35 protein-coding genes and 1 pseudogene (2 of these 36 running past the window's edge) are annotated in these 57,671 nt (G+C 49.7%); 15 read left to right on the top strand and 21 right to left on the bottom strand.

All coding sequences use genetic code 11. The features are described 5' to 3' along the window. The 3 genes from EL645_RS32355 to EL645_RS32345 form a co-directional block, all read left to right on the top strand. Positions 1-855, top strand: partial view of a winged helix-turn-helix domain-containing protein gene (locus EL645_RS32355; protein ID WP_126556594.1) — the 3' end only. It extends 1,575 nt beyond the left edge of the window; the window shows 855 of its 2,430 coding nt (coding positions 1,576-2,430); its start codon lies beyond the left edge, outside the window; the stop codon is at positions 853-855. A gap of 122 nt (positions 856-977) precedes the next feature. Continuing rightward, a complete protein-coding gene (locus EL645_RS32350; RefSeq protein ID WP_126556593.1) occupies positions 978-1,772 on the top strand; it encodes an AfsR/SARP family transcriptional regulator in 795 nt (264 codons plus the stop codon). A gap of 153 nt (positions 1,773-1,925) precedes the next feature. Continuing rightward, positions 1,926-2,132 carry an Os1348 family NHLP clan protein gene (locus tag EL645_RS32345; RefSeq protein ID WP_126556592.1) on the top strand — a complete coding sequence of 69 codons (207 nt, stop codon included), beginning with the start codon at positions 1,926-1,928 and terminating at the stop codon, positions 2,130-2,132. Between the two features lie 285 nt (positions 2,133-2,417). Here EL645_RS32345 and aroF read toward each other — a convergent pair whose 3' ends face one another. Beyond that, positions 2,418-3,521 carry a 3-deoxy-7-phosphoheptulonate synthase gene (gene aroF / locus EL645_RS32340; RefSeq protein ID WP_126556591.1) on the bottom strand — a complete coding sequence of 368 codons (1,104 nt, stop codon included), beginning with the start codon at positions 3,519-3,521 and terminating at the stop codon, positions 2,418-2,420. A 93-nt stretch (positions 3,522-3,614) separates the two neighbouring features. After that, complete coding sequence (locus tag EL645_RS32335) at positions 3,615-3,896, bottom strand: hypothetical protein (protein WP_126556590.1); 282 nt, start codon at positions 3,894-3,896, stop codon at positions 3,615-3,617. 281 nt (positions 3,897-4,177) lie between these two features. On the opposite strand from EL645_RS32335, the gene EL645_RS32330 reads away from it, so the two are divergent. After that, positions 4,178-4,750 (top strand): LuxR C-terminal-related transcriptional regulator, encoded by a 573-nt coding sequence (locus EL645_RS32330; RefSeq protein ID WP_161977873.1) that lies wholly within the window; start codon positions 4,178-4,180, stop codon positions 4,748-4,750. A 50-nt stretch (positions 4,751-4,800) separates the two neighbouring features. Here EL645_RS32330 and nusG read toward each other — a convergent pair whose 3' ends face one another. The 16 genes and pseudogenes from nusG to EL645_RS32250 all read right to left on the bottom strand — a co-directional run bounded on the left by nusG (position 4,801) and on the right by EL645_RS32250 (position 42,397). Next, positions 4,801-5,436 (bottom strand): transcription termination/antitermination protein NusG, encoded by a 636-nt coding sequence (gene nusG / locus EL645_RS32325; RefSeq protein ID WP_126556588.1) that lies wholly within the window; start codon positions 5,434-5,436, stop codon positions 4,801-4,803. Between the two features lie 158 nt (positions 5,437-5,594). Further along, positions 5,595-6,833, bottom strand: coding sequence for a pentapeptide repeat-containing protein (locus EL645_RS32320; RefSeq protein WP_126556587.1), 1,239 nt, complete (start codon positions 6,831-6,833; stop codon positions 5,595-5,597). A gap of 87 nt (positions 6,834-6,920) precedes the next feature. Beyond that, positions 6,921-8,522 (bottom strand): ABC transporter permease, encoded by a 1,602-nt coding sequence (locus EL645_RS32315; protein WP_126556586.1) that lies wholly within the window; start codon positions 8,520-8,522, stop codon positions 6,921-6,923. Then, the gene (locus EL645_RS32310) at positions 8,519-9,409 is read right to left on the bottom strand and encodes an ABC transporter ATP-binding protein (protein WP_126556585.1); all 891 of its coding nucleotides are present in this window, start codon (positions 9,407-9,409) and stop codon (positions 8,519-8,521) included. Before EL645_RS32310 ends, EL645_RS32315 begins: the two co-directional genes overlap by 4 nt. Before the next feature lie 369 nt (positions 9,410-9,778). Further along, entirely contained in the window at positions 9,779-18,442 is an 8,664-nt protein-coding gene (locus tag EL645_RS32305; protein ID WP_161977872.1) for a non-ribosomal peptide synthetase, read from the bottom strand. Between the two features lie 100 nt (positions 18,443-18,542). Continuing rightward, entirely contained in the window at positions 18,543-25,334 is a 6,792-nt protein-coding gene (locus tag EL645_RS32300) for a non-ribosomal peptide synthetase (RefSeq protein WP_126556583.1), read from the bottom strand. Continuing rightward, positions 25,331-28,120: a type I polyketide synthase gene (locus EL645_RS32295; protein ID WP_126556582.1), complete on the bottom strand. Its 2,790-nt coding sequence runs from the start codon at positions 28,118-28,120 to the stop codon at positions 25,331-25,333. Before EL645_RS32295 ends, EL645_RS32300 begins: the two co-directional genes overlap by 4 nt. A gap of 10 nt (positions 28,121-28,130) precedes the next feature. Continuing rightward, complete coding sequence (locus EL645_RS32290) at positions 28,131-29,840, bottom strand: non-ribosomal peptide synthetase (RefSeq protein WP_126556581.1); 1,710 nt, start codon at positions 29,838-29,840, stop codon at positions 28,131-28,133. Then, the gene (locus tag EL645_RS32285) at positions 29,825-31,471 is read right to left on the bottom strand and encodes a condensation domain-containing protein (protein ID WP_126556580.1); all 1,647 of its coding nucleotides are present in this window, start codon (positions 31,469-31,471) and stop codon (positions 29,825-29,827) included. The genes EL645_RS32290 and EL645_RS32285 overlap by 16 nt, the downstream gene beginning before the upstream one ends. Further along, positions 31,471-36,711, bottom strand: a complete 5,241-nt coding sequence (locus tag EL645_RS32280) for a non-ribosomal peptide synthetase (protein ID WP_126556579.1) — start codon at positions 36,709-36,711, stop codon at positions 31,471-31,473. Before EL645_RS32280 ends, EL645_RS32285 begins: the two co-directional genes overlap by 1 nt. Positions 36,712-36,765: 54 nt before the next feature. After that, on the bottom strand, positions 36,766-38,712 hold the full coding sequence (locus EL645_RS32275; RefSeq protein ID WP_126556578.1) for an FtsX-like permease family protein: 1,947 nt from the start codon (positions 38,710-38,712) through the stop codon (positions 36,766-36,768). After that, positions 38,672-38,947, bottom strand: a complete 276-nt coding sequence (locus EL645_RS32270) for an ABC transporter permease (protein WP_126556577.1) — start codon at positions 38,945-38,947, stop codon at positions 38,672-38,674. The genes EL645_RS32275 and EL645_RS32270 overlap by 41 nt, the downstream gene beginning before the upstream one ends. Positions 38,948-38,962: 15 nt before the next feature. After that, entirely contained in the window at positions 38,963-39,604 is a 642-nt protein-coding gene (locus EL645_RS32265) for an ABC transporter ATP-binding protein (protein ID WP_246035649.1), read from the bottom strand. A gap of 159 nt (positions 39,605-39,763) precedes the next feature. Further along, a complete protein-coding gene (locus EL645_RS32260) occupies positions 39,764-41,140 on the bottom strand; it encodes an MFS transporter (RefSeq protein ID WP_161977871.1) in 1,377 nt (458 codons plus the stop codon). Positions 41,141-41,350: 210 nt separating this feature from the next. After that, positions 41,351-42,129 (bottom strand): annotated as a pseudogene (locus EL645_RS43335) (thioesterase II family protein). Between the two features lie 58 nt (positions 42,130-42,187). Continuing rightward, positions 42,188-42,397 carry an MbtH family protein gene (locus tag EL645_RS32250; protein WP_126556574.1) on the bottom strand — a complete coding sequence of 70 codons (210 nt, stop codon included), beginning with the start codon at positions 42,395-42,397 and terminating at the stop codon, positions 42,188-42,190. Positions 42,398-42,777: 380 nt separating this feature from the next. Here EL645_RS32250 and EL645_RS32245 point away from each other — a divergent pair, with 380 nt between their 5' ends. From EL645_RS32245 to EL645_RS32205, 9 genes are all read left to right on the top strand, one after another. Beyond that, complete coding sequence (locus EL645_RS32245; RefSeq protein WP_126556573.1) at positions 42,778-44,259, top strand: glutamate-cysteine ligase family protein; 1,482 nt, start codon at positions 42,778-42,780, stop codon at positions 44,257-44,259. Between the two features lie 21 nt (positions 44,260-44,280). Continuing rightward, positions 44,281-45,291, top strand: coding sequence for a M20/M25/M40 family metallo-hydrolase (locus EL645_RS32240; RefSeq protein ID WP_126556572.1), 1,011 nt, complete (start codon positions 44,281-44,283; stop codon positions 45,289-45,291). A 184-nt stretch (positions 45,292-45,475) separates the two neighbouring features. Further along, complete coding sequence (locus tag EL645_RS32235) at positions 45,476-45,718, top strand: M20/M25/M40 family metallo-hydrolase (RefSeq protein ID WP_126556571.1); 243 nt, start codon at positions 45,476-45,478, stop codon at positions 45,716-45,718. 11 nt (positions 45,719-45,729) lie between these two features. Then, complete coding sequence (locus EL645_RS32230; RefSeq protein WP_161977870.1) at positions 45,730-46,707, top strand: homoserine kinase; 978 nt, start codon at positions 45,730-45,732, stop codon at positions 46,705-46,707. Positions 46,708-46,934: 227 nt separating this feature from the next. Then, entirely contained in the window at positions 46,935-47,264 is a 330-nt protein-coding gene (locus EL645_RS32225; RefSeq protein ID WP_126556569.1) for a phosphopantetheine-binding protein, read from the top strand. Positions 47,265-47,275: 11 nt separating this feature from the next. Next, a complete protein-coding gene (locus EL645_RS32220; protein WP_126556568.1) occupies positions 47,276-48,073 on the top strand; it encodes a 4'-phosphopantetheinyl transferase family protein in 798 nt (265 codons plus the stop codon). 67 nt (positions 48,074-48,140) lie between these two features. After that, positions 48,141-48,347: an Os1348 family NHLP clan protein gene (locus EL645_RS32215; protein ID WP_126556567.1), complete on the top strand. Its 207-nt coding sequence runs from the start codon at positions 48,141-48,143 to the stop codon at positions 48,345-48,347. A 314-nt stretch (positions 48,348-48,661) separates the two neighbouring features. Beyond that, positions 48,662-51,976, top strand: coding sequence for an AfsR/SARP family transcriptional regulator (locus tag EL645_RS32210; protein WP_126556566.1), 3,315 nt, complete (start codon positions 48,662-48,664; stop codon positions 51,974-51,976). 237 nt (positions 51,977-52,213) lie between these two features. Beyond that, complete coding sequence (locus EL645_RS32205) at positions 52,214-52,426, top strand: hypothetical protein (RefSeq protein ID WP_126556565.1); 213 nt, start codon at positions 52,214-52,216, stop codon at positions 52,424-52,426. A gap of 208 nt (positions 52,427-52,634) precedes the next feature. Here the strand turns inward: EL645_RS32205 and EL645_RS32200 are convergent, their stop codons facing one another. After that, the gene (locus EL645_RS32200; protein ID WP_126556564.1) at positions 52,635-53,237 is read right to left on the bottom strand and encodes a hypothetical protein; all 603 of its coding nucleotides are present in this window, start codon (positions 53,235-53,237) and stop codon (positions 52,635-52,637) included. A gap of 608 nt (positions 53,238-53,845) precedes the next feature. Between EL645_RS32200 and EL645_RS32195 the strand changes: the two genes are divergently transcribed. Together EL645_RS32195 and EL645_RS32190 are read left to right on the top strand one after the other, a co-directional pair. Then, positions 53,846-54,712: an aminoglycoside phosphotransferase family protein gene (locus EL645_RS32195; protein WP_161977869.1), complete on the top strand. Its 867-nt coding sequence runs from the start codon at positions 53,846-53,848 to the stop codon at positions 54,710-54,712. Positions 54,713-54,750: 38 nt separating this feature from the next. Then, positions 54,751-55,302, top strand: a complete 552-nt coding sequence (locus EL645_RS32190; protein ID WP_126556562.1) for a GNAT family N-acetyltransferase — start codon at positions 54,751-54,753, stop codon at positions 55,300-55,302. 139 nt (positions 55,303-55,441) lie between these two features. On the opposite strand, the gene EL645_RS32185 is transcribed toward EL645_RS32190, so the two are convergent. Continuing rightward, complete coding sequence (locus tag EL645_RS32185; RefSeq protein WP_126556561.1) at positions 55,442-56,362, bottom strand: hypothetical protein; 921 nt, start codon at positions 56,360-56,362, stop codon at positions 55,442-55,444. Positions 56,363-56,824: 462 nt separating this feature from the next. Further along, positions 56,825-57,671 carry the 3' end of a glycosyltransferase family protein gene (locus EL645_RS32180; RefSeq protein WP_136625328.1) on the bottom strand. 1,058 nt of this gene lie beyond the right edge of the window, so 847 of the gene's 1,905 nt are visible here — the last part of the coding sequence; the start codon falls outside the window, past its right edge; the stop codon is at positions 56,825-56,827.

The following is a 57,671-nucleotide window of genomic DNA, read 5'->3' as shown; positions in this document are numbered from 1 at the left end:
CGCTCGGAAGCATACTCTATTATCGGGTTATCTTTGTGTTTAAGGGGCGATCTATCTGCTGGCATAGCGGCTATCCAGAAAACCTTGCAGCTCTATGGTCGTTCTCGCTCCGGCTATGAAGTAGCGCGTTTACACTCGATACTGGCTAGCGCCTATCGTTGGCTTGGCAAACTAGAACTTGCTGAGCATCACGTGATGAGGGCCATGACATGTCGACTGCAAATGCATGATGTCTGTGGTCAAATAGAAGACCTCAACCGCCTGGGCCTCCTTAAAAAAAGTCAGGGAGCCATACATGAGGCTGAAACTCATCTTCTTCAAGCGCTGGAATTAGCCCGTTCCCCTTTGCATTATGAATCTGGGCAAGCTTATGCCCTCGTCAATCTCGGCCACCTGTACTTTGATCAGGCAGCTTATGAGCGGGCATTACGCACTTTAGAAGAGGGCCTGGCACTGGCGGAAAAGTTACAGGATCGTTACCTGGTAAATCATACTTTGTGCATCATGGCGCTGACTTATCTCTCCCTGCAAGATGTGGAAACGGCTCATTTCCTGCTCTCCAATGTCCAGCTCTCACCTGCCAAAAGTGAGCAGCCTGACTATGATCGCTTTCTCCACCATCTCACCTATAGTTTGCTTCTGCTGCATGAGGAGCATTATGACGAGGCACTCTCCTATCTTAGAGCACTCCAGGCATCCCCAAGCAATACAGAAAAGGAATTAATGCTTGTGTTACACCTACGCCTGGCAGGCTGTTATCTGGGAAAGCAACAAAACGAAGACGCCCTGGTTTACCTGCATAAGCTGACAGTAGACCTGGCCAACGTGAAGGGATATGGCCTTTGTGTTTTGTAGAACTCAGGAACCAGCCACAACTAAAGCATACTCTCCAGACCCATCCGGATCTCGCCCAATTGCGAACTCTTTTACATCTCGAAGAGATTGACGCTCCCCCACTTCTCGAAGAGCCTGTCCCTATGCCTGTGAACAGCGTTGAACAGAAGGGAGGAAGCCGGCTAAGAATTTGCGCCCTGGGCGAGCCTGCTGTCCTGATTGATGAGAATCCCGTTACTCGTTGGCGCATGGCACGCTCAATGGAGCTCTTCTTCTTGCTATTGGATCAGAGCCATCCTTTACGCAAAGAGCAGATTATTGATGCACTCTGGCAAAATTATGATAAGCAGAGTAATCGGGCCTTCCACTCGACCTTGTTCTACCTGCGTAAAGCTATTGGAGAGGCTTGTATCGTCTCGCAAGGCGGGACATACGTCCTGGATCTGACGGCACATTACGCCTCTATTGAGTATGATGTCGAGCTTTTTCAAAAGCACTTTGCCAGGGGCAAAGAGTGCCTTGAGCAAGAGGATGAGGAGGGTGCACAGCACGCCTTTGAAGCCATGCTTGCGTTGTACCGTGGCGACTATATACAGACATCCTATAACGACTGGTCGAGCAGCCGACGCAATGAACTACGCCAGGCAAGTCTAGATGCTCACCGAGAGTTAGCATTGATAGCCTGGTATCACGAAAAGATAGCAACAAGCATGAAGCACTGGCAACAGATCCTGGCGAGCGATAACACTCAGGAAGAGGCGCACTATGGTTTGATGCGCTGCTATGCTCGCCAGGGCAAGCGTAGCCTGGCGCTACGCCAGTATCAGCAATGTGAAAAGATCTTACAAGAGGAGTTAGGGGCAAAGCCCGGAACTACACTCCAGCAGTTCTATCAACGACTAAAGAGTGCTACGTCCAAGGCCAACAAGGATAAGTGATAAAGAGTGCGAAGTGAGTGCGAAGTGAAGTCGTTTGCAAGTGTTGCTTGCTATACTCGCGATAAAGCAGCATGTACAGCATTTGATTAAGCCATTCACTTGCGTCAGGGAGACAGATAGAGGTGGCTGAGCCTGAAAGGAGCGAGAGGCATTATGTCCTGGCAGATCATCCATCGTGTACTGGGCCTGGCTCTCGTCGACACAACGTTCTGGCAGGCTCTGCAAAATGATCCTCGTACCGCTCTACGCGAAGGAGGTTTTCAGCTAACGGAGAAAGAGCAAGAAGCCTTTTGCAATCTTCCCCGCAACAATTTAAGCGAGCTTAGCCAGCAATTACTCGAATCTCTCCCAGCAGAGTAAAGTAGTAAATGACCCGAAGAGTGGTTCTGGCTCACTCGTGGTGATTCAGGCTGCTTGCTACATATGCATTGATAGATCTTTCTACAGCAATAAAAAGACAGGAATATATGGGTTTGGACGCCAGGTAACGGATAGCAGGATTGCAATGGCTCGAAGCCTTTATCGTTGCCAAAGCCTTGAATCGGTGTTAGACTCATATTTGATGCTGTGGCGGGCTTCACACGTGTGAAGCCCGCCGTGTTGTCCCCGACAGGATAACATTCTTGTAAAAGGTTCTCTAGCTTTTTACGCTGAAAGGGCACTGAAGAAAGCAGGTTTGGTTACTGAGCGTCCGACCGCCAGGGCAACACCATTCAGGCGTGCCATTAATTGCTGATATTGACCAATGGTTAAAGATTGGGCGCCATCTTTTAAGGCTTCTTCAGGATTTGGATGGACTTCCACAAGTAGTCCATCGCTGCCAGCGGTAACTGAAGCCAGTGACATCGCTTCTACAAGGTGACGATGGCCGGTTCCCTGCGAAGGATCTGAGATGATGGGAAGGTGAGAGAGATTTTTCACGACCGGGATCGCGCTAAGATCCATGGTGTTGCGCGTAGCGGACTCAAAGGTTCGAATGCCACGTTCACATAGAATGACATTTTTGTTCCCCTGCGCGAGAATATACTCAGCCGCTAATAACCATTCTTCAATTTTCGCCGACATCCCACGCTTGAGTACTACTGGCATGTTTGAACGGCCAACTTCATCTAACAGCATGTAATTCTGCATATTGCGGGTCCCAATCTGCAATATGTCGGCATACTCACTGACGAGAGAGACATCGGTAGGTGTCATGACCTCGGTGATGACAGCCAGTCCGAAGGTGTCACGCGCCTTTGCCAGAAGCTTCAGACCTTCCAGTCCCATCCCACGATATCCATAGGGCGAAGTGGAAGGTTTGAATGCTCCCCCACGTAAGATAACTGCCCCTTTTTCAAGCACGGCTTCGGCGGTGGTGAGTAACTGTTTCTCACTCTCTACTGTGCAGGGTCCAGCCATCATGACTACATTTTGACCGCCAATCTCGACATACCCTTGCGCGGTACATGCAGCTGGGACTCGTACAATGGTATCTTTGGGATGGAAGTCGCGGCTGGCCAATTTATAGGGTCTGGTTATGGTGGGAATACGCTCAACCCCTGCCAGTACTTTGATTTTCTGGGTGACTTGCTTCTTGAGCTCGTTAATATCCTCCTTAGAGATTGGTGCCTGTGGAGTTTCAAGGACTTGAATAATGGTGGCATCAGATTCGTTGGAAAGCGTTCCGGCTAGCTGATGTTTTTCAAGTACTGCAAGGACGGAATCGATGTCGCTACGACTACATGATGGTTTCATCACAATAAACATGAAATGACTCTCCTTTTTAAATGCAGTCAACATTTCTTCGCACTACCCCCGACACAAATATGGGGGGAGAATACAAAAAGAGTAACGCCTGGTTTAGCGTGTTACGCTCGCATATTGATTGGGGCCACTTGTCTGCAGGATCGTTTCTGCTGGCACCTGAAAACGTAAGCTGTCATGGCAAAAGGCTATCCATTCAGGTGTGATCTGGTCAAACACAATTGGAGCCTCGTGAGAGGCATCCGCTACGACGACAAAGTCATTGCGGAGATAATAAAATCTTGCCCCATCAGTATGGTCTGTTTCCTGGATCGCATCAGACCATGCCTCAAAGGCTTCCATACGGCTTACCTGGTAAGCTTTGTAAAAGTCTCGCATGATTTCACACTCCATTTAAAAGCGGACTCTAAGCGACGTACGACGTTCTTTGGTACTGGCAACAATTACAATGTATAGTATATCTATGTGTGAATTGATCCTCCTCAGGTGTATTTTTGGGGATGAGAAAGAGGTACAAAAGCTAGCTATAGCGGATAAAAAATCTTCGCGAGCGTGCCGCCTGGCTGCGCAAATTTGCTGTAAACGGGTTGCTAACGGCCATAGGGTAATCTGTATCACAAATGGTACGCAATGTAATGCACCTACGAAGGAGCACCGTTATGCATGCAAGAAATATTCTTGTTCTTGAGCCGAATGATCTCTTACGAGCTGGCTTAAAAACAATTTTAGAACACGAAGAGAGTGTTGATATTGTCTATGAAGAGAGAAGCCAGCGAGACCTCTTTTTGTATCGGTCACGTTTGATTGACCTGGTTATCATCAATCAAACGTTTGTGGCTAAGCTACTCCCATCCATTGGCTGTAATTTTGTCGTCATTTCCCATGAGCCCAATCTGGCGGCTATGAAAACTGCCTATGAGCAAGGAGCTCGTGGTTATGTCACCCATGCTGTCTCGGCCCAGGCCATTAAGGCGCTCCTCGCCATTGAAGAAACTGCGTTCTTCGTTGAGCCAATCCTGACTCCTATGCTGATGAAGTGCCTGTTCGATACCAGGAATTCCTCCTATATCAAGGAAGAGCTGCTGACACCACGCGAGAAAGAGATTGTCTATCTGTTGCGTTCTGGCATTGATCGAGATAGGATTGCGGCACAACTGCATATTGCCAGTGCAACATTGAAGACACACATTAAGAATATTGCTCGCAAACGAGAACTGGTCTCTCCTTCCTGACAGACAAGCAAACGGGAGCTCATGCGGAGCGAGGGGAGTAATCTCAAGGATTACTCCCCTCGCTCCGCATGAGCTCTCTTGATTTTTCTTCCTTTGCCGCGTGTGCCACGGTGTGGTTGGGCATACACGTTGGATGCAAGGTTTTCGTCCGTCGTTGTTTTGGCTTGCATATTATGATCTCGCCCCACGATCTCAACGGTCTTTAAAAATTCTTGCATCTGTTGACCCTTCCCAGGAGATGCGCGTGCGATGATCGCTTTCTCGTGCTGCCTGGCTGTTGTAGCAGCAACCTTTTTATTCCCTACCGAATGTTGCGAGCCTGGAGGGGGAGCCGTCTGCATCTGTGCTTCTATTTCAATAACAGCATCAATCACAGCCTGGCTGATCGGTTCCGGCTGATCCTGAAAAGCTACAAATCCAAGTACCCCCGGACTATTCTTGATATCTTGTAATAGAACCATGTTTAAATCAGAGCATATAAACAGATAGCCAGCAAAGAGGGGAGCTGTCTGCTGAACCTTAGACGGGGAAATCACCTTCCTCGTTGGAAGAAAAACCTCTATCCCGCTGATCTTTCTTAAGCTATGGGCCGCAATAAATTCCATCCCGGGTCTAGAGCGCATGACATACCAGTGTGTGGCTGCGCCTGTTCTTTGCCTGGTCGCAGTTAGGGATGCGGTCGTCATTAGACAATTTTACCTTTCCTGAGGCTTTTTGTTTCTTGTCTAATCCTATCTGATGACCGTTGGCTTGTTGTTCACAGTATGTTGACAGCAAAGCCATGCCTGTATCAAAACCCGCCGGCGGGTGCTGCGCTGCCCGGTGCATCGGGCAGCATCCACTTTTAGAGTACGATGAAATCGGAGTAGCGCTGCAACTGTAGAAACACGGGCACTAATGCCTGAACCATAAGCGCTTTAGCCAGCGAGTCACCCTTTTTGTCCAGATTGTAGACGACTCTATTGGCAACAGCAGTCAGGCGCTCAAGCAATTTACGGGACGGGACATCCTGTGTATCCCTGACATGAACAGGCTCGATAGCCTGGTAATCCAATGGTGCATAGGTTTGTAATGGGAATGCCGATGGTAAGGACATGGCATAAGCTCCTGTGCTTCCTGCATCTGGTAGGATGGTGGGAAATGTAAACATCGCTGCCTGGGAAGTTTTCTGCTCTCTTTCTGTTCCTTGTTGCAGATGCGTGATCTCCCAGAAGGTCTGGCGCAATGCTTCGGCCACCTCTGGTGTGTTAACTAGCAGACACCAATCGGGATGGGTGGGTTTGGTGAATATCAGACTAGGGGCGAGCTGGATGTCATCGTCAAATGATTGTATGGTTTCACTGCTTGTCAGTTCGGCGAAGCGCTCCTGACAAATCAGATAGTAGATGGTGCATAAACGTGTCAATGTTGAAAAAAGTGTTGTTAACTGGGGCAGTGATTGATGTTCATTGGAAAATCTAAAGCGAAAAAGAAACTTGTTCTGCGCTGTGGCTGCTACCTCTTCCCTCGAAAGGTTGAGTTTTTTGTAGCGTAGCTCTTCCTGTAGGGACATTGGTAGCTCGGTACCATGCAGGACCGCCTCCTGAAGATTGGCGCCTGTGATCGTTGCTCGCCACAGTTGTGTTCGACTAAGATTAGCTCGTACCAGCAAGGCATCGCGTAAATCTGTGCCATTTAGATTCGCACCGACTAAATTGCTATCTGTACAGGTTGTTTCATTAAAAATAGCATATTGTAGGTTTGTGCTTGCCATATTAGCACCGGCAAAAGTTGCACCACACGCGAGGGCTTCGGAGAAATCTGCGCCAATTAAGACCGCTTTATCCAGGTGGGCCCAGATGAGGTCCGCTCTCTGGAAATTCGCTCCGTGCAGTTTCGTTCCCTGAAAGTTCGTTTCACTTAACTGCGCATCCGCGAATCTGGCCCCCATCAAATTTAGTCCGCTTAAATCAGCCTTCTCTAAATTACATTGGCTTAAATCGAGACGATCTGGACTGCCGGCCTCAGCTAATAGGGCCAGTACGTCTGCCCGTGTATAGGCCACGGATGCGTTTTCAGTGTTACACCATATCCCTGAAGTCATGCTTTTTTCCTTTTCTCATACATAAAAGAGTTCAAAACAGAAGATGTTTTCTGCTCTGAACCCTTATTATCTCAAATGAGTAAGTGATTAAATGTAGAGCTGGCGTCTTCTTCCGAGAAACGCGAGCGCGAGTAGCGGGATCACCGCTATCAGGTAATAGCCAGGAATGCCGGCGCTGATTGAGGCCGAGGTTGCTCCCATAAAATCTAATTGCGCGATATGGCTCAGGCCTCCAAAGTACCATATCAGGAGATAGATAATCTCAAACAATTTGGTTGTACCACTGGCACAGCCCAGTGCCAGGGCCAGCGATGGAATAAAGAGTACACCAGTCAGCCAGGCCAGGCAGGCTGACCACTGACCTGAATATAAGAGGTGAATTCCGACACCACTTCCGGTAAGCAGGGTAATCATGATGCCTGTGAGCCAGGTTACTGGCAGTTGATAGGTGAGTGGGCGTACCGTCGAAAAAACGATCTGCCCCGTATTGTATCTGCTCTCACGATTGCCTAGCCCGGACCAGATCAGCAGTGGCCAGATCCATGCCAATGGCAAGAAGATGCCTTGAGCCAGGGTGAGTGGGACGAGTAAGCCAGCCAGCCATAAGCCAGCGGCGATGATATACCACCAGAGGGGTAGTCCTTTGCACAATAGGTGCACTTCGGCAATGAATAGACGATTAATACTGGGTAGTTTTCCTCGCTCAGTGATTGGTGTCAGGGTTACTGGCGTAAAGGATGGTGCCGGCGTGACCTCGGCTGGCGTCTCTATGAGCGCAGCTTGTGCCTCCTGCTTCTCTTGCCGCTTGCTATACTCTCTGGTCTTCTCACGGGCAGGATCAAAGCGGGTGAAAAAGATACTGGCCAGTAGCGCGATACCAATGGCGATGAGTATCCAGACTAACCTTTCGGTTAATAGGACGGCATTCCACGGGACGCCATTCCAGTGAAATAGCTGAACATGACCTTTGATGGGACGAATGCCGATGGTAAAATGCCCACGAACATAGCCTGGATCGACTTGTTGCAGGGTGCTTTCCATACTGGAAAGTGTTGGACTGATGCCATAAAGATCAAAACTTGGACGCGCATTCAAAAAGATGATGCTCATCACAATCCAGAGGATAAAGTATAGGATATTTCCCAGGCCGCCGCGCAGGCGGGGAATCACTTCAAAGAAGATCGCCAGGGCCGCTACGACTGCCATTGCTGGCAGGGAGATAGTCAGGAAGGGTTGCAGTAAAGCCCAGATATCTAGCTGCTTGTCCTCCATCCGCACCAGTTGCATGATGATGGCTGTGACGAACATTACGCCGATCATGACCAGTAAACAGGCAAAGTTGCTCAGGAATTTGCCGAATGTGTAGGCAAACTTTTTCAATGGGGTGGTTGCGAGAATCTGTCCAACCCCGGTCTGTTGATCCCGCTCGACGGTATTCTTGACCAGAAAAAAAGCGGGCAGTAGCAGTAATGTTGAGGTGAATAACGCCACCGCCGTCCCTATCCAGGCTGAGTTATACTCACCACGATAATTTCCTAGTCCTAATGTGACATAACTCGCGCTGGCTGGAGGGAGAAACCAGTAGACAATAATAGCGGCCAGCGCAATCGTAATAAAGAAGCTGTAGCGGCGGATGCGCTCCAAAAAGTCAGCGTACATCAAGGAGAGGATAGGATATATCGTTGTCATTGCGCTGCACCTGCTGCGTTTCTGCCATTGGCAATACAATAGAGATAGGCATCCTCAAGTGTGGGTGCGACGCGCGCTGCCTCTTGTAGAGGCGCGCTATCAGCAACCAGGCGCACATGGACCCCATTGCTGCGCCGCGCCGTACTGCTGACCAGGAAACGTTCACGGATCTGGATAAGCTTCTCACTGGGGACCAGGCATTCCCACACTTTTCCTTCTACCTGGCCTAGCAGATTTTCGGGTGTGGCATGCGTTAGCAGTGTCCCTTTGTCCATAATCGCGATCGCTGTGGCAGTCGCCTCAACGTCCGATACAATATGGGTGGAAAGAATGACAATGCGTTCTCCTGCGAGATCAGTCAAGAGATTGCGAAAGCGCACACGTTCTTCTGGGTCCAGCCCTACGGTGGGCTCATCGATAATGAGCAATTTAGGATCATTGAGAAGCGCCTGCGCAATCCCTACGCGTTGCCTCATCCCTCCCGAAAAGGCTCCCAGCGGGCGCTTGCGTACCTCTGATAGATTAAGTACTTGCAGGAGTTCGTCAATGCGTTGACGCGCGATATTTGCTTTGAGGCCTTTGATCGCAGCTAGATATTCCAGAAACTCAATGGCATTGAGATGGGGATAGATACCAAAATCTTGTGGTAAATAGCCAAGCACTGTACGCAATTGTTCAGGATGTATGGCAATATCTTGACTATCCCAAACCACTGTTCCTTCAGTCTGTTTCGTGATCGTCGCCAGGATACGCATCAAGGTAGATTTGCCGGCACCATTGGGACCAAGTAATCCCAGTACTCCCGGTGTAATTGTGAAGGAGACATCGCGCAATCCCCAATTCTTACCTCGATAACGTTTACTCACATGTTCAATTGCGAGTTGCATTTTTTATCCTTTTACTTTCTTCAACAACAATGATCTCTCTGTAGAAATGCATCTGATTGTGCCGTATTTCTTTGTTAAATCTATTTAATATAAAAATTAACAAAGAAAATATATATGGTGTTAAATGGATAAAACACCTGTTTTGCTAGTATAAAATCAGTATGCAAATGTGTCAATAGATACACTATACATCTCACGTTGTTTGATGATGAGTATATTTCTCTATTGGCGTGTGTACCGCTCATCTGGGTGAGGCAGGCCTCGCGCATTCATAACTGCAGGACCTGCCTTTTTCTGCCTTTGGAGCGAGGTAAAATGGTTTCTGAATACCTGACGGGCGGTGATATTGTCAGGTACTGCTAGCATCGTTTAAACGTGTGCAGCGGAAACATGCAACTGCTCAGTCAGGCATCTGTTTAGTTGCCGGGCTAGCTGCTGTACATAGGGTTCGCTCAATAATGTGTCATGGTATCCTGGCAGGGTGTGCACATCAACCGGGGCGGAGGAGAATGTGCTCCAACCAAGATCGTGTGGAAAGCCTCCAACCTCTTCACTGGATCTAAACAGGGTAACTTTTCCTCCTCTATAAGCGCGTGCATGGTAGTGTCGTGCTGCCTGCACACGTGCCTTGAAGACATGAATATGACGATCAATCCAGGCTATGCTCTCGTCTGGTAGATCAAGTTCAGCCTGGCGCATAAGCTGAAGTACATATGCCAATTGAGCTTGACGATCCAGAGGGCAAAGCATGGTATATAGTTCCTGCGCGCTCTGACGTGCGCTATAACGTGTCAATTCAGCTGCTACGACAGCTATATACATGGCCTCATCATCTCCTAATGAGGCTGTTAGAACCTCAGGTGTTCCACCATCTAGAATCGCTAAGAGGGCGACCTCTTCGCCTTGTTGTTGTAATTGCACTGCCATTTCATAAGCAATCAAGCCTCCAAAGGAGTAGCCACCAAGCGCATAAGGGCCTGCTGGTTGGAGTGACTGAATCTCTTGCAGATAGCTCTTCGCGGTCTCTTCGATGCTTAGTTCGCTCCTGTGATCCTGATGAAGACTGATGTCTTGTAATGCATAGAAAGGCTGCTGTGCTCCAAGGTAGTGTGCTAAATTGTGATAATTAAGCACATTGCCACTTCCAGGATGCACACAAAAGAAGGGGCGTGCATTCCCCTGTGTTTGAATGGGTAAAAGTGCCTTTGGTGGCTGTGTGCCTTTGCTCTGATGTGGCGCACGAACATGGGCGGCTACCTGCTCAATTGTCGCACCCTGGAACAGGGTCGTTAGCGGCAATTTCTGGCCCAGTGCTGTTTGCATCTGCTCGATCAGCCGAATTGCGAGTAGCGAATGACCACCTACCGCAAAGAAATTGTCGGTAATGCCAAGCGGATGAACCTGGAGGACCTCTTCCCAGATCTGTACCAGTTTTTGCTCTAGCTGGTCGCGTGGAGCTACGATCTGTTCTGCTCTGCTTTGCTCTACGAACTCCGGCCTGGGCAGGGCGCGATAATCAATTTTGCCATTGACATTGACCGGTAACTCATCCAATAGCACAAAAGCAGCAGGCACCATATAGGCAGGTAGGCGTTGCTGCAGATAGAGACGTACGTTATCGACATGAACTTGTCCTCCTTCTTTTGGGATCAGATACGCGACCAGGCAGGCCTCACGACCAGCGTCTTCCCGAATCATTACTGCTCCGGCTGCTACCTGTTCATGTTGTAGTAGACAACTCTCAATCTCGCCAATTTCAATACGATAGCCGCGTAACTTGATTTGCTGATCGTTACGGCCAATAAATTCCAGTTGACCATCGGTACGGTAGTACGCGAGGTCACCAGTCCTGTATAGTCGGGCTCCTGGCTTTGCGCTGAATGGATGAGGCACGAATTTCTCTGCGGTGAGCGCGGGATGATGGAGATAGCCACGCGCCAGACTATCGCCAGCGAGATAGATTTCGCCGACGAGCCCGCCTGGCATTGGTTGCATATCACCATCCAGAATGTAGACATGAATATTGTCGTTGGGTCGTCCAATCGTGGGATTGCCCACTGCTTCTGTTTCATCCAGACAAGGCACAATGGTTCCGGTTGCCGCAACTGTGTTCTCGGTTGGACCGTAATTGTTGGAAAAGAGAAAGGGTACATGCGTGGGCGGATAGCTGCGCAGGCGGTCTCCACCGGTTGTGACCATTCGCAACGTACTCTCTGCTGGCCAGGTGAGCGAGAGCAATTGCTCGGCGATTACGGTTGAGACGAAACAGACGGTTAGCTCTTGTTCAAGCAACCAGGATTGTAGCTGTTCGGCTGAGAAACGTACCTCCTCTTCGGGAATAATCAGGCAAGCTCCAACGGCCAGGGCTGGCCAGGTCTCCCAGATATGGGCGTCAAAGCCAACACCGGCCATGACCGATGTGCGATCATTCGCTGTGAGTTGAAAATTTCGGGTATACCAGCTAATTAGATTTAAGAGGCCGGCATGCATTAGTTGTACGCCTTTGGGTTGACCGGTAGAACCTGATGTATAGATTACATATGAGAGATTTTGTGGCGTTGTATTTACTGCTAAATTTTCACTGCTCTCTTGCAACCAGGGTTGCGCTGGTCCATCTATGGCCAGCAATTTGCCGTTGATGCCAGTGGTTGCCTGCTTGACAATGGGGAGAAGATGTTTTTGCGTTAACACGATTGGCGCCTGGATCTCCTGTAACATCCCGTTCAAGCGTGCAGGTGGATGAACAGGATCTAAGGGCACGTAGGCTCCGCCAGCCTTGAGTACTGCCAATTCTGCCACTACGAGCTCTTTTGAACGTTCCATACAGAGACCAACCAGAACCTCTTGCCCAACCCCTATTCTGCGTAAATAGTGGGCTAATTGGTTGGATTGCGCGTTGAGTTGCGCATAGGTAAGCTTTCCCTCGGGACTCTGAAGGGCCAGGGCCGCGGGTCGTTGTTGTGCTTGCTCCTCGATCAAGGTGAAGATGCAGCGTTGTTTGTCATAAGCTACGGCCTCTTGCTGCCAGTTGTGAACCAGTTGTTGCCGTTCCTGCTCTCCGAGCAGGGGGATACGAGCTAATGGTGCGTTCTCACTAATCATTCCTTCCAGGATCGTTTGTACATGCTTGCCAATATTCTGGATGGTTGGTTGATCAAAACGTGTTTGATCATAGACGAAGCGCATGGTATGAGCCTGGTCGCCTTCTGGCATAACTACAACGGTCAGTGGATAGTTGGTTTGTTGCATTGTGCGAATAGTTTCAAGTACATGAAAAGCTGGCTGGCCAGTCTCATTGTTCTGTTCTGGAGTCGCCAGGCGTGGATAGTTCTCATAGACCAGGAGGCTCTCAAACAATGCACTACCACGGTCAATATCGCTCCAGCCCTGGACCTGCAATAATGGGCTGAAATCATATTGTCCGCGCTCTAGCTGTTGGCTTTGCAGTTCTTTTAACCATGGGACTACCTCAGTATGCGGTGAAACCTGTACCCGCACAGGCAGGGTATTGATAAAGAGACCTAGCATCTCCTCTACACCCTGTAATGCCGCCGGACGGCCTGAGACAGTAATACCAAACACGACATCCTGCTCACGGCTATAGCGGCTGAGCAAAAGCGCCCAGGCTCCCTGGAAACAGGTGTTCAGGGTGCAATGATGCTGCCGCGCAAACTGCTGGAGCCGCTGGGTTAATTGGATCGGTAACGCAATATCATAATCGCTATACATGGGTTCGTCTGCTTGCGCGGGGATAACTGGAACACTATTGAGTGGAGTTGGGGCCGTGAAACCAGCCAGTTGTTTTCTCCAATAGCGCTCGGCCAATGCCATGTCTTGCTGCTTAAACCAGGCGATGTACTCCTGATACGGGCGTATAGGCTGAAGTACAGGCTCTTTGTCTCCCAGGTATGCCGTATAACAGGCAAAGAACTCTTGTTTTAGTAATGATAGGCTCCAACCATCTAATAAGAGATGATGAAAACTTTGCACAAAGTAATAGCTGTCCTCGGTTAATTGCATGACCGCCAGACGTAGCAGGGGCGCATGCTGCAGATCAAAGTCTTGCTGATAATCGGCCCGCAAAAATTGCGCGAACTGTTGCTGTTGCTGCTCCTCTGTCTTCATCTGCCAGTCGAGATACGTAATGGGAGGCGTGCTGTGCGTGTATACAATCTGTACAGGCTCGTCAAGCTCTTCCCAGGCAAAGGCGGTACGCAAGATTGTGTGACGCTCCAAAAGAGTTTGCCAGGCATGGGTAAATGCCTTTAGATCCAATCTTCCCGCCAACTTGAAGGCTTCCTGCACCATATACATTCCAGACTGTTGTGTATAGAGCGCGTGGAATAAGAGGCCTTGTTGTAATGGCGAGAGGGCATAGATCTGTTCGATCTCCTGTTGCCTCTGCTGCATACGGTCAAGCTGGGTCTGCGTCAATGTCGCTAGTGGGAAATCGGTCGGGGTAAAGTATTGTGCCTGGCTTGAACGACTCTGCGCGATTAGTGCGCGCAAGGCCTGTAGATAGCTCTGCGCTAAGCGCGCTATCGTCTCTTGCTCATAGTTGTTACCACTATACTCCCAGGACATCCATAAACGTTGCTCAGTAATATGGGCTGAGATATCTAGCAGGTGAACACGTACTCCTTGTAGATCCTGTGGGATACCGCTGGCTTCATGGGCTGCTTGCAATAAACGACTACTGGGTGCGGTTGCTTCTAACTGGCGGCCCGCATCCAGTTGCCCTAGATAGTTAAAACTGACCTGGGGCTGTAATACAGTTGTAAGACGCTGCTGATTCTCTTCCGTGCCAAGATAGCGCAGTAGGCTATAGCCAAGGCCATGCTGCGGGATACTCCTCAACTGCTCTTTGATGCTCTGGAGCACCTGACCGGGATCCTGGGTCTCGGGGAGCAGCAGCCGTATGGGGAAGAGCGTGGTGAACCAGCCAACTGAACGCGAAAGGTTAAGGTCCCCGCCAATCTCTTCTCGGCCATGGCCTTCCAGGTCGATCACAAGCGAACTTAGCTTCCCCCAATCCGCAAATGCCAGCATCAATGCGGTCAGTAAGACATCATTGATCTGAGTATGATAGTGAGCAGGAAGATCATGTAATAACGCCTGGGTTTCAGCTAGATCCAGCCCTGTTTTGTAGACCCGGGTCGAATCTACTGTATTGGCTCCTGCTACCTGATCGACAGGCAATACACTCTGCTCTTGTATCTGTTCCCAATATTTCATCTCGGACTGCAATGCTGGGGTCTGCACATACTGCTCAAGTTGTTTGGACCATTGTTGAAATGCACTGGTCTTGGCGGGCAGGTTTATTGCTTCTCCGCGCAGGAGTTGCTGACAGATCTGCTCCAGATCTTCTTGGAGGATACGCCATGAGACAACATCTACGACCAGGTGGTGAATAACTAGTAGTAAACGACCGGGCACGTGGTCACCCAGGTGGAAATGGACAGCTTTGATTAAGGGTCCGCGTGCGAGATCAAAGCTGGTATGCGCGGCATTGATTGCCGTTTGCATCAGCGTTTGTTGCTGCTCTTCAGGAATATGCGCTAATTCAACAGACTCGACCAGCGAGGTAATGTGCTGCATGTCGGCGTTCACCTGTAGCCAGCTTCCATTGGCTTGCTGGCTAAACCGTAGACGCAGCGCATCATGGTGACGGATCAGGCATAGCAGCGCTTTCTCGATCAGTTCGCTGGTCAGTAAACCTGGCACCTGCCATAATTGTGCTTGATTAAAGTGCTGCGGATTTGGCCAGTTCTGCGCGAAAAACCAGTGCTGTATGGGTGTGAGCGGGACCAGGCCCTCAACCAGTCCTTGCTCTGCGTTTTGCTGGCGTGTTCGACCTATTACCAGGGCCAGCTCGGCAATCGTTGGGTGCTGAAAAATGTCCTTTGGTGAGAGCGCCAGGCCGGCCTGGGTGGCGCTGGCAATAATTTGTAGACTCACAATAGAATCGCCGCCCAACTCAAAGAAGTTATCATGAATACCTACTTGCTGGCACCTGAGTACCTTGCACCAGATGTCCGCCAGTTGCTGCTCTTCCTCATTGCGTGGTGCGGCATACTGTTCTCCATTGGTTGTGCGATTGCTCCAATCAGGGACGGGTAAGGCGCGTCGATCTACTTTCCCATTGGGAGTAAGTGGTAGGGCCGCTAATAAGACAAAAGTGGCCGGAACCATGTACTCAGGTAGGTGTTCCAGTAGCGACTGTCTTATTTCCGCAATGATTTGCGTGCCCTCATGCTGACCCTCAAGGACGTATGGCTGTTGGGGCACCACATATGCCACCAGTCTCTTCTCGCCTGGTGCATCCTCTCGTACCATCACTGTACAGTCAGCTACATATGGCTGAAGGCGCAGAGCGGTCTCAATCTCGCCCAGTTCGATTCGGAAACCACGTAATTTGATTTGTGAGTCAAAGCGCCCGAGGAACTCGATGCTGCCATCTTGTCGATAGCGAACCTGATCGCCGGTTCGATAGAGACGCGTTCCTGGCTGCTGACTCCAGGGATTGGGTACGAATTTCTCTGCGGTCAGCTCAGGTCGGTGTAGATACCCACGTGCCAGTCCTTCCCCACCGAGATAAAGCTCGCCCGCGACTCCCAGCGGAACCGGTTGTAGCTGTGGATCAAGAATATATGTCTGGGTATTGGCCAGTGCCTTGCCAATGGGAATCTTCTCTTCCAGGGCAGGCGTATGCTCGATTAGATGCCAGGTTGCATAGGTTGTACATTCAGTTGGTCCATATACGTTGAGCAACTGTTCGGGCTTACCTTTTTCCAGGGCCTCCCGAACCCACTGTGTGTCAGTGGCCTCGCCACCAAAGAGAACGGCGCGTAATGTTTGGAAGATGTGCGGAATAGTTTGTACCATCTGATTAAAGAGAGCTGTTGTCAGGAATAGAATACTTACTTTTTGCCAGGTCAGTAGATGGGCAAAGGCAAAAGGTGAGAGGACGATATCTTTATCTACTACTACGAGTCCGGCTCCGTTCAATAACGCCCCCCAGATCTCAAAGGTTGCGGCATCGAATGAGACATTTGAAACATGCGCCAGGATGTCCTCTGGCTGAATAGTAAGATAGTTAGTGTTCACTACTGTACGTACGATGGCCTGATGGGTCACACAGACGCCTTTGGGCCTCCCAGTTGAACCTGAGGTATAAATCACATATGCCAGGGTATCCGCACGACTCGCACTGCTCACGTTCTGGTCCGGTTGCTGTTCAAGCAGCGCTCGATCCCGGTCGAAGCAGACAATCTTTCCTGTGTAGGTTGGGAGATCCTGGAGCAGTCCCTCGCGCGTGAGCAGGAGCGGCGCCTGGGTGTCTTCCAACATAAAGGTTAGGCGCTCAAGTGGATAAGAGAGATCCAGTGGCACATATCCGGCACCAGCCTTCAAAATGCCCAGAATCCCGATGATCATCTCGATTGAACGCTCCATAAAAATTCCTACCAGTGTCTCTACCCCGATGCCTTCTGCTTGTAGATAGGCCGCAAGCTGGTTGGCGCGGGCATTCAGTTCCTGGTATGTTATCCGTTGCTCGCCATGAGTGATCGCGATCTGCTGCGGTGTGCGGGCTGCCCATTGCTCAAATAAGTCATGCACACAGCGTTGACGCGGATAGTCTGTGGTGGTGCTATTCCAGCTCACCAGTTGTTGTATAAGCTCTTGCTCATTCAGGAGGGCCAGCGACTGTAACTTCCGTGCCGGATTAGCGACCATATTGACAAGAATGTTCTCAAAATGCCTTCCCATTTGCTGTATGCCTGGTTCATCAAAACGTGCGCAATCGTAAATGAACTGCAGCAGGATCTGCTCTTTACCCGGCTGGACTACCACTGAGAGCGGATAGCTTGTGCGCTCCAGAAAGTCAACCTGTTGTATTTGCAATTTTTGTCCTTGCTCACGCAACTCAGTATCAACCGGGTAATTTTCAAATACAAGCAGGCTCTCGAAGAGAGGCAGATTGCCTGGGATCTCGCTCCACTTTTGGATCTGGGTTAAGGGTGTATATTCATATTGCCGTGTCTCTATCTGCTGAAGCTGAAGCTCTTGTAACCAGGCCTGGCAGGTGAGCTCATCTCGTACATGTGTCCGTACTGGCAGGGTGTTGATAAAGAGACCAACCATCGTGTCGACATCATCGATCTCGATGGGGCGCCCAGAGACTGTGGCGCCAAACACGATATCGTTGTGCCCGCTATAGCGACGTAACAGGATGCTCCAGGCTCCCTGCACCACTGTGTTGGCGGTCACATGCTGCTGGCGCGCAAAGGTCGGTAATCTGGAACTGACGTGTTTTCCTAACAATGTTGTATACACTGCGTATTTTTTCTGTTCCTGCTCAGGGGTTGCTGGTGTATCTACCGCAAAAGGGGTCGCGGCGCTGAACCCCTGTAATTTTTGTCGCCAGAAGTTCTCCGCCTCTGCCATATCTTGCTGCTGCAACCAGGCGATATACTTTTGATATGGACGTGGTACTGGTAGTTGCAGTGTCTGCTGTGTGCAATATGCTTCGTAGAGAGAAAATATCTCCTTTAGCAAGATTGGCCAGGACCAGCCATCCAGCAGAATATGATGGAAGCTCCAGATAAATTGAAAGTGTTCCTCATTTCGCCGTATCAGCAGGAGCCGGAACAAAGGTGCATGGGTCAACTCAAAGCCACGTGCCTGATCCTCCCGGAGAAAGGTTTCCAGGCGCTCATCCTGCAACTCCTGTGGCCAAAATCGCCAATCCTGGATATCTACATGTACACTTGCCTGCTGACCAACAATCTGTAAGGGTTGTGCCAGGTTTTCCCAGACAAAAGCGGTGCGTAGGATGGTATGGCGATGCACGACCTCTTGCCAGGCTTGTTCAAATGCGTGGACCTGGAGTGTCCCCGGCAATAAACAGCTCCATTGCACAACATATTCGCCTGTGTCAGGAGCCGCGATACTATGAAAAAGCATTCCTTGCTGCATGGGAGAAAGTGGATAGACCGCTTCTATGTTTTTGATCTGTTCTTTTTCGCTCATAATAAGCCACCTCATTTGGAGAATGGAAAATAAATTGCATTCCCAGCACACTGGGAATGCAATTTTACTCACCTGCAGGCTCGCCAAATTTTACATTACGTTAGCCAAATTTTACGTTGGAGAACAAATTGTTTAAGTCCTCCTGTTTGATGCCACTCAATGAGAGATCCGAAACTGGTGCGTTTCTTTTTTCTACGGTTGCTGGTTGTTGGAGCAACTCCTGTAACGCCCGCACGATCCCGTTCAGGAGTGCCTCAATGGTTATGGCCTGGTGAATGTCCTGGCTATACATACAATCAATGCGTAACTTGCCATCTGCAATCATGGCATTAATGTCCAGCAGGTACTTTCTTGTGCCAGCAGGACTGCGCTCCTGTCCACGTTCACCGCCTGTGATGGAGAAAAACTTTGCTTGTGGCTGCGACTGGGCGGAACGGCCAATATAGTTGAAACTTACCTGGGCCTGTGGCTGATGCTGTAATTGGGTGACAATACTCTGGTCCTGGCTTAGATAGCGCAGAATGCCATACCCGATTCCTCCATGTGGGATCTGTTTGAGCTGCTTTTTCACACTCTGTAGGATGTCTGGCATCTGTTGCCTCTGCTCAATATGGATCAGAATAGGTGCGATTGAGGTAAACCAGCCTACAGTCCTTGAGAGGTCGACATCATCAAACAGGTTTTCGCGCCCGTGACCTTCACGATCAATAATCACAGACGAACTCCCTGTCCAACGCGTCAGCGCCGCTGCCAGGCCAGCAATCAAGGCATCACTGAATTGGGTCTGATAGGTCCGTTGAATCAAGTGTTGCAAGGCCTGGGTCTCTTCCAGACTCAGTTCAATATGGGCGTGAGCCGCGCATTCCTCTCGGTTCGCTCCTTCGACATGATCCAGTGGTAGTGTTTCTATGCTGGCTCTCTCCGCTGCCATCCAATAGGAATGCTCCGCTTGCAGGGCCTCCGATTGTGCATAGTCAGTTAAGCGCTGTGACCAGTGCGCAAATGGGGTGCTGGTGTTGGGCAAGTATAGTTCTTTGCCCTGTATCAGCAACTCATAACATGTGTTTAACTCATCAAGCAATAATTGCCAGGAAACGATATCAATGCCGATGTGATGCACAACAAGCAGCACGCGAGCACTTTTAGGGGTTCCCCGCGAGAAGAAAGCCGCCTGGAGCAGTGGTCCCTGGTTGAGATTCACCTGCTTTTGCAGTTTCTCGGCATCCTCTGTGATGCTCTTGATCTGCTCGGCCTCGGTCAGTTGAGAAAGATCGTGATAGTGAACATTAGCTTGCTCCGATTCCGCCAGGATAAAATGGGACGCGTTCTGTATCTCTTCGGGGAGGCGAATACGCAGTGCATCGTGACGCATGACCAGGTACTGTAATACCTCACGCAAGAGATCCAGGCGCAGGTCTGCTGGCGCTTCCAGCATGACCGACATATTAAAGTGATGTGGATTGGACTGTTTCTGGTCGAGAAACCAGTGCTGGATCGGCGTTAATGGGACAATTGGGGTTGCTGCTAGTTGTTGCTCGACCTCCCTGTGCTGCGTTGTCGTCGCGACTGCCGCCAGTTCAGCAATCGTTTGATATTGAAACATCTGCTTTGAGCTCAGATGGATACCTTCTTCTTTGGCTCTGGCTAGAATGCGAATCGCGATAATCGAATCCCCACCGAGCTCAAAGAAATTCTCATCACGACCAACATGCGCTACCCCGAGCAGTTGCGACCAGATCTCAGCCAGTTTCTTCTCCACCGGACTCAACGCGTCGCCGTGTTCGTCTTTTATGTCTCCCTCGTTTCCCTGGGGGGCTGGTAATGCTTGACGATCAACCTTCCCATTCGCGTTCAAGGGAAATTGTGCTAAGCGCGTAAACGAATGTGGGATCATATAGCTGGGCAGCAGTTCCTTCAGCTCGCTACGTACTTGATTGATGGGTATCGATGTATCGGGCGTAAAGATGATATATGCGGCGATATGTTTTGATCCTGGTACGTCTTCACGAATCGTTACGATACTGTCCTGTACATAGGGCTGTTTACTTAGCACCGCTTCAATCTCGCCTGGCTCGATGCGGAAACCACGAATCTTGACCTGGTTATCTTTACGGCCCAGAAACTCAATCTCTCCGTTCGGCAGATAACGTGCCAGGTCGCCGGTGCGATAAAGCCGCTCACCTCCAATCGTGCTCCAGGGATGAGGGATAAATTTCTCAGCAGTCAGGCCAGGCTGATTGATGTAGCCGCGTGCCAATCCATCTCCAGCGATAAAGAGCTCACCATAGACTCCCACCGGCACTGGCTGTAGCCACTGATCTAAAAGATATACACGTGTATTCGCAATCGGCACACCAATTGGCACGCTTCGCTCCAACTGGATACCCGGTTTCATGCGATGACAGGTGGTAAAGGTTGTATTCTCTGTCGGCCCATAGCCGTTGATCAACGTGCAATTGGGTAGCTCGGCTAACACTTTGCGTACCTGGGGCAATGCCAGGACATCGCCACCAGCCAATAACTGGCGTACTGAACTAAAGCTGCTCAATTGCTGTTCAACCATCTGTTGGAACAGACCAGAGGTTAGCCAGAGTGTTGTTACCTGATGGTGTTCGAGGAAAGCACCTAATTCATCCAGGGCTGGAATGCCAGGCTGGTAGATCGCCAGTTGTGCTCCATTGAGGAGTGCCCCCCAGATTTCAAAGGTTGCGGCATCAAACGAGGTTGGCGCAAATTGCAGCAGGACTTCATCCGGTCCGAAATGGGCATAGTTGGTCTCTTTAACCAGGCGCACCACATTCTGATGGGTTACGGCAACCCCCTTTGGCCAACCAGTCGAACCTGATGTATACATGATATACGCGAGTTGAGCGACCTCGATGTGGGTCTCCAGGTTGTCGCCACTTTCAAAGAGTAGAGTAGTGGCCAGATTATCTACACAAAGCAATGTATCGACACATGCTAGCAGGCGTTCCTGCAAATGTTCCTGCGTCAGGACAATGGATATACCTGCATCATGGGCCATAAACGTTAAGCGGTCGTGCGGATAGGAGGGATCAAGTGGCACGTAGGTTCCGCCAGCCTTCAAGATCGCCAGGGTCGCGACAATCATTTCAAACGAACGTTCCATACAGAGACCCACACAGACCTCCGGGCCGACCTCTGATTTCCGGAGATAGTGTGCCAGTTTATTTGCGCGTTGATTCAGCTCATTATAGGACAATGCCTCCCCATCAAAAAGTAAGGCCGGGGCATGAGGATGAAGCAATGCCTGTTCCTCAAAGAGCTGATGAATCCCTTTATGCTTAGGATAACTGGTTGTTGTCTGGTTCCAGGATTCTTGTAGCAGTTGCCACTGTGTAGGAGACCAGGCAGATGCCTGCGATAAGGGCCTGGCGGGGTCTGTGAGCATTTCTGAGATAAGGGTGGCCCAGGATTGCAGCCAGTGCTGAATTGTGCTCACCTCAAACAGTTCTGGATCGTAATCGCAATCAATCTGTAATCCTGCAGCGGTCTCGGTACAGTTGAGGAAAAGATCATATTTGGCCGCACTTAAAGGCGTGGACAAAAGCTCTGTGTGCAGACCCGAAAAGTTTGTCTGCCCATCATGGTCAACGTTAAAAGCTACTGATATTACCGCGAGACGGTTGGCAACGCGGAGTGGATTCAGGCGCTTGACGAGCTGACGGAAAGGATAAATCTGGTGCTTGCTCGCGTCCAGTAAGGTCTTTTTGGTGCTTGTCAGATGTTGTTTAAAGGTCTGGGTTTGCGAGAAGCGTGACTGGATCAGAGCCAGATTTACTGCATGCCCGACAAAATTTCCGTCATCAATTGCCAGTTGGCCCGCCATCGGTACGCCGACAACAATCTGGTCCTGGCCCGTGATGCGCTGCAACCAGACTTCAAAGGTCGAGAGTAATAATGCAAAGAGTGAACTATTCAGTTTTCCACTCATCTGGCGCACTTTTTGCGAAAGCTGTTGCTCAAACAGAAAGCGTGTGCGTGCTCCCTGATAGGCTTTGACTAAGGGACGTGGATGGTCTGTTGGAAGATTGAGGGCTGGTAGTTCTGTTGGAAATTGCTGTTTCCAGTACTCCTCTGCTTTTTTCAGGGCCTGACCATGCTGTTGTTCCTCTTGCCACTGTGCATACTCTCGATATTGCATTACCTTCGGGAGTGTACAGGTTTCATTTTGTACTGTTGCTGAATAGAGTGCACTGATCTCACGCAACAGTAGCCCCATCGACCAACCATCTGCAATACTATGATGAATCGTTAGAATAAGCACATGCTCCTGCTCTGTCTTTGTGAGCAGATGAAAGCGGATCAGCGGACCATTTGCCAGGTCAAATGGCCGTTGCACCTCTTGCTGCATCCAGTCGTACAGGTGTTGCGCATAGCTCTCCTGGGTATGTTGTGTGAATGCCACCTCGTGCACCTGGAGTTTCAGACTGGCGGCAATGTATTGCTGATCTCCTTCAGGACTAAATGTGGTGCGCAGCGCTTCGTGCCGGGCAATGACTTTTTGTAAAGACTGGTAGAGGCTATCTTTCTGCAATGGACCAGACAATTGCAGGGCCAGCATTTCATTATAGGCTCGCGAGACATGGTCTCCCATTTGCGCCAGGGTCCAGAGCTCTTTCTGTTCCTCTGTTATTGGAGCGGTTATGTGATTGCGCCATTCTTCCTCAGGCCTGGCTGTAGATAACTCAACCAGCTGTGGAAAGGGTGGGGACACAGTTTTTTTATCATCCTCCTGCTTGCCAGAAGGCTGCGGGGGTGGGGTTGAACCACCAAAGAAGCCCGCTGCCATCATCTCATATATGCTCTGTTTCATTGCGGCAATGACATACGCGACATCTTCCTCTGAGTGTGCCGTCGAGAGGAAGCAGGAACGTCCCTCAGGAAAGTACACACCCTTATCCAGTAAATGATAGAAGAAGACACTGGCGTCAATGCGCTTATACTCAGGCGCAAACACAAAGCGACAGAGTGAGCCAAAATGGATGAGCGCGATAGGAATATTTACCTGCTCGAAGAATGCATTCATTTCGGCAACGAAAATTTCGGTTCGCCGTGTTAATTCTTCCTGCAACTGTGGACCACACTCCTGGAGGTGCTTCAAAACCGCATAGACACCAGGCATGATCAGTGGATGTTTAAAGTATGTGCCCGCGAAGAATGTCTGGGTTGCCTGGGGATACGACTGATCGCCGAATTGCCAGATGCCACCATCAATGGCATCCATATAGCGTGCTTTGCCAGCCACAACCCCGATGGGAAGACCAGCCGCGGCCGCCTTTCCATAGGTTACGAGATCTGGCTGTACTCCAATTACGGCCTGGGCACCACCCGGGTGGCTACGAAAACCTGTCACTACCTCATCAAAAATTAAGGCGAACTTTTGTGTATCAGCCAGTTCTCGTACCTGCTGTATAAAAGCGATGGGAACCACATCGGGACGGCGGCTCTGTGGCATCTCCATCAGGACTGCGGCCAGTTCATGGGCGTGTTTAGCCAGGATGTCATAGGACTCGGGGGCTCCAAACTCCAGGATTATTACATCTTCAATTGTATGGGGTGTGATACCTGGAGCCAGCGGAACAGTACGGGTTAGGCCGTTTGCATCTACCTGGGCCCGGGCCAGCAGGCCATCAAAGGTACCATGAAATGAACCAGCGAAGAGCGCGATCTTGTTGCGGCCTGTTACTGCGCGTGCCAGTCGTACCGCCGTCATTACCGCCTCGGTTCCTGAGTTTACAAAGGTTGCTCGTTCGGTCTGCGTCATCTGTGTCAGAAGCTGCGCGACCTCGCCTGCGACATTTGACTGTAAGCCTAACTGAAACCCACGGTTCAGCTGCTCTTGCATCGCCTCAAGTATGAAAGAAGGTGAATGGCCAAACAAGAGGGCGCCAAATCCCATTGTGATGTCTACATATTCATTTCCGTCAATGTCCCAGATGTGAGATCCCTGGGCGCGTTCGCAGGTGATCGGATAAATGACCTCTTTCAACGTCTGATTGAAGCCAGATGAAGCACGATTGTCGGCCAGTGGAGTGCGAAATTGCTGTGCCCGCTGCTTCGAAGCCTGCGTCTTGCGATTGATACGCTCAATCAATGTATCCAGGTGTTGCTGTTGCTGTGTCGTTAGTCCTCTTACGGCTGCCTTATTACCTTGTTTGTAGGGCACGTAAATTTCAGGGTCCAGCTGTTGGCTGAGCGTTTGTGCTCCCTGCTTCGTAGGGACCGGTAAGGCTGTATACGTAGGATGCTCCACCGGCTGCGGAATTGGAGTCGTCGGCTCGTGCTTTGAGAGCGGTTTCTCGTTATTGGAAATGACGCTCACATTGCTTAATAGTGCTAACTGCTGTGACATCACTTGCAGTTGCTGCTCTACCAGATGCGCCAATGATCCTTGCTCGCATGGTGAGATAGGATTGGCTGTTCCTGCAGGAGGAAGAGCAGTGGCAGGCACCGTTTGCGGCGAAACATGTGGGTGCCGGGTTGCTTCTCTTGATGATGGGGAGGCCTGTGTCTCAAGTGAAGGTGTATCAGCTAGCGCCACTGCTTGTTCCGTGCTCACTTGCTGGTTAGAATTGACTACGGTCTCCTCGGCTGGTAGTTCCCGATCGATATATGCAGCCAGGGACTCAATTGTGGAGCATTCCTCAAAAAGCATGCGAAATGGTACGGCAACGCCCAGTTCGTCACGAATCGTCTGGCTGGCCTGGAGTAAGAACAAGGAATCGGCGCCCATCTCAAAAAAAGTGAGTTGGGTCTCAACCGTGGACGGCTCGATTGAGAAGAGGCGGGCCAGGATGTCTCTTAGCCTGCTTTGAATTTCTGTCTGCCTGGTTGAAACGCTATGAACAACATTCTCACTCGTACTCATAGATTTTTCCTTCTGCTCTCCATTTTCTTTCTGTACCGATAGCTTTTCGGCGTCGCTCTGTTCCCCAGTGCTTTGGTCGCTGGAGCCAATGGTGGATCGATCCAATAGCGTTTATGTTCGAATGGATAGGTTGGCAATGAAACGCGTCTCTTCTGGCCTGTTTGTGAGCGCTGAAACTGTTCCCAATCAACTGTGACACCATGCGACCAGAGTTGGCCGAGTGTTTGTAACAGGTATGCCAGATCTGCTGTGTCATCTTTAGGATGGCGGGACGAAGAAAAGGTAAGTGGCTGGGCAGCCTGAATATTGCCCTGTAATTTCACAAAGGATTGTAGCGTCTGACCAGGTCCAACCTCTAGCACAATCCATTCGTCAGCCGAGAGCAATGTTTGTAGCCCCTCTGTGAAGCGCACAGTCTGTCGTAAATGCCTGGCCCAATAGCCAGGATCTTTGACATCCTTCTCTGTCACATATAAGCCAGTTACATTTGAAATGTAGGGTAGCCTGGGAGCATGGACCGTCACCTGCTTAATCTGTTCGGTAAAGGTCTGCAAGATTGGCTCCATCATACTGGAGTGAAAGGCATGGGAAGTATGGAGACGCCGACACTGTACCAGGGAGGCCACCAATGTTTGCTCTAGCCGGGCAATCGCAGCGGTTGTCCCGGAGATGACACAACGTTTGGGTGCATTGGTGGTTGCCAGTGAGAGCTCTGATCCAAGATACGGCTGAACCTCACTCTCTGAAAGTGAGACCGCTAGCATATCTCCTGGCGGTAATGTTTGCATCAGTTGTCCACGTAAGGCGACAAGTTTTAAGGCATCCTGCAACGAGAATACCCCTGCCAGACAGGCCGCGACATACTCGCCGATACTATGACCAATCATGGCCTGTGGCTGAATGTTCCACTCTAGCCATTGTTTGGCAAAGGCATACTCGATTACGAACAAAGCTGGCTGTGTCACTGCTGTCTGCTTCAAGCGTTCCGTAGCCAGCTCGGCCTCTGCCTGGTCGGGATAGAGTATTGTCCGTAGATCAAAGCCGAGCAAAGGCCTGAGGATCTCTGCGCAGGTATCAACTTCCCGCCGAAACGTGGTCAGTTCAGTATAGAGCTCTCGCCCCATCTGTACGTATTGGGCACCCTGGCCTGGGAAAGCAAATGCGATCTGGCGACGATTACCTGGCACGTTCTCTTTGCTGCTGTCCGCGATTTTGGGTCCTTGTTGTCCCTGGAGTGCCGCGATAGCTTCCCGCACATCCCGACACAGGATCGCCTGGCGGCACTCAAATTCTTTGCGCCCAAGCTGAAGGGTATAAGCGATATCCGCACATGGTAGTTCTGGATGAGCCTGCAAATATGCAGCCAGTTGTCCTTGCATCTGTCGCAGCGCTTGTTCAGAACGAGCTGAGAGCGTGAACAATTGCCAGGAAAGGTTGGAAGAGGGTACAGATATCTGCTCTGGAGCCTCCTCTAGAATCGCATGCGCATTGGTGCCGCCGATCCCAAATGAGCTCACCCCGGCTCGCCGAGGATTCCCTGGCACGGTTGGCCAGTCTTGCTTTTGGGCTTGCACATAGAACGGGCTGGCAGCAAAATCGATCTGCGGATTGGGTCTCTCATAGTGCAAGCTTGGAGGTAAGACTTTATGCTCTAACATCAATGCGGTCTTGATTAATCCGGTTACCCCGGCTGCGGCATCCAGGTGCCCGACGTTAGTTTTGACGGAACCGATACCACAGAAACCTTGCGCCTCAGTGCTATCTCGGAAGGCCTGGGTCAGGGCTGCTACCTCAATGGGATCACCCAGGAGCGTACCTGTTCCATGGGCTTCGATATAAGAGATGCTCTCTGGTTCAACCTCGGCCATCATTTGAGCGTGACGGATAGCGCGTGCCTGCCCATCAATGCCTGGAGCGGTATAGCCAACCTTCGCTGAACCGTCATTGTTCATCGCGGTTCCACGAATAATAGCATAGATATGATCACCATCACGCACGGCCTCTGTATACCGTTTTAGCACTACTACTCCTACCCCGTTTCCTTTGACCATCCCCTGGGCTTTCTCGTCAAATGCCCGGCAGTAGCCGTCGGGTGAGTTTGTTCCTCCATCTTGATAGAGATAACCGGCCTGGTGAGGCACCGTAATGGAGGCTCCACCTGCCAGCACCATATCGCATTCTCCCTGTAAAAGGCTTTGGCAGGCCAGATGAATAGCAACCAGTGATGTGGAACAGGCTGTTTGTATGCTCAGACTCGCGCCTCGCAAATTCAACTTATACGCGGTACGCGTTGCCAGATGATCTTTATCGTTATTCACGATAAGCTGTCCATACCCGACGCGTTTGATGATTCCATCATTGCTGATCAAATTATTGAGTAGATAGGTATTGATACTGGTTCCAGCAAAGACGCCAATCAGGCCGGGATAGGTTTCGGGATTGTAGCCAGCGTCTTCTAATGCCCCCCAGGCGCTCTCCAGGAAGAGACGCTGCTGAGGGTCCATAATTTCAGCTTCCATTGGTGTACATTGAAAAAAGCTGGCATCAAAGCCAGCTACATCGTCCAGGACGCCGCGCGCTTTCACATACTGGGGGTTACGCAATAAGGCTGGATCAAGTCCAGCCTCCATTAACTCTTGCTCCGAAAAAAAAGTGATCGCATTCACACCATCCTGAATGATGTGCCAGAACTCTTCAATATTTTGCGCTCCCGGGAAACGTCCGGCCATGCCTATAATGGCAATATGCAGTTCATCTCGCTCGTCATTCTGCTCATATGTATTCATATATACCCTCTTATCGCGTTAATCTCTGACGCTGCCTGAGTTTTTTCAGACGATTTTTACCATCCTCCATTTCCTCTACGCGTTTCACATTGGTTGACATTTTCTCCGTGACGGTTGGCTCTTGCTTGAGATAATCTGCCAGAGCGCTGACCGTTGGGTATTTAAAAAGGTTGATCAAGGGAATGGGGCGAGCAAAAGTGCTTTGCAATTGGAGATGGACCTGCGTTACCAGATGAGAGTGCCCCCCGAGATCAAAGAAATTCTCATGAATGCTGATTTTCTCCTTTTGCAATACTCCTTGCCAGATGGCAACAATCTTTTGTTCAACTTCGTTTCCAGGCCCACAATACTCCTGTTCCAGCCCTTCCTCCGCTTCAGTTGTAGCTACCGGCATTGGAAGAGAGCGGCGATCCACCTTCCCATTGGGTGTTAATGGTAGTGCGGACAGGGCTACAAACTCTGCTGGAACCATGGAGGATGTGACTCGTCCACGCAAAAAGTTCCGCACCTGACTTATCTGTAGTTGCCCAGAGGCTCCTGGCACCAGATAGGCGACCAGGCGTTTTTCGAAACCAGGATCTTCGCGTACAATTACTACTGCCTCTGCTACCTGCTCGTGCTGGAGCAGTACGTGCTCAATTTCACCTAACTCGATCCGGAAACCACGAATTTTTACCTGCTGATCCCGGCGTCCCAGGAACTCGAGCTCACCATTCACACGATAGCGGCAGATATCGCCCGTTTTGTAGAGGCGAGCCCCTGGTAGTGTGGCAAAAGGATGTGGGATAAAGCGCTCGGCGGTCAGCTCTGCACGCTGCAGATAGCCACGGGCCAGTCCAGCCCCGCCCAGATGCAGCTCACCGGCGAGTCCGTTGGGTACGGGCTGCAGATCTTTATCCAGGAGATACACTTCTACGTTGGCCATCTGGCGCCCAATCGAAGGGACGGTATAGCCGCTCTGTCCGGCTGCTTTGGGTGGCACAATGGTATATGTGGACTCCACCGTGTTCTCGGTTGGTCCATAGTTGTTGACGACGGTAAAGGGAAGATCGCTAGTTGGATAACTGGTCAGACAATCACCGCCTGTATGCAGATAGCGTAGACACGTAGGGAGTGGCCAGGGTAAGCGGATAAGCTGTTCAGCAATTGCAGTGGCAGTTGTACAGAACGTCAATTTCTGGTCAAGGATCCAGGCTTGCTGTAAGGCTGCCGAGTAGCGGATCTCTTCATCTGGCAGAACCAGGCAGGCGCCAGTTGTGATGGTTGGCCAGATATCCAGTACGGCAGCATCAAAGCCGATGCCCATCAGATGACCTGCACGATCCTCATCAGTCAACGCAAAGGTATGCTGGAACCAATGCACTAGATTGGATAGACCATTGTGTGCCAGTTGCACGCCCTTGGGTTTTCCTGTTGAGCCAGAAGTGTAGATCATATAGGCAAGCTGCTGTGGCAGAATCTCAACCTCCAGGTTGCTGTCCTCCTCCTGATTCCAGAGGTTTGAGTTGCTATCAATCGCACATACAAAACTTGTCTGAGACTCCATGGCCTCCTGTACCTGTGAAAGGAGGCGTTGCTGCGTTAGTACAAGCGGTGAACCTACTTCCTGTAACATATATGCCAGGCGCGCTGCCGGGTATGCAGGGTCCAGTGGCACATAGGCTCCGCCGGCCTTCAGGATCGCCAGTTCGGCTACTATTAGTTCTAGTGAACGCTCCATACATACGCAACCATTACCTCTGGCCCGACCCCTTTTCGTTGCAGAAAATGAGCGAGTTGGTTCGCCTGGCTATTCAACTCATGGTAGCTTAATTCTCCGCTCGAACTGCGTAAGGCTACTGCCGTTGGCCGCAACGCTGCCTCTCGCTCAACACGCTGGACCACTGTGTGCTCCATCACAAACGTATTGCCGTTTGAATTGCGCTTGTATAAGAGCTCCTGCCTTTCCTGCTCATCCAGTAAGGAAAAAGTGCTGATGCGCTGATCCGGTTGGCGCACAATTTCCTCTAACAGGTTGGCAAAATGACGTAGCATCAGAGCTATTGTCTGTCCGGAGAAGAGATCTGTGCTATATTCCGCCAGGCATACGATCTCGTCCTGTTCTTCCCAGGTGTTGAGGCTGAGATCAAAGCGTGAATGCCCCATATCAAAGCGTAGCGGCTTCACTTGCGTGCCCGCTAATTGAAATTGTGCCAGGGACGTGCTCTGGAAAGCGAACATCACCTGGAACAATGGATTGCGACTGACATCCCGCTCTGGCGCTAATTCTTCAACCAGACGTTCGAAGGGAACCTCTTGATGGGTATACGCATCTAACGCGACCTGGCGCGTGCGTTGTAGTAGGTCGCGGAAGGTTGGATTGCCCGTGGTATCGATACGTAATACCAGCATATTCACGAAAAAGCCGATAATATGCTCAAATTCGCTGCGTGTTCGACTGGCAATCGGAGAGCCCAGTACGATATCCTCTTGTTGCGCATAGCGAGAGAGGAGCAGAGAAAAAGCGGCCAGCAGGGTTATAAACATTGTTACCCCTTCCTGACGGCTCAACTTCTTCAATGCGGTATTCAGTTCGGCTGATAGTAGCAGGTGTTCGCGCGCCCCTTTAAAGCTCTGCGCGCCAGGGCGAGCATAATCGGTCGGCAATTGTAATGTTGCAGCCTGCTCAAGCTGCTGCTTCCAATAGACCATATGCTCTTCAAGATGTGGACCCTTTACCCAGCGTTGCTGCCAGGAGACGTAGTGGCGATACTGGAATGGCAGCTCCGCCAACTGAAACGGTCGCGCTGTCAGCGCTGCATCATATAACTCGGCCAGTTCGCGCATAAAAAGATCCATCGAACTACCATCAGAGATAATATGGTGCATCGTGAGGAGCAAGATTGCTTCATTTTGAGCCAGACTGACCACCTTTGCTCTGAAAAGTGGTCCTTGCAAGAGATCAAAGGGTAAACGAGCTTCCCGCATGGCGAGATAATGAAACCACTTTTCTTGTTCGGGCTGCGGAACCTCGCTGAGATCGACCAGTGTGAGCGCTACTTCGCTCCTGGTTGCAACGACTTGCTTAACCTGATCATCCTCCACTACAAAATGTGTACGCAACGTTTCATGGCGCTGGAGTAGTTGATTAAAGCTCTGTTCCAGGACATCGATGGAGAGGGGTCCCGATATCTGTATGCCACCAAAGATGTTATAGAGTGAGCTATTGGGATGCCATTGCTCCAGAAACCAGAGTCGCTGCTGGGCTAAAGAAAGCGGGAAGGACTTTTTTTGCCTTCCCGCTTTCTGTTGGAGCAATTGAGAGAGCAGTTCACGTTTCTGTTGGAGTGAAAGCTCAACCGTCTGTTCCATTAGTCAACCTGACTTTCATTGAGTGTCTGGGCCAACAAAACATCAATCTCGCCAGCCGAAAGCTGATCCAGTTTGCCGATGAGGTCGTCCACCTCTTCCTGGGTCAGTTCATTACTGGTTTCTACTTCAACTACCTCATCTGCCGCCTGCTCCTGCAGTGCACCATCAATGATCGCGGCCAGGCTGGCGACCGTTGGTGCATCAAAGAGAGCACGCAGCGAGAGTTCTACGTGGAAAGTATCGCGAATACGTGACATGATGCGCGCCGCGATCAGTGAGTGTCCTCCAAGTTCAAAAAAGTTGTCATGGACCCCCATTGCCTCTACATTGACCACCGTCTTCCAGATAGACATCAATGTGGCCTCAGTGGTTGTGCGTGGCTGTACCAACTCCTCTAGTTTTGTCTGCTGCACCTGTGGAGCAGGCAAGGCGCGGCGATCCACTTTGCCATTAGTGGTTAATGGAAGACTTTCCAGGAAGACAAAAAAGGCAGGGATCATATAAGCAGGTAACTTGCCTTGCAGGTATTGGCGCAAGGTATCAATGGCGAGAGCTTGTGCTGATCTGGTCACAAGGTAGGCAGTCAATTGCTTTTCACCCGCCTGATCTTCATGGAGCAAAACAACTACTTCTCGTACATCCGCATGAGCCAGCAGTGCGGCTTCAATCTCACCCAGTTCGATACGGAAACCGCGCAGCTTGACCTGAAAATCCAAGCGCCCCAGATATTCCAGCGAGCCATCGGCAAGATAGCGGGCCCGGTCACCGGTACGATATAGACGTGCACCTGGAACAGAGCTAAATGGATGTGGGACAAAACGCTGGGCGGTTAAATCAGGTTTATGCAGGTAGCCCCGCGCGTTCCCTGCTCCCCCAACGAAGATCTCACCTGGTACACCGATAGGGGCCAGCTGCATCTGCTCATTTAAAACGTAAACCTCCTGGTCGCGAATGCTGCGCCCTATCAGACTGCGCTGAGCCTGCTGCAGGTCTGCCATGCGCAATTGCTGGTAGGTCACATGAACAGTCGTTTCAGTAATCCCATACATATTTATCAAGCGCGGCTGTTGATCTCCATTGCGCTCAAACCAGGGGCGCAGAGCGGCGAGATTCAAGGCCTCACCACCAAAGACAACGGTTCGTAGATTGAGTACTTTTTCGCTGCCCAGTTCCTCCTGAACTTGCATCAGCGCGTTAAAAGCAGAGGGGGTCTGGCTTAACATCGTTACCTTCTGCGTATACAACAGATTGTAGAATGCCTCCGGCGAACGGCTCACCCAATATGGCACCATAACTAGCGTTCCCCCAAAGAGAAGCGCTCCCCAGATCTCCCATACGGAGAAGTCAAAGGCAAAGGAATGGAAACAGGTCCAGATATCATCGGGCCTGAAATCAAAATCTGCTTGCGTGGCTTTGAACAGGCGCGCCACATTTGCATGTGTCACGACCACACCCTTTGGCTGTCCTGTAGAGCCTGAGGTATAAATGATATAGGCGGTATTTTCAGGCCGTACATTACTCACAACGGGCGTCAATGGTTCGTGTGTTAGCTCTTCCTGATCAACACAGACCACCGTTAGCGATGTCTGCTGAAAGATCGAGCTTAAAGACTCTTGCGTAACCAGGATGCTGGCCTGGCAATCTGCGACGATATACAATTGTCGATCAAGAGGATAGGTCGGGTCTATCGGCACATAGGCCGCGCCGGCTTTGAGAATACCAAGGATACCGACCAGCAGATCAAGCGAACGCTCCATGCACAGTGCCACGTGATCCTCTATACCTACACCAGCGGCCTGTAAACGGTGGGCCAGTTGATTGGCCCGGCGATTTAGCTGCGCATAGGTCGCTCTATCTTCACCTGAGAGTACGGCCACCTTCTGTGGATAGAGGGCAACCTGTTCCTCAAACCGGTGCTGTAAGCAGGAGGCCGGCTCAAAATGTGCCGAGGCTGGCGCCCATTCGGTCAGAATAGCTTGCTTTTCAGCTGGCAGTAGTAGCGGGATGTCATCAATCTTCTGCTCGGGATGAAGCACCAGTTCCTCAAGCAGTTGACGATAGTGTCCCACCATCCGTTCAATCGTTGTGGCATCAAACAGATCTATGTTGTACTCCCAGATCAGTGTCATGCCCACCTCGTTTGCGTTGGTGGGTTCCTGGTCATGGGCCAGGCGTGGGATGGCAATCACATTCAGATCAAATTTGGCTGCGCCATTACTGATGCCCTCTTGAATATGAATTGAGAGCTCGGGTAATTGGAGATCAGGCAGGCGTGAATCATGGAAGCTAAACATGGCTTGAAACAGCGGATTATAACTTAAATTTCTGGGTAAGGCCAGCGCTTCTACCACTTTATCAAATGGGACATCCTCATGCTCATAAGCATCTAGCAAGAGGGTGCGCACCCGTTGTAGCAGGTCTGCAAATGATGGATTGCCAGAAAGATCGGCACGCAGGGTAATCGTATTGACAATCATACCAATGAGTGCCTCAATCTCCTGGCCGCGCCGGTTGGCTACGCCTGATCCTACACAGATGTCACTCTGACCACTATAGCGATAGAGCAAGACATAATAGGCGGCCAGCATCGTCATAAACAGGGTTACACCCTGTTGGCGACTTACTTCCTTGAGGGCCAGGTAGAGCTCAGCCGATAGATCGACCCGGGGTGCCGCGCCACGAAAGGTCTGCGTGGCTGGTCGCGGATGGTCAGTTGGCAGCTCCAACAAGGTATTTGCCCGCGCCAGCTGCTTTTTCCAATAGCCTAATTGAGCCTCTAAAACGGCACCCTGCATCCACTCGCGCTGGCAAAAGGCGAAGTCCGCAAATTGGATGGTACGTTCAGGTAGCGGTGATGGTTGCTGTTGCGCAAAGGCTTGATAGAGGGTGAGTAGCTCACCTAAGAAAACATTAAATGACCAGCCATCATGGATTAAGTGATGCTCAAGATGTAAAAGCAGATACTCATTTTCATCCAGGGCAAACAGGGTCCAGCGGGCCAGCGGTAATTGGTCGATATGCAGCAATTTCTTGCTCTCGGTATGGCTCACTTGATTGATCAGCTCCTGCTGGCGCTCAATACTCAATCCACGCAGGTCTATCAGTGGTAAGCCAGACAGCCAGGGGGCGTGCACCATCTGTACCGGTTGACCATTAACTTCTACAAAGGTGGTTCTAAAAATTTCATGCCTGCGTACCATCTCACATAGACTCCGCTCAAGTGCCTGTACATTCAGGGTTCCACTCAGGCGTAAACGGGCCTGCGCATGATAGGAAGCGTTTGATGGGTCAAGTTTGTGCATGAACCAGACCCGCTCTTGTGAAAATGAGAGTGGCAACGGCAGATCACGCGCGATAGGACGGATGACTAAGGATGGTAATAGTTGCTTTGCCTCTCCCGATTGCTCTATTAAGCTGGCTAAGGCTGCCACGGTCGGTGCCTCAAACAGACTACGCAATGGGATCGTCTGCCCTGTCGCTTCGCGCACACGAGTTATGGCTTGATCAACCAGGAGTGAATGGCCGCCCAGGTCAAAAAAGTCGGCTTCGACACTCACGCGCTCGAGATGGAGAACTGCGGCAAAGATGGTTGCGATCTTCTCCTCAAGCTGCGTGCGAGGCGCAACAAATGCCGTGGTCCCGGCTTCCGTTGTCTCTTCATAGGTCAGGAGTAGTTGGCGGTCGATCTTGCCATTTGAGGTCAAGGGCAAGCTTGCTAAGACTACGAATGCCGAGGGCACCATATACACTGGCAAGCGTTCACTTAGATGCTGCCGTAGTTGACCTATGTTCAGCTGTGCGTCCTTGTGCGGTACCAGATATGCAACCAGGCGCTTCTCCTGTCCGGCCTCTTCACGTGCCAGCACCGTGGCCTGAGCAACCAGCTCATGCTGTACCAGGGCGTGCTCTATCTCTCCTAGCTCAATCCGAAAACCGCGCACCTTGACCTGATGATCATTGCGACCTTGAAAATCGATCTCGCCATTCGCCCGATAGCGACAGATATCTCCTGTTTTATAAAGGCGCGCCCCTGGTATATGGCTAAAAGGATGGGGAATAAAGCGCTCGGCGGTCAGATCTGGTCGTTGAAAATATCCGCGGGCCAGACCCACCCCACCCAGGTACAGTTCGCCATTCTCACCAATTGGCACTGGCTGTAACAGCTCATTTAAGAGGTAGACTTCGACGTTATCAATGGGCCGACCAAGCGCCGGACTTTCCTGTATGTCGCTTCCTTCCCGCACTGGAACACGGGCATAGGTAGCCTCGACCGTGCCCTCAGTGGGTCCATAGTTGTTCACCAGCGTAAAGGGAATGTGTGCCGCTGGATACATTCCCAGGCGATCCCCTCCTACCAGGACATAGCGCAAGCTTGTATGTTCTGGCCAGGAAAAATGCAATAGCTGTTCGACAACTGAGGTTGTGGAACTGCAAATTGTAATGTGCTGTTCGATCAACCATGTCTGCAGAAGGCTAGCCGAAAAGCGGTTCTCCTCATCAGGCAAGACCAGGCAGGCGCCCGAGGCAAGAGCAGGCCAGATATCCAATACAGAGGCATCAAAACCGACACCGGTCAGATACGCAATACGATCATTGGGTGTTATGGTAAACGTTCGTTGATACCAGGCAATCAGATTAAGCAGGCCTTTGTGCGCGATCTGTACGCCTTTGGGTCGCCCGGTCGAGCCTGAGGTATAAATCATATACGCCAGGTTAGCGACCTGTACATCGATTGCTGGAGCATCAACTGGTTCATGCGACCATTCATCCTTGAGTTGTGCCTCATCCAGGACAAGCAAAGGCAATGCCTCGGCGAAAAGCGTCCCTAGATGGGCCTGTGTCAAAATGATGGGCGCCTGAACCTCAGCCAATGTGGTGGCTAAACGTTGCTGAGGATAGGTAGGGTCGAGAGGCACATATGCTCCTCCCGCTTTCAAGATTGCGAGCTCTGCCACAATTAATAGACTTGAACGTTCAAGGCAGACTGGCACCAGCACCTCTGGCCCTACCCCTTTGCGGCGTAGTATGTGAGCCAGCTGGTTCGCCTGCGTATTTAATTCATGATAACTCAATCGTTCATGTGGACCCTGGACGGCAATGGCATCCGGTTGCTGGAGGCTGCGGAGTTGCACTAATTGAGGCAGCACATTTGCTTGCGCAAAAGGCATTGCCGTAGCATTCCAGGTCTCCAAAAGCAATCGGCGTTCCTGATCAGTCATTACGGATTGCGATAACATCATAAGTAGATCCGTTTCCTTCCCTCTGTAAAACGACACATATCTCGTTACCTATGGCTACTCGTAGCGCAAGATTTCAGCAATACGCATTTTTGTGGCGCTCCTGGCCGGTCCCAGGCTTACAAGTGCGGTGATTGCTAATATAAAAACAAGCATCAAAAGCAGGTTGAAGGGATTGAATGCAAAGGGGATAGGGGTCAAGAGCAGGCCTAGCAGTTGCACAAAGATCCATGAGATGGGAATGCCCAGGAGTAGCGCAACCAGCCAGGATAGTAGCCCGAGCGCGTTCCCCTCGGTCCAGAAGACCAGCGCTACCCGGGCGCTACTCGCTCCAACGGAGCGCAGAATACCAATCTCACGTCGACGCTCCATCACACTCATGGCCAGTGAATTAAACAGGCTCATGGCGCCCACTATGGCGATAATGATCGTGGCGATATTGAGTAAGCCATAGAGAACCTGGAACTCACTCGCATCGCGCTGTATTTGCTGGCTTTCGGTACGCGTGGCGCCTGGAAGGTTGGCTGAGCTTAACGTGCTATCAACCTGTGAGGCCAGAGCATTGACCGCTGTACTGCTATGAGAGTGTGCTGCTACAATCAGGCCACTGGTTGAGTCAGCGGGTAGTTGCTGAAACTGATCGACCTGCTGCACTGGCGCAAAGATGGTACCCAGCGAATTTTGATTGACAAGGTTATTGTCCATGAGGATGCCAACAACCGTCCATTGAGCCGTGTGGACATCGTTGTGGAAATGCAACACACTGCCGACGTGCAGGCCAGATTGTTTGGCAACATTATTGCTCAGAACAAGTTGCTGTGTATGTGTATCCGTGAGCCAGTGTCCGGCCAACAATTTTTTCTGATAGAGTTGTGTCTCCGGTTGCACCGCTGTGAGTACCACATGACCCCACTGCGTATCAACGCGTGATTGGAAAAAGGGCTCGACACGTTGTACATCCTTTAAAGGAGATAACGCTGTTTGTACCTGTTGGTAGGAAACTGGATGCACCTCGGTAACGATCACATCATAATGATAGGTATCACCAATCTGATTTAGCATGGCAGCCAGAGAATTTGTTGTTGTCTGCACCGTCAGAAAAGCCAGTGCCGAGAAGCTTAGTGCCAGCAAGGTCAAGACCAGGCGCACGCGTTTGCGAAACAGGCTGCGCAGACCAAATTGGATCGTCTGTGAGAAGATGCGGCTGCCGCGTGCCAGCAAGCCAGATCCGTTGCGCGCGGAACGTTGAGACTCTAGTCCATAGCTGGCCATTGTTTCGCGTACTGTCAGGCTAGTGCCGCGATACACAGGAATGATGGCTGCCAGCAAAGGTACCCCCAGGCCAACCGCACAACTGAGCAGGATGGATAACGGATCAAGCGTAAATGGTCCGTTATCGAGGTTAAGGAGGCCGCTAATATAGTTCAGCAGGAAATAGCCTCCCACTCCTCCCAGGAGCATGCCAATCCCTGTTCCAACGATGGCATAGATGCCAACCAGAAACAGATAGTTCGCCATCACCTGGCCTCTGGTCGCGCCTACCGCTTTCATTGTCCCAATGATTGGAAATTGTTCGGTAATCACGGTCGTGATGGTGCTGATCAACAGAAAAGCACTTAAAAGCAGGGCAATGGCCGAGACAACGCTGATAATGACAAACAGATTATTTGTACCCGTTGTGTTCGTCGTTAATTGTTGTCCCAGGCTGGAGTTTTGTAGCTCAACGTGCTGCCCCTGTAGGATAGGTATCAGCTGTTGAAAGGTTTGTGTGGTTTGTGCGCGCTGCTGGACGCGTACCAGAAACAGATTCACGCCATTGACATGGAAGAACTGCTCAAAAGTCGGCTGGGTCATATAGGCCCGCGCCTGACCGGTGAGAAGCGCCGCCGGCAAACCTTTGGTCCGCACAAATCCTGCCACCGTTAGTTGAGTTTGTTGGCCTGCCACACTCAGCGGTATGCGCTCACCAGGCTGAATACCCTGCGGCCTGGACGAGAGCCACATTGGGTTGTCGCTGCAAGTCTGTGACCAATGAAGGGCTGGTCGGTGCAGTGGTTATCTGTATGTCAGCAAGAGATGATGTATCTGTCGTATAGCTAAAGCTATTTTCAAATTGGGTGGCGGCGATACTCAAGGCTGTCAGACCCATCACGCCCAGGGCGATACCTAGAATCGTCAGGAAGCTACGCATCTTGCGCCGCGTTACATCCTTTAAAGCTTTTTTTAACAGGACCCGCATAAACTTCTCCCTCACCTAGACGGCTTTGCCGTATGCCCGCGTGCTCGCGTTAATAATTCGGCCATCCAGCAGTTCAATAAAATCAGTCGAACGAGCGGCAAGAGCACGATCATGTGTGACATAGATGACGGTCTTTCCTTGCTGGGCTAGCTCTTCTAGCAGTGTAAAGACCTGGATCGCCATTTTTGAGTCCAGGTTGCCGGTCGGTTCATCGGCAATCAGAACTGGTGGATCATTTGCCAGGGCTCGGGCGATGGCGACGCGTTGTTGCTGGCCGCCGGAAAGCTCACTGGGAAGGCGATTGGCATAATCGAGCATACCGACCTGCCGTAAACTGCTCTCAACCTGCTTTTCCCAGTTTTTTCGTGCTACCACGCCGGCTAATTCCAGTGCCAGCAGGACATTCTCTTTGGCTGTCAGGGTCGGTAAAAGCTGGAAAAATTGAAACACAATTCCAACATGTTTGCCACGCCAGCGCGCCATCTGGTTTTCGCTGCGCTGCCCCAACTCCTCACCAAGGAAGCGCACGCTGCCACTATCATAGCGATCAATGCCCGTCAAAATGTTCAGCAGCGTGGATTTTCCGCTTCCCGATGGACCATTAATCGCGAAGAGACTGCCGTCTGGAACAGAAAAAGAGATATCATCCAGCAACACAAAGTGGCCGGCACGTCCAGTGATGGTTTTTTGAATATGTTCAACCGTTACCAGGGCGGAGGTCGATATGGGGGGAAAATCTGTTTAGGATATGTTTTCATGAGTAGGGTGACTCCTTATATTGTTTCTTCAATGCATGTGTCGTATTTGTAATGGCACTCACTTGTCTTCAGGTGCTTCAGTAGCTGCCTTCTTTAGTTGTGTCAGCCTCAGCATCGTAAATAAGCCCCCACCGATGATCAGGAGAGCCGTCATGGTGAAGAGTGTATCTACGGGACCAAACAGTTGATTGAATAGAACCAGGTGAACGTGTTTCAATACGTTACTATCCAGATATCCCATGCACACCACAGAGATCATTAAGGCCAGGCTCTGCAGCGGCATCAATACGGATGTGATGCGTCCCACCAGTTCACGTGGGGTAACCTGTAAGATTAAAGGCATCAATGCCACACTGATTGCTGCATTAGGTATTCCCAGCAGGAAGAAGAAGAAGAGCGCTAGCGGTAGCTCTGTACTGCGTGCATAGCACAGGAAGACCCCGCCAAATACGACCAGTGACAACCAGAAGGTGCGCTCCATGCCCAGTTTTTGCACAAACAGCCCGGCCAGCAGGGCCCCTACCACAGAACCAATGCCGTAAAATGAGCCCAGGAGACCATACATGGCGATTGATGCATGTAAATTATTCTGCGCGAAAAACACGTTCAATGAGTAGATCGATCCAGCGCCCAGGGTCGCCAGTACTAACGCGATCAGAAGTGTACTTAAAACGCGATTCGTGACACAAAATTGGAGCCCGGCCCGAAATTCTTGCATAAACTTTGCTTGCACCGCTCCCAGTGGCTTTTCTTCCTGAGCAGGAGTATTGATAGCGCGGACTGCCACAAAAGAAAGCAAGAACGAAACAGCATTGAGTAGCAGGGCCCATTTGACTCCCACCAGCGCAAACAGAAAAGCCGCCAGCGAGGGACCCAGGATCAGCGCGAGGCTCATTGTCATCTGCATCAAGACCATGGCTTTTGTGCGCTGCTCTTCCGCGACCACTTCGCCAACCAGCGCCAGCCGGGAGGGATTAAAAAATTGGGCGCAAATTGTGGCAAGCAGAACAATGACGTAAATTCCTCCCAACCAGCCAAAGGTCATGCTGGAAGTATGAGGAATAAACGTTTGAGATTCAAACATACATGCTGCAAACAGCAAAAAAATGAGACCTGCGCGTAGCAGGTCCATGCGTAACATCGTCTGGCGCTTATTCCAGCGATCCACAAACACGCCGGCGACAGGGCCAAACAGAAATGCTGGCAAGGTAGTCATCAAGAATAATATACTCACCGCTAATGGCGACCATGGCTGATTTTTCGTCAGCCCGTTACTGATCCATAAAACAAGGGTAGTATCAAAGACAAAATCGCCTAGCAGTGAAATGCATTGACCACTCCACAACAGAACAAAATTGCGATTGTGCAGCAAACTCTTTTTTTGCGTTCCCGCACCTATATGAACAAGAGGTGTGGCCTCTTCAACAGTTTCCACAGTCAATCTCCAATCTTTTGACAATAGGGCACAGACAGGTCTTCATGATTTTTGCGCATCACCATGCAACCGGGTTGAAAGGCATGCTTCGCCCTCTCGCCGACCATCTAACGAGGATGAACAACCTTTATGTACCGCTCTTCGGAGCTAAAGCTACAACAAAGAAGCGTATGTGAGTCGCGCCAGAGCCTTTACTTGATCAGCAAGCTCTCAATGAGTATGAGATGACGGTAAGTAAGGCTTTAACTCGGATGTCAAGAATGAAAAGAGCGCATCCTGCTCCGTCTGTAGAAAGAAGTGATTCCCCGCAAAGTCTTGAAAATGAAAGGGCCCACTCGTCTGCTCTTGCCAGGCAATGAGATGCTGCCTCTGCACCTCCTGGTCCAATCGTCCTCCTATAGCGGTAATCGGACAGGTAAAAGGTGGCCGTTGCGTATAGGTATATGTCTCACAAATGGTGAAGTCCGCTCGTAGGATAGGTAGAATCAGTTCCATCATTTCCGTATTTTGTAGGATCTCTTCTTGCATTCCCCCAATCGTCTCACTCCGGAAATGAACTCCTTGTCATTCAAGTGATGGAGCACCGGCAGATCCGTCCGGGAGAGTTGTGGTGCCCGGCAAGCTGAAAAGAAGAGATGCGCGGGGGTGTATCCGTAGTGACTCTGTACAAAGTGCGCCAGTTCAAAGCTAATCAAGGCTCCCATACTATGCCCAAAGAATGCAAAAGGGATATCCAGCAAAGGAAGTATCCCTTTTGCTAAGGGCTCTAGCAGCTGCGGGAGCCGGGTAAATACTTGCTCCTGTAACCGGTTTTCGCGCCCTGGGAGTTGAATCGGACACACATCTACTCCTGGCAAAAATTTGTGCCAGTTGCGGTAGGCTGAAGCACTTCCTCCAGCATACGCAATACAAAACAGACGCAAGCGAGGTCGCTGTCCCTGGTTCTTGCGGTACGCAATCCAGGATTGCTGAACTGGAGTATGAAGCATAAGATTTTCCTTGGTTGTTTCAAACATGAACGGATCAAGAACACAGCCTGCCTGAGTCCTAACGGGCCTCCATGGCTTTCTGTAAGCTGAGAGGACGCATATCGGTCCAGACCTCTTTAATGTAAGCGAGGCACTCCTCTTTCGTGCCACTCTTGCCTGCGTCTTTCCAACCAGGAGCATTCACTTTTCCCACTGGCCAGATCGAGTATTGCAGCTCGTGATTGACGACGACGTTATAAAGAATCTCTGTCTGTTCGCTATTTGACATTGGTATATAGCTTCCTTTCTTTTGAGCTCAGCAAATGTTATGACTTTTTCACCGCTCGCTATGGCGGTATTCTCAACTCATGCGAGAACATTCAAAGTATAAATTGATGCTTTTTGCTTCTCAATACTCCCCTGGGGTAAATAACTTCTACCCTCTAAAAAACTTTCTTTTAATGCTCTACCTACACCGGAGAAATACCTCGCATTGGTATATGAATACAGTAAATGCCTCAGTATACTCATTCATGGAACACGGGATGGGAAAGACAACACTGGACAAAGAAAATTCTGCCAGAAGCTGATTTATTTGGGCTTGAAACCAGCTGGACAGGATCGATTGTCCATATAACGCTTTTATAGCTTTTTATAAAGGAGCAAAAAATGCTAGAACAGGCAAAGAAGGATACGGCAACAGGTGCCATTACCACTCATGCGACTCAAGCATATACGCAGACTATGGATATGCGCGATGCCCAGCGCTATTTTACCGCTGGCTTCCGCGATGATATCAATCAACCTGCCGCCGGACCGCGTTGGGTTGGGCTGGAGAATGAGTATCCTCTTGTTTTTGCGGATGGCTCGATTATTAGTCGCGATGTCATCGATTTTCTCTGGCAGGAGCTGGTCGCGCAAGGGTGGGAGCCGCTAAAAGATGAGGCTACACAAAAAATTGTTGCCGTCAAAAAGCAGCGTCCAGATGTTGGTGGTGAGAGGAAGCATCACTACGATATCATCACAAGTGATCTGGGTTATGCCATTCTCGAAGTTGATCTGGCTCCTGCACCTTCGATCATTATTGCGGAACAACATTTGCGCCGGCTCATGCAAACCATCACGACCATCCTGGCCCAAAAGAATGCCTCGATCCTTGGTTATGGTGTGCAACCAAAAGCACAACCAGACGTCGCCTATCTGGGCGAAAAGAGCCGCTATGAGTTTATGGTCGATATCTGTAAGCAGGAGAATGTCATCAATCCTATGGGGTATGGTGTCGAGCTGCATACCCTGGATGCTTCCTGCCAGACCCAGGTCGAAATCTCGGCAGCTGAGGCTATTCCCGTCGTGAACGCACTTAATGCAACCGCAGGACTTCGGTTGGCCCTCCTGGCGAACTCACCTATCTGGCAAGGGCAAAACGATGACAAGTGCAAGTCGATCCGTCAGGAATTCCTTGATTGGTGCTGGCCTGCTCGCAAACAACAATTGGGTCTTCCACCTAGATTTCAGAATATTGAGCATTATCTTGATTACATCTTTGGCTTTCGGCCGATTGCTGTTACGCGCGATGGCGAAATGTATCGCATCAACCATCAGGGAACGTTCCGTCAGTTTTTCTTGAATGCCCATTCGCAGACTGGCTTTGCCCTGGATGGGACCAGCCAGGCACTGCAGAGTACCCTCTCAGATATCACGACGCAATGTGGCTTTGCCTGGTTCTTCAGTCGCTTACAACCAGCCTACGGAACAATCGAGGATCGAATAAGCTGCCAGCAACCACCACACGCTAACCTGTGCGCCTCTGCCCTTACGCTCGGTCTGGTAGAAAATTATCAGGCTCTGGTTGGTCTGGCGGAGACTATCTCGCTAGACCAATGGCGCGATATCCATAAACTCGCGTCTATTCATGGCCTCAACTTTACGTATCCTGGCGTCGATATCGATCGCTATATTGCCTGGCTGCTCGCGATTGCTACGCGCGGTCTGCAAAAACGTGCGTTCGGGGAAGAAAAATATTTGGAACCATTGTATCAGCGGGCAGAGACGCGCCGTTGTCCGGCCGATGACGTACGAGCTCAATTTGAGCAAGGGGCGTTTGAACAGATTGTCAGAAGCAACGATATGCGCAACTGGCTCAAAGGGTAAATCGTTCAATGGAGAAATGTTATGGAGTTACAGGTACTCGTACAAGCAATTGAAAGGCTCGTCGATCAGCATCTGCCACACTATGTAGATGATTTACGCCTGCTCTGTGCGATTGACTCTGGATCAGACTACAAACCCGGCCTGGATCAGGTAGGCATGTTTCTAGTGTCTCGCATGCAACAGCTCGGCATGACTACCTCTGTCATTGAAAATGGCTTAAATGGCAATGATGTAGTCGGCACCCTGAGCGGTCATGGTCGGGGTCGGGGAAAAATAGTGTTGCTGGGTCATATCGATACTGTTTATCCGGTAGGCGTCGCTGAGCAGCGGCCATTACAGATCAAAGGCACCAGGCTTTATGCACCTGGTGCATCTGATATGAAAGGCTGTATTCTGGCCGCGCTCTATGCATTAGAAGCCATGGTGTCATTGCATTACGACGATTTTGCTGAGATTTGTCTTCTCTGTGTTTCGGATGAAGAGACAAGTCTGCGTCATTCAATTCCATTGATCCAGCACGTATGTCGGGATAGCGATGCCGTGCTGGTTCTGGAAGCGGCGCGCGAAAATGGGGCCATTGTCAGTGCGCGCAAAGGTTCTGCCTGGTATAAGCTTACCGCGCAGGGGCATGCGGCCCATGCAGGTGTAGAACCTGAAAAAGGAAAGAATGCCATCGTTGAGCTCGCGCACCAGCTCTTACAGTTTTATAGTCTCCAGCATTATCTCGAAGGGGTAACTATCTGTCCTGGTGAGATACATGGCGGAACGGTCCCAAATGTCGTACCCGAATTTGCCCAGGCGCGTTTTGATCTGCGCTATCTACATCCAGCGGATCGCCTGATCATCGAAAATATCTGGCGCGAGATGCTTGGCAAGAAACGTGTCCCCGGCGTTCGTCTCCAGTTGGAATTAGAAGCCTATCGGGACCCCATGATTTGCAGCCAGGAGACTAAAAACTTGCTCAAGTGTCAGCGCCGACGCAAATGTGAGCCGATCCTGGCGCGTTTTGACTCAATGACCCAGGGAGTGTAGCAGGCTTCTCACCTGGTATAAAGGCCGCTGCGCTTTACCTTGACACCAGGTGAGAAGCCTGCTCAGATAAATGAGAAGCCATTGAAACGAAAAAAATAATCATTTCTTTCTTTGTTCAAAAAAGCACGCATTTGAGCTCGACACCGGCTCACATTTGCGTCGGCGCTAATACAAGCATGCTCAAATGATTGCTCAGCATCTCAGCTTTGCTGTGGATCATGTGCTGACAGGAGGGAGTTCAGATGGCAGATTTGCTACCGAGCTAGGTATTCCAGTACTGGATGGCCTGGGACCAATTGGAGGACTGGACCACAGTCCGCAGGAGTATCTCCTCCTTGATAGCATTGCTCCGCGTGCGGCGTTGTTAGCCGGTTTGATCGCAACGGTCGGCGTACAGGCCCATTTACCACTTGTCGCTTACGCATGAAAGGAACTTATGTGACCGCGTTCATTGTTCGCGTTCCCGCGACATTAGCTAATCTGGGGTCCTGTTTTCATTGCCTGGGGTTAGCGCTCAGTCTCTATAATACCTATCGGCTAGAGACATTGCCGTCAATCTCCGGGCAGCAGACGGCCCTACCCATCCTGATCACGAACTTGGGCAGCCAGGGGTATGCACCGGCGAGCGATGACCTTTTCTGTCGTGCCTTTTGTCTGCCTTTCGAGCGCCGAGGGCTTTCGCTCCCATCTGTTCGTGTTCAGATGTCGCTTGAGATTCCAGATGATTCTGGTTTGGGCAGTAGGACGGCTGCTGCCGTTGGTGGACTCCTGGGCGCCAATAGATATTTGAAGAAAAAGCAGCTGGCATTTGATATGGATGAACTTATTCTTCTTGCTATGGAACTTGCCGCTGATTTGCATGCTGATACTGTCGCGGCCGCTCTTCTAGGAGGTCTGGCGGTTGCGGTCGTCCAGGATCGAAAAGTGTACACTACAGCTATGCCCTTGCCAGGCGAGCTTAAGGTGATCATTTTCAGACCGACCTTTACCATGGGTCGCTGCGAAGAACAAAGGCCTGTATCAGCCTGGTACTCACGCACCGATGCGACCAGTTATACCAGCCGCATCGCACTCTTGTTGTCAGCTCTGCAAACTGGACAGTATCACTTGCTTGCTTCGACCATGCAAGACCAACTCCGGCCGCCCTTTCAGCCCCTTTGGCCGCTAACTGTAGCTGCTCTGACTGAAGAGGCCATGGCCGCTGGAGCACATGGAGCTTGCTTTTTGGATCATGCATCCACCCTGTTTGCTCTGGCGTCCCACAGTTATGACCGGATTATATCCGCTATCCAGGCAAGGGCCCACACTCTCAAGCTAGCTGGTAGCTGCCAACTTCTCCCGATAGAGAATCGAGGCGCCTCTACACACCCGGTCTCCCTATCTCTGCCCCAGGTTGCTCACCAGCGCGCCGTGTGATCGGTCTTTGATTGGAGGGATAAGAAAGGAAAAAATTATTAATATAAATAAAAAGGATGTAAAAAAGTAAATTGTTAATATAGTGCGAACGCTATGTAAACAGGGGATCAGATACTATATAAGCAGATCCAGAACGAAATCGGAATTTATATTACACGAGAGTGCTACCTTGTTCTGGATCGCGGTTCATCTGGTAGCAAAAAGTAATCTGAAGAAGAGGAACAACAATGACTATCAGCTCAAAAAGTATTCTGAAACCCAGCAGGGGCATCCTAGCGGGTTCATCCCTCTTACCATCATCGGTACCTATCCATCACACCGATATACTCGCACAGCAACTATGGGCCAAACAGGTCCTTATGAACATCTGGTGCCAGGTTTTAGAGCTCCCTCAGGTTGATGCTCATGCAAACTTTTTTGATCTTGGAGGCGATGCCTTGCATGCTGCGCAAATTCTTTCGCTCGCCAGGATTCAGGGGCTTCATTTTTCATTAGGACAGTTTGTTGACCATCCAACAATCTCAGAAATGGCTCAAAACATTATCTTTCAACATTAAGGAGACCAGCGATGATAAATGCTTATACTCGTTGGGAAACGTCAACAAGACATCCAGTCCTCAGGGCAGATGAGCTACATATATGGCAAGCTCCTTTGGACTTGCCATTGGAAGATGTCATGCAACTACAACAGGTACTCTCCGCAGATGAAATTATCCGCGCCCGGCGTTTTCATTTTGAGAAGGATCGTCGCCATTGGATTGCTGCGCGTGGTATATTGCGCCTGCTGCTGGGAAATTACCTGTCTATTCCGCCCGACTGTGTGCGCTTTAGCTTCAACTCTTATGGCAAGCCTTTTCTAAATCCTGCCTACCATGATAGCAAACTTCAGTTCAATCTTTCGCATTCAGGATACTGGGCGCTTTACGCTATCTGTACCCAACGGCAGGTAGGGATTGACATTGAATTGATCCGGGCTAATCTTGACTATACGCTGCTGGCCAACCATACCTTCTCACAGCACGAATACCAAACCTTGCAAGATCTTGTGCCTGCCCTGCAACAGGAGGCATTTTATAATGCCTGGACGAGAAAAGAAGCCTATGTCAAAGCCCGTGGCATAGGCCTATCTCTTCCGCTCCAACAATTTGATGTCTCATTAGTACCAGGTGAACCACCCTCTTTGCTCCATGTACAGGACGATCCTGCCGAGCCTTTGCGCTGGCAGTATTATGATCTGACTACAGAGAAAGGCTATAAAGCGGTGGTTATTACCGAAAAACCACAGGTACGCCTGCTGTGCTGGCAGTGGCACCAGTTGTCTGGCCAATATACGTATCTTTACACTACCCTTCAACAGATGCTTTAGTTACGAGCGCCGATCATACTGAGCAGTTGTACTTTCATCATTCTTAATACATCATAGGTGATAGATAATGACATGGACCATCATTAACAGAATTCTGGGTCAGGCCGCCCTCGACAAATCCTTTGAGAAAGAGTTTTTACGCGATCCAGTCGTAGCCGCCAAAAGACTCGGCTATGAATTGACGGACGAAGAAATTGAAGCATTTGCTCAGAGTAAGGCAGATACCCTCTCGGCATTTAGCAAGAATTTGCTGCACCTTTTGCCTTCTCAATAACCCCTCTTCTATATATTTACCTCTCAAGCATCCTGGCAGAGAGAAGGAGCCATAAGTTCTTCTCTAAATATATGCTCTTCTCACATTAATTTAATTATGATGTGGTGAAATAGCATGTGTTTTCATCAAAAATGATATATCACTTGACTAAAGAATCTTTTTTAAAGATAATAGGAGAGGAATAAACTACATTAAAGGGTAGGTTGCTTTTACCTTTTTATAGAAAGTATTTGCATAAGATAGCAGAATGACAAGACATTCTGTGTTTTTGTTATGTGCTTATAAATATATTTCTGCAAGAAGGAGAATCCTGGATGCGGATAGCGAAATTTATACGAAAAATCACTCCGCCACTATTACCTCGCACCATTCTTTCTCGTTCCTCATTAATTGATGTATTGCAAGACGCTCACTCATCAGCCGATAATGTTCACCCCTCTATCTGTAAAATGCTTCTTCTCTGTGCTCCAGCTGGCTATGGCAAGACAACATTACTGGCAGATTTTATTCAGAAAAGCCAGGCTCAGGCTAGCTGGTACTTTCTCGATCATTCAGATACGAATCTTGTAACCTTTATTGAAACGTTGATTGCCAGCATTCAACAGGTTATCCCTGCTTTTGCCGCATCTTTAGGCGCGGATTATATCCAGCATTTGGCACAGGCGGCCGCTGATCCGGTCACCTTTGAACAGTTGATACAGCAATTCCTGGCTCTGTTGGAGACCGACTTACCAGCTCGCTTCATTCTCTGTTTATGCAACTACCATGAAATAAATGATCATGAGCCAATTCAAAATTTTATGAATATGCTTATTGCCCATCTGCCTACGGATTGCATACTGTGTATTGAGAGTCGCGCTACGCCCTCGATTCATTTAGCTCCTTTACTCACACAAAACCAGCTCGTAGGACTCGGTAATCAGGCATTGCGCTTCTCTGCTGAGGAAATCTATGCCTTGTTCAGCTTGCGGCAACAGGTGCCGCTGCTCACAGATATAGCCGATGCCGAAAAGCTGACGCAATTATTTGAAGGCTGGATTGTTGGCATTCTGCTCTCTACACAAATGAATGATTATTTTCTCACAGCATACACAAATGTTGGTGATGGTCCCTGGATCAATTCGACTTTACAGGTAAGCTATCATAATTTGCGCTCTTATATCTATAATGATATTTTTAAACATGAGGCAGAGGCTTATGCCTTTCTACTCCATTGCTCGGTCTTAACAGAATTGTCTATCCCTGCTTGCAATGCGCTACTAGAGAGCGAGACTGCTGATGCGCTTCTCACGTATATAGAGAATCGTGGTCTCTTTGTGAAGCGTGTCAATAAAGAGCATGGACAGCGCACATATAGTCTTCATCCAGTGTTGCGCGAATTGCTCTACACAGAGCTAGCCCAAAAACAGCCCGATGCCTGTCGCGAGCTGCAGTATAGAGCCGCGCTCTATTTCTATGCCCTTCATGAGTACGATCAAGCATTTCAGCATGCCCTCCAGACTTCCGCGGAAGATTTTCTGATTGAGATTATTCTCTCTTTTTCGGAACGGATGCCGCAGGATAGCAATTCGCAAACAAAAATGATGCAGTGGCTCGATCAACTGCCCTCCTCGTTACTAGAAAATAACCCTAATCTTTTGCTGTTACGGGCAACACTCTATATTTCTCAGTATGAAAGTCCACAGGCAGCTCCTTTGCTAGAGAAAGCCTATCAACTCCTGCAGCAAACATCTCAAGGCCAGGATGAGGTCACAATGACCTTGTTAGCCAGAATTCAGTATGCGAGAAGCAATATTCTGTTTAAAAATGGTAATTATGAAGGATCTCAGCAACTCTGCAAAGAGGCCCTGGCTCTGATGCCTATCGACGAAACTGCTTTTCGCATCAAGACACATATCCGTTTTGGTGACTGCGCGATGGTCCTGGGAAAGTGTTCAGAGGCTATTACCCAGCTGCAACACGCTTTACAGCTTTGTGGTCATAATACCGTTACGCCACAAACAGCCCATATTCATACCAGCCTGGCTAATGCGTATACTCTGATCAGTAAAAATGCTCTGGCTGAACATCATCGTACCAGAGCCATTGCGATTTGTGAGCAATTGGGGGATTCGCGCACAAAAATTAATAATTTGATCTGGATTGGCATCATGAAGCGCGATAAAGGTGATCTGAGCGAAGCCTGTCGCATGTTCCAGGAGATTATAGAGGTCTCTCATCAACAACAATTTCTTAGTGGTGAAGCGTATGGCCTCTTTAATCTGGGTGGGGCATATACCGATGAAGGGCTCTATCAGCAGGCGCTCAAGGTTGTGGAGGATAGTCTGGCTAGCGCGCGTTTGCTTGAAGATGTTCGACTGATTAATTTTAACCTGTGCCAGTTGGCATTGATCTATCTCTCTATGGGTGATTTTGATACGGCGTTCTTTTTTATTGAACAAACTCATACAGAAGCAGCCGGACCAACGAGTGGCGAACAGATACAGTGCCGATTGGTGCTTGGTACACTCTATGTCTTGCAACAAAAGTATCAACAAGCTTATGATATCTTGTTCTTGCTTCAATCGTATTCTGAGGAGGCGGGACAAAAGCGCACGACACTTGAGTGTCTTGTTCGCCTGGCTGCCTGTCAACTGGCCCTTAAAAAGGAGACTGAGCTGGAGGAATCATGCATCAAGATCATCAATCTTGTGATGCAGGAGCGTTTGGAACAATTAGCTCAGCGTACGTTGCGCCCTTTTCCTGATGTCTGGAAGCGGCTCCAGCGGTATTTACAGTCAGGGAGTAAGGATAGTTGGAAAATGGCGCTTCCTCAAGAAGGGAAAAAAGAAGTTCCTGCCGCTGCACCTCTTGTTGTGTCTACAACGCAATCGGTATCAACCTCCCATACCCTCCAAATTATTGCTTTTGGTGAACCAGTGGTGATCGTTGATGGTACACCTGTCACACGTTGGCGCATGGCTCGTTCCATGGAATTGTGCTACTTTCTCTTGAATGTTGGACGATCGGTACGCAAAGAGCAGATTATTGAAGCGCTCTGGTCTTCTCCAGAAGACAATATTGACCAGACGTTAAGATCCTCTCTTTTCTATTTGCGTAAAGCTATTGGCGAGGCTTGCATTGTTTATAGGGGTGGCCTCTACACCTTGAATTTTAGTGCGCTCTATGGCGAGCATGTGAGCTACGATGTCGATCTGTTTCAGCAGAGCTTCGTTCAAGCTATGCAGGCCATTGAAGAAAAGCAAATGGAACAGGCCAGGGAGCTTTTGAATAAAACAGTTGCCCTCTACCAGGGAGATTATGTTCAATCGTTTTATAGCGATTGGTGTATTGGAAAACGCGATGAGCTCCGTCTCAAGTATATGCGTTCACGCCATGAACTCGCGTTAATCGCCTGGAACGATGGGGAAACAGACGAATGTGTTCAACACTGGCGCTATCTCTTGTCCATCGATAACTGTTCTGAAGAAGCACACTATGGATTGATGCGTTGCTATATGAGGCAGGGAAAGCGTGGATTGGCTATTCGTCAATATCAACGCTGCGTGGATATCCTCCATGAGGAATTAGATGTTCTTCCTGGTCCTGCTATTCAAAAATTCCATCAACGCCTGACCAGTATCAATTAATAAAACTCCTCCTGTAAACGCCACTGCTATCTCTCTACCCTCTATCCCTCAGATCTTCACTTGAGATTGCGAACTAAGCGCGAACACAATAAGCTCATGCGAACATGCAGTAAACGCCGCAAAAGTATGATTACTAACAGAGATTGATGATCAGTGCCGCTAAGAAATTTGCTTTGCTACTGACGCTAGCTTATCAAAAGAATGATAAATATTGGCAGTTTTACAGGAGGAAAAAACATGAACGCACAACAAACAAACGCCATCACAACGTTATCTCGGGTATCTCTGAACAAATGGTTGATCTTGATTGGTCTGTTCATTGGTGTCCTGGTATGCCTTGTTTTATTAGGAGTACATTTCGCATCTCATCTCCAATTGACATCACATACCCTCCATCTACTTGCCGATGGCGGGAACGATGTTACTGGCCCTATCGGTGGAGGAAACTAGTCGATATCGTCCTTTGAACGAACGGGTCTTCTCTCACAAAGGAATAGATTGTCTATAGAAGTCGGTACCAGTGTATTTCAGCGTCTAGATGAGTATCCTATCCCTATTTTAAGCAACAAGAATTTCTCAAGACCAGGGGCACATCCTTGAACATAAAGGATGTGCCCCTATCGATATTTTGAATAAAATTCTCTAAAGAGTACCATTGTTAGTGTCTCTGGCTGCTTGTATCTTTCATATGTTCAGTGTGTGGCTTGTCAGAAGTGGCTTCCTCTATTCCTTTGGAGATCAAAGGGCTTAATGTCTCTTGAATATGGAACTGGCGCGCTCCTATCAAATCCCAGGCACGCGCAATACCATAAAGATAAATGACTACAAACATGATTGCAAGATTATCCAGGATAGAAATATTCTGAGGCTCTATATTTAATCTTATGGCATAGAAGAGCTCAAAGCCAAACATGACAAGACTGGCGAGAATAAAAAAAATGTTATTCCATTTCTTCACCCAGCCCCCGGCCTCCCGAAGCAGGAATATTCCCATAATGATTGTGTTTATAAGTCCAATCACACTCATTATGAGCGCACTTCTGCCAATTGTTGCATGAGGCATAAGTGCTAACAATGAGATAACAAGAGGATTGAGTAATGCACTGTAGGAGCTGGCGGCTTGAACCTGACGCATCACTGAGATATTTTCAGCGCGAGTAATATCCGGTTTAATAGAAATGGCCACAAATATCAGACCAAAAAGCGTTGCACCAACGGTAGCCATGGTAGTAAAAAAGGTTATGTAATCTACTGGAACCATAGAATCATTGCGTCCTTTCCTATGGGCTTTTACCAGTCAACGGGTAGGCTATTGACTGGCAAAATACTGCTCAGAAATCGGTATCTATCCTGCACGAGCGGTAAAAAGAGCTTTTATAATAGTCATTCTGACTGAGAAGAAAGATATAATTTATAATGCTCAGGAAAAGTATACCAGATGGAGTGTGCGTTGCCCATCCATGTCTCTGCCTGTGCTCACATCGTGTATCGCCAGGTATTCTACCATCTGACCTGTCATTTACCACTATTATAGCAAGGATATATTCAGCAGGGCTATTTCATGTTCGTCCAGAGAATGTATATCTTTCAGGTGTGGAGTGTGTGGAGTGGGCGGCCGCAGCCGCCCGCTCCACACACTCCACACCCACAACCCGGCGCCGCAGGCGCCAAAGAGAAACATGAAATAGCCCTGTATATTCAGTTTGATCCCGCACTTTTTCCTGCTTTTCAGGTAGAATAGAGTCTATGAAGAAAAAACATAATGAGAAGAACTTACTATTGCCTTGACCTGTGCTTTCTGGCAATGATGGGATGGATTGAGCATTTGCCTTTGTCGTTTTGCTCATAGAAACAGGGAAAATGATGCCAATGAATAAAGAAATTAGCAATCAAGAACTTATCTTCGCAGCAAAAAGAACACTTGGCCGTATCAACCAATCAGAAGAGACTTTACAATCTCTGTACCTTCAGCCTGACCGCGCCATCTTCCTGGCTGAAAAGGAAGGTATCATTTTAAAAGTATATATGGAGGAGAAGACTCTTCGGTATGAGTATAATATTGCTCAAAAGGTCGCGGTCATCGGTGTCCCGATTCCCGAAATACTTGGCTTTGCTGCTGGCCAGCCTGGTGTTCTTGCGATGAAATATGTAAAAGGTTACCCATTGTCTTCACTCTATCCATTGGCCGCGCAATCTGCAGGTATGTATCTTCAGCGTGTCCATAATCTTGGTGCTCAGCCACCCTTCTCAGGTGGACAACAGCGGTGGGACGCGTTCATCTCCTGGTGGAGCAATTTGGAGGCCGAAAAAGTGAAAAGATTAGGTGTGCTTGCTCACAGGCATATCATGGCCTTCCAAAAATATTGTGAGGCACTTCAACCTCTTCTGGTACAGCGACCTGTTGTGCTGTTGCATGGTGATCTCCAGCCTGTACATATCCTGGTTGATCCTCAAACCGAACAGGTTCTTGCTTTTCTCGACTTCGCTGACGCTCAACCAGGAGATCCCCTGATGGATATCGCCGTCGCCACACTGTGGGACCATGAACTGGCTGATTTACTCCTGGAAGGATATAGCCGACTTGAGAACAATGAAGAAACAAAACAAATACTCTCCCTCTACCGCCTTTTGCGTCAGCTCGGCGAAATACCATGGTTACTAGAGAGAGGCTTCGAAGAATTAGCCGACAGAAATATCACAGCTCTTCAAACTTCCTTGCAGGCTTTAACGCAATAACTTATATTAAATGCAATACATGAGGAGTAGTATCAGGGATGAAGGTATTTATAGCAGGGGAGAACGTGCTTCTTCGTCCGCTTGAGATGGATGATCTGGAGGTGTTCTGGGCCTGGTTTGCTGACCGGGAGGTAACAAAATATTCAATGGGAACATGGTTGTTCCCCTGGTCGAAGTATGAAACGGAACTGTGGCTGAAACGGACTATCCAGGATAGAGAGTCACTCACCCTTGGCGTTGTAGAAAAAGAAGCTGGCCCGTTACTTGGATATGCAGGGATTACTTCAATAAGTCATATCAATCGTTCTAGTGAATACTACATTTTTCTGGGCGCAAAAAGCAGTTGGGGAAAAGGCTATGGAACAGAAGTGACACGCTTGATGGTCGACTATGGATTTGCGAGTTTGAATCTACATCGGATCATGCTTACCGTTTCAGCGCCGAACATTGGTGGTGTGAAAGCGTACACGAAAGCCGGGTTCCAGCAAGAAGGGATCTTGCATCAAGCATGTTACCGTGATGGTGCCTATCATGACAAGATTATTATGGCCATCCTGTACCCCGAGTGGGCGGCTAACCGTTCGCCTTAAGCGAATTGAACAGGCGTAATGCAATGAAGGCTAAGTATGCTTATAGTTCGACTATTCATGTTAAAGCGGTCATTTCTTCACGCTAATGGAAGAAATGACCGCTTCATACACAGGTGTTCCTTAAGATCTGGGCTGAAGGTTAGGGTCCGGTAAGCGTGCAACCGCCAATGTTGTTGTCCCACTCTTGCTGGAGCAGATAAGGATCGCCGTTGAAGTTGACATTGGAACCATCAGAGTTCACACTACCAAAGTTCCATGCGCACTTGTCGCCGATCTCCTGACCGCTGCTATCGGTCCACGCGTTGAGCAAGGGGTCGGTGGCCGCCTCCATCTGCTCATGTGAGGTCACATTGATGGTCTCATCGGCGGCCTGGTCCCCATTTGGTCCTTGTCCGCCATTGCAGCTAAAGCTGGCTGCGTAGGGCATTGCCGCGTAGATGGTGTTAGATCCAAAATAACTGTGATAGGCGCAGAAGGCATTGGAAGCACACTGGGACTGCGAACTATCAAAGCAGAGATCCTGACCAGCTTCGGTAAAGACAAAAAATATGTTATCTATGCTGGAGCTCCAACCATTGGCACTCTGAGCACGACTGACTTCGTTCTGGATATCGCTATCCAGCAATGGGCTTTCGGGATAAGCTGTGTTGTCGGTCCAGGAGCCTGCGAACTGTGTGTTGCTGGGAACATTGCCCGCTGAGTCCGTATACTGGGTGTTGTTGTTGTACAATCCTGAACCGTTGACGTCGCCGAAGTAGCGCTGGATCAAGCCTTGATATGTGGAAGAGACGTTACCTGTCGGCTCCCAGAAAATAGCGAAGACGTTTGTGGTTCCCCCCATCACGGGGCCACCGCCGTAGTTCAGGTTGTTGCCGCCAGCAAATTGCCTGGCTCCCAAATCTTTGTGTTTATTGCCGCGCATAAAAAAATGAACCTTGTGATGTTTTGCCAACTGGGATGCGGCTGAAGGCGTTGCTGCGGATGCGTTCAATGGCACGGCAGCAAGAAATGCTAACATGAGCATCGATAATACGAGGACTGAGAGTGCTCGTTTCTTCATGCAAACCTCCTCTGTATGACTTAACGAAAGGCACCAACGGTTATTGAGCTGTCACTATCTCAATGCTTTCTTTCCGCTGTTGAGGAGAGCATACCCTATAGAGATTGCAATTCACTTATTTCGAGCTTCATTCTGGCGTAATGGGATAGCGATATCGCTTCAGATGCTGGTCTATCATATATAAATAGCCTTGTATTTTTAAGTGATAATATGAGATTATAGAAAGAAGACGTGCTTATTACATAAGAAATATGCTTTCGTTATATAAGATATCTCACTTATATAAGGGAAAGATGGAAGCTGAAGTATAAATGTTCAGTAGGGGATTATAAGGTTGCAGGTATTTGTGTGACAAATCGAGGGAAAAGCGCAACAGTTAGAATTGAGCAACTCAGTAGAAATGAGATGAGAGATTGTGGGCCGTACTTTCTTCGGCCCACAATCTCATGCTGAGAACCGTACTTAGCATTTTCTGAACTTGACGCCTAGCATATTTGCGTCTGCTGGTGAGACGGTACGGTTCAGAGGGGTGACTACGAGGATGTCAACACCGGGTTCTGAGTAGAACCGTTTGACATTGTACTTTATCTTTTGTTGGTCGAAAGTCTTTAATAATGCTGGATGAACATCATTATGTTCCGCCAGTAGGAGTACGCTGGCCTGTTTCGCCTGTTTGACGGCATTGGCGTAGGCAGGGATGCGCACTATACTGTGACCGGCGACGGTGCGTGGATCAATGACCAGGATCGCAGCGTTGGTTTTAAAGACAATGAGATTTCCTACCCAGCCATTGCCCCATGCATAATGGATATGTTGCTGCTGCATATAAGAGATAATCGGGTCATCATTGACAGGAGCACTGACACAACCAGATGTTTGTAACGTGTCATTCGTATTTGCCTGTGTGTATGCATAGACCTGTGTGCTCAGGAATAGAAATAGCACAATCGCAATTCCCACCTGTATTAGAAGCGAGTATCGTGGACGCACAACCATAGCTGGCTGTGTTTGATTTCCCTGATAGTCTGGTTGCCGGTTAACTCCTTGCAGTAAAAGCATAATTGTGGTTAATGCGGTTGCGTACAAGAAAGGGAGAATCAGCATCAAAGGTGTTGAATAGCGTCCCGCTCCATCGATAGGCCCACATTGCCCTCCAATGCCAACGATTGGAGCGCTAGAAGCGCAGAAAATAAAAGCAGCGCAAGCTCCAAAGATCAAGGGCAGGGTCGCGAGTTGACGTATATATACCAGGACCGGCTGGGGCCAGAGCAATGAGAGCGCGATCCCTATTACGGCCATAAACAGGCAA

Origin of the sequence: Dictyobacter kobayashii (assembly GCF_003967555.1) — a bacterium.
In the GTDB taxonomy this organism is placed as follows: domain Bacteria; phylum Chloroflexota; class Ktedonobacteria; order Ktedonobacterales; family Ktedonobacteraceae; genus Dictyobacter; species Dictyobacter kobayashii.
Note: the sequence above shows the minus strand (reverse complement) of the source record. Positions and strands in the feature narration are given on the sequence as shown.

Coding starts and splice junctions, on each gene's coding strand:
- nusG (WP_126556588.1), bottom strand. CDS start 5,436: ATGACGACCGCATCCCTAACTGCGACCAGGCAAAGAACAGGCGCAGCC.
- EL645_RS32310 (WP_126556585.1), bottom strand. CDS start 9,409: ATGCAACTCGCAATTGAACATGTGAGTAAACGTTATCGAGGTAAGAAT.
- EL645_RS32270 (WP_126556577.1), bottom strand. CDS start 38,947: ATGCGGGTCCTGTTAAAAAAAGCTTTAAAGGATGTAACGCGGCGCAAG.
- EL645_RS32195 (WP_161977869.1), top strand. CDS start 53,846: ATGAATAAAGAAATTAGCAATCAAGAACTTATCTTCGCAGCAAAAAGA.
- EL645_RS32210 (WP_126556566.1), top strand. CDS start 48,662: ATGCGGATAGCGAAATTTATACGAAAAATCACTCCGCCACTATTACCT.
- EL645_RS32315 (WP_126556586.1), bottom strand. CDS start 8,522: ATGACAACGATATATCCTATCCTCTCCTTGATGTACGCTGACTTTTTG.
- EL645_RS32295 (WP_126556582.1), bottom strand. CDS start 28,120: ATGAATACATATGAGCAGAATGACGAGCGAGATGAACTGCATATTGCC.
- EL645_RS32250 (WP_126556574.1), bottom strand. CDS start 42,397: ATGTCAAATAGCGAACAGACAGAGATTCTTTATAACGTCGTCGTCAAT.
- EL645_RS32320 (WP_126556587.1), bottom strand. CDS start 6,833: ATGACTTCAGGGATATGGTGTAACACTGAAAACGCATCCGTGGCCTAT.
- EL645_RS32330 (WP_161977873.1), top strand. CDS start 4,178: ATGCATGCAAGAAATATTCTTGTTCTTGAGCCGAATGATCTCTTACGA.
- EL645_RS32300 (WP_126556583.1), bottom strand. CDS start 25,334: ATGAGTACGAGTGAGAATGTTGTTCATAGCGTTTCAACCAGGCAGACA.
- EL645_RS32285 (WP_126556580.1), bottom strand. CDS start 31,471: ATGGAACAGACGGTTGAGCTTTCACTCCAACAGAAACGTGAACTGCTC.
- EL645_RS32240 (WP_126556572.1), top strand. CDS start 44,281: ATGGAGTTACAGGTACTCGTACAAGCAATTGAAAGGCTCGTCGATCAG.
- EL645_RS32280 (WP_126556579.1), bottom strand. CDS start 36,711: ATGATGTTATCGCAATCCGTAATGACTGATCAGGAACGCCGATTGCTT.
- EL645_RS32350 (WP_126556593.1), top strand. CDS start 978: ATGCCTGTGAACAGCGTTGAACAGAAGGGAGGAAGCCGGCTAAGAATT.
- EL645_RS32290 (WP_126556581.1), bottom strand. CDS start 29,840: ATGGAGCGTTCACTAGAACTAATAGTAGCCGAACTGGCGATCCTGAAG.
- EL645_RS32185 (WP_126556561.1), bottom strand. CDS start 56,362: ATGAAGAAACGAGCACTCTCAGTCCTCGTATTATCGATGCTCATGTTA.
- EL645_RS32215 (WP_126556567.1), top strand. CDS start 48,141: ATGACATGGACCATCATTAACAGAATTCTGGGTCAGGCCGCCCTCGAC.
- EL645_RS32335 (WP_126556590.1), bottom strand. CDS start 3,896: ATGCGAGACTTTTACAAAGCTTACCAGGTAAGCCGTATGGAAGCCTTT.
- EL645_RS32205 (WP_126556565.1), top strand. CDS start 52,214: ATGAACGCACAACAAACAAACGCCATCACAACGTTATCTCGGGTATCT.
- aroF (WP_126556591.1), bottom strand. CDS start 3,521: ATGTTTATTGTGATGAAACCATCATGTAGTCGTAGCGACATCGATTCC.
- EL645_RS32345 (WP_126556592.1), top strand. CDS start 1,926: ATGTCCTGGCAGATCATCCATCGTGTACTGGGCCTGGCTCTCGTCGAC.
- EL645_RS32275 (WP_126556578.1), bottom strand. CDS start 38,712: ATGTGGCTCTCGTCCAGGCCGCAGGGTATTCAGCCTGGTGAGCGCATA.
- EL645_RS32200 (WP_126556564.1), bottom strand. CDS start 53,237: ATGGTTCCAGTAGATTACATAACCTTTTTTACTACCATGGCTACCGTT.
- EL645_RS32220 (WP_126556568.1), top strand. CDS start 47,276: ATGATAAATGCTTATACTCGTTGGGAAACGTCAACAAGACATCCAGTC.
- EL645_RS32245 (WP_126556573.1), top strand. CDS start 42,778: ATGCTAGAACAGGCAAAGAAGGATACGGCAACAGGTGCCATTACCACT.
- EL645_RS32225 (WP_126556569.1), top strand. CDS start 46,935: ATGACTATCAGCTCAAAAAGTATTCTGAAACCCAGCAGGGGCATCCTA.
- EL645_RS32235 (WP_126556571.1), top strand. CDS start 45,476: ATGATTGCTCAGCATCTCAGCTTTGCTGTGGATCATGTGCTGACAGGA.
- EL645_RS32190 (WP_126556562.1), top strand. CDS start 54,751: ATGAAGGTATTTATAGCAGGGGAGAACGTGCTTCTTCGTCCGCTTGAG.
- EL645_RS32305 (WP_161977872.1), bottom strand. CDS start 18,442: ATGAGCGAAAAAGAACAGATCAAAAACATAGAAGCGGTCTATCCACTT.